This is a genomic window from Tenacibaculum sp. FZY0031, assembly GCF_036350695.1.
GTDB lineage: Bacteria > Bacteroidota > Bacteroidia > Flavobacteriales > Flavobacteriaceae > Polaribacter.
In genome coordinates this window covers 57,672-115,342 of record NZ_JAZDVY010000005.1, presented here as the reverse complement: position 1 = coordinate 115,342, position 57,671 = coordinate 57,672, and the positions used below count along the sequence as shown (strand labels likewise).

Annotated in this window: 38 protein-coding genes (2 of these 38 cut by a window edge); 22 read left to right on the top strand and 16 right to left on the bottom strand. The window is 33.6% G+C overall.

What is annotated here, in order from left to right; translation table 11 throughout:
- Positions 1-975: the 5' portion of an NAD(P)H-hydrate dehydratase gene (locus tag V1T75_RS08395; protein WP_330488102.1), read on the bottom strand. The gene continues 513 nt to the left of window position 1, outside the view; the window shows 975 of its 1,488 coding nt (coding positions 1-975); it begins with the start codon at positions 973-975; the stop codon falls past the left edge of the window.
- 89 nt (positions 976-1,064) lie between these two features.
- Entirely contained in the window at positions 1,065-1,754 is a 690-nt protein-coding gene (cmk, locus tag V1T75_RS08390; protein ID WP_330488101.1) for a (d)CMP kinase, read from the bottom strand.
- A gap of 270 nt (positions 1,755-2,024) precedes the next feature.
- Between cmk and V1T75_RS08385 the strand changes: the two genes are divergently transcribed.
- The 15 genes from V1T75_RS08385 to V1T75_RS08315 all read left to right on the top strand — a co-directional run bounded on the left by V1T75_RS08385 (position 2,025) and on the right by V1T75_RS08315 (position 38,823).
- Positions 2,025-4,205, top strand: coding sequence for an Ig-like domain-containing protein (locus V1T75_RS08385; RefSeq protein WP_330488100.1), 2,181 nt, complete (start codon positions 2,025-2,027; stop codon positions 4,203-4,205).
- 6 nt (positions 4,206-4,211) lie between these two features.
- Positions 4,212-6,041 (top strand): PorP/SprF family type IX secretion system membrane protein, encoded by a 1,830-nt coding sequence (locus tag V1T75_RS08380; RefSeq protein ID WP_330488099.1) that lies wholly within the window; start codon positions 4,212-4,214, stop codon positions 6,039-6,041.
- 43 nt (positions 6,042-6,084) lie between these two features.
- On the top strand, positions 6,085-24,150 hold the full coding sequence (locus tag V1T75_RS08375) for a T9SS type B sorting domain-containing protein (RefSeq protein WP_330488098.1): 18,066 nt from the start codon (positions 6,085-6,087) through the stop codon (positions 24,148-24,150).
- Positions 24,151-24,157: 7 nt separating this feature from the next.
- Complete coding sequence (locus V1T75_RS08370) at positions 24,158-25,105, top strand: PorP/SprF family type IX secretion system membrane protein (protein WP_330488097.1); 948 nt, start codon at positions 24,158-24,160, stop codon at positions 25,103-25,105.
- 159 nt (positions 25,106-25,264) lie between these two features.
- Positions 25,265-26,095: a 23S rRNA pseudouridine(2604) synthase RluF gene (gene rluF / locus V1T75_RS08365; protein ID WP_330488096.1), complete on the top strand. Its 831-nt coding sequence runs from the start codon at positions 25,265-25,267 to the stop codon at positions 26,093-26,095.
- Positions 26,096-26,165: 70 nt separating this feature from the next.
- The gene (gene tgt / locus V1T75_RS08360; RefSeq protein ID WP_330488095.1) at positions 26,166-27,296 is read left to right on the top strand and encodes a tRNA guanosine(34) transglycosylase Tgt; all 1,131 of its coding nucleotides are present in this window, start codon (positions 26,166-26,168) and stop codon (positions 27,294-27,296) included.
- 1 nt (position 27,297) lies between these two features.
- A complete protein-coding gene (locus V1T75_RS08355) occupies positions 27,298-28,383 on the top strand; it encodes an LptF/LptG family permease (RefSeq protein WP_330488094.1) in 1,086 nt (361 codons plus the stop codon).
- Positions 28,370-29,269, top strand: a complete 900-nt coding sequence (locus tag V1T75_RS08350; RefSeq protein ID WP_330488093.1) for a DMT family transporter — start codon at positions 28,370-28,372, stop codon at positions 29,267-29,269. Before V1T75_RS08355 ends, V1T75_RS08350 begins: the two co-directional genes overlap by 14 nt.
- A 106-nt stretch (positions 29,270-29,375) precedes the next feature.
- Positions 29,376-30,329, top strand: a complete 954-nt coding sequence (locus V1T75_RS08345; protein ID WP_330488092.1) for an acetyl-CoA carboxylase carboxyltransferase subunit alpha — start codon at positions 29,376-29,378, stop codon at positions 30,327-30,329.
- 122 nt (positions 30,330-30,451) lie between these two features.
- Positions 30,452-30,877, top strand: coding sequence for a hypothetical protein (locus tag V1T75_RS08340; RefSeq protein ID WP_330488091.1), 426 nt, complete (start codon positions 30,452-30,454; stop codon positions 30,875-30,877).
- A 144-nt stretch (positions 30,878-31,021) separates the two neighbouring features.
- On the top strand, positions 31,022-32,104 hold the full coding sequence (locus tag V1T75_RS08335) for an efflux RND transporter periplasmic adaptor subunit (protein ID WP_330488090.1): 1,083 nt from the start codon (positions 31,022-31,024) through the stop codon (positions 32,102-32,104).
- 24 nt (positions 32,105-32,128) lie between these two features.
- The gene (locus V1T75_RS08330) at positions 32,129-35,377 is read left to right on the top strand and encodes an efflux RND transporter permease subunit (RefSeq protein ID WP_330488089.1); all 3,249 of its coding nucleotides are present in this window, start codon (positions 32,129-32,131) and stop codon (positions 35,375-35,377) included.
- Positions 35,367-36,818, top strand: coding sequence for a TolC family protein (locus V1T75_RS08325; protein WP_330488088.1), 1,452 nt, complete (start codon positions 35,367-35,369; stop codon positions 36,816-36,818). Before V1T75_RS08330 ends, V1T75_RS08325 begins: the two co-directional genes overlap by 11 nt.
- Positions 36,819-36,999: 181 nt before the next feature.
- Positions 37,000-37,872: a cation diffusion facilitator family transporter gene (locus V1T75_RS08320; protein ID WP_330488087.1), complete on the top strand. Its 873-nt coding sequence runs from the start codon at positions 37,000-37,002 to the stop codon at positions 37,870-37,872.
- Between the two features lie 18 nt (positions 37,873-37,890).
- A complete protein-coding gene (locus V1T75_RS08315) occupies positions 37,891-38,823 on the top strand; it encodes an NAD-dependent epimerase/dehydratase family protein (protein WP_330488086.1) in 933 nt (310 codons plus the stop codon).
- Between the two features lie 65 nt (positions 38,824-38,888).
- Here the strand turns inward: V1T75_RS08315 and V1T75_RS08310 are convergent, their stop codons facing one another.
- Positions 38,889-39,521 carry a 7-carboxy-7-deazaguanine synthase QueE gene (locus V1T75_RS08310; protein ID WP_164723437.1) on the bottom strand — a complete coding sequence of 211 codons (633 nt, stop codon included), beginning with the start codon at positions 39,519-39,521 and terminating at the stop codon, positions 38,889-38,891.
- Between the two features lie 87 nt (positions 39,522-39,608).
- Between V1T75_RS08310 and V1T75_RS08305 the strand changes: the two genes are divergently transcribed.
- From V1T75_RS08305 to V1T75_RS08290, 4 genes are all read left to right on the top strand, one after another.
- Positions 39,609-41,129 carry a helicase HerA-like domain-containing protein gene (locus V1T75_RS08305; protein ID WP_330488085.1) on the top strand — a complete coding sequence of 507 codons (1,521 nt, stop codon included), beginning with the start codon at positions 39,609-39,611 and terminating at the stop codon, positions 41,127-41,129.
- Positions 41,130-41,161: 32 nt separating this feature from the next.
- Positions 41,162-41,722: a hypothetical protein gene (locus tag V1T75_RS08300; protein ID WP_330488084.1), complete on the top strand. Its 561-nt coding sequence runs from the start codon at positions 41,162-41,164 to the stop codon at positions 41,720-41,722.
- Positions 41,723-41,787: 65 nt separating this feature from the next.
- Positions 41,788-42,330 (top strand): hypothetical protein, encoded by a 543-nt coding sequence (locus V1T75_RS08295; RefSeq protein ID WP_330488083.1) that lies wholly within the window; start codon positions 41,788-41,790, stop codon positions 42,328-42,330.
- A gap of 279 nt (positions 42,331-42,609) precedes the next feature.
- Complete coding sequence (locus V1T75_RS08290; protein ID WP_330488082.1) at positions 42,610-42,975, top strand: cupin domain-containing protein; 366 nt, start codon at positions 42,610-42,612, stop codon at positions 42,973-42,975.
- A 45-nt stretch (positions 42,976-43,020) separates the two neighbouring features.
- On the opposite strand, the gene V1T75_RS08285 is transcribed toward V1T75_RS08290, so the two are convergent.
- The 6 genes from V1T75_RS08285 to V1T75_RS08260 all read right to left on the bottom strand — a co-directional run bounded on the left by V1T75_RS08285 (position 43,021) and on the right by V1T75_RS08260 (position 48,474).
- Positions 43,021-43,809 (bottom strand): hypothetical protein, encoded by a 789-nt coding sequence (locus V1T75_RS08285; RefSeq protein ID WP_330488081.1) that lies wholly within the window; start codon positions 43,807-43,809, stop codon positions 43,021-43,023.
- A gap of 96 nt (positions 43,810-43,905) precedes the next feature.
- Complete coding sequence (locus V1T75_RS08280; RefSeq protein ID WP_330488080.1) at positions 43,906-44,547, bottom strand: response regulator transcription factor; 642 nt, start codon at positions 44,545-44,547, stop codon at positions 43,906-43,908.
- A 62-nt stretch (positions 44,548-44,609) separates the two neighbouring features.
- Positions 44,610-46,313, bottom strand: a complete 1,704-nt coding sequence (locus V1T75_RS08275) for a tetratricopeptide repeat-containing sensor histidine kinase (RefSeq protein ID WP_330488079.1) — start codon at positions 46,311-46,313, stop codon at positions 44,610-44,612.
- Between the two features lie 2 nt (positions 46,314-46,315).
- Positions 46,316-46,966, bottom strand: a complete 651-nt coding sequence (locus V1T75_RS08270) for a hypothetical protein (protein WP_330488078.1) — start codon at positions 46,964-46,966, stop codon at positions 46,316-46,318.
- 105 nt (positions 46,967-47,071) lie between these two features.
- Positions 47,072-47,749 (bottom strand): ZIP family metal transporter, encoded by a 678-nt coding sequence (locus V1T75_RS08265; protein WP_330488077.1) that lies wholly within the window; start codon positions 47,747-47,749, stop codon positions 47,072-47,074.
- A complete protein-coding gene (locus V1T75_RS08260; RefSeq protein WP_330488076.1) occupies positions 47,746-48,474 on the bottom strand; it encodes a class I SAM-dependent methyltransferase in 729 nt (242 codons plus the stop codon). The genes V1T75_RS08265 and V1T75_RS08260 overlap by 4 nt, the downstream gene beginning before the upstream one ends.
- A gap of 113 nt (positions 48,475-48,587) precedes the next feature.
- Between V1T75_RS08260 and V1T75_RS08255 the strand changes: the two genes are divergently transcribed.
- Positions 48,588-49,769 (top strand): THUMP domain-containing class I SAM-dependent RNA methyltransferase, encoded by a 1,182-nt coding sequence (locus tag V1T75_RS08255; protein WP_330488075.1) that lies wholly within the window; start codon positions 48,588-48,590, stop codon positions 49,767-49,769.
- Between the two features lie 38 nt (positions 49,770-49,807).
- Here the strand turns inward: V1T75_RS08255 and V1T75_RS08250 are convergent, their stop codons facing one another.
- From V1T75_RS08250 to V1T75_RS08220, 7 genes are all read right to left on the bottom strand, one after another.
- Positions 49,808-51,244: a serine hydrolase gene (locus V1T75_RS08250; protein ID WP_330488074.1), complete on the bottom strand. Its 1,437-nt coding sequence runs from the start codon at positions 51,242-51,244 to the stop codon at positions 49,808-49,810.
- Between the two features lies 1 nt (position 51,245).
- The gene (locus V1T75_RS08245; protein WP_330488073.1) at positions 51,246-51,680 is read right to left on the bottom strand and encodes a MarR family winged helix-turn-helix transcriptional regulator; all 435 of its coding nucleotides are present in this window, start codon (positions 51,678-51,680) and stop codon (positions 51,246-51,248) included.
- 358 nt (positions 51,681-52,038) lie between these two features.
- Positions 52,039-52,809, bottom strand: a complete 771-nt coding sequence (locus tag V1T75_RS08240) for a pentapeptide repeat-containing protein (protein WP_330488072.1) — start codon at positions 52,807-52,809, stop codon at positions 52,039-52,041.
- Positions 52,810-52,929: 120 nt separating this feature from the next.
- Entirely contained in the window at positions 52,930-53,202 is a 273-nt protein-coding gene (locus tag V1T75_RS08235; RefSeq protein WP_099216100.1) for an HU family DNA-binding protein, read from the bottom strand.
- A gap of 186 nt (positions 53,203-53,388) precedes the next feature.
- Positions 53,389-54,333 (bottom strand): methionyl-tRNA formyltransferase, encoded by a 945-nt coding sequence (gene fmt / locus V1T75_RS08230; protein WP_330488071.1) that lies wholly within the window; start codon positions 54,331-54,333, stop codon positions 53,389-53,391.
- Positions 54,334-56,220, bottom strand: coding sequence for a RecQ family ATP-dependent DNA helicase (locus tag V1T75_RS08225; RefSeq protein WP_330488070.1), 1,887 nt, complete (start codon positions 56,218-56,220; stop codon positions 54,334-54,336).
- Positions 56,213-56,755 (bottom strand): ATP-binding protein, encoded by a 543-nt coding sequence (locus V1T75_RS08220; RefSeq protein WP_330488069.1) that lies wholly within the window; start codon positions 56,753-56,755, stop codon positions 56,213-56,215. The genes V1T75_RS08225 and V1T75_RS08220 overlap by 8 nt, the downstream gene beginning before the upstream one ends.
- 116 nt (positions 56,756-56,871) lie before the next feature.
- Here V1T75_RS08220 and V1T75_RS08215 point away from each other — a divergent pair, with 116 nt between their 5' ends.
- Positions 56,872-57,153 carry a DUF493 family protein gene (locus V1T75_RS08215; RefSeq protein ID WP_330488068.1) on the top strand — a complete coding sequence of 94 codons (282 nt, stop codon included), beginning with the start codon at positions 56,872-56,874 and terminating at the stop codon, positions 57,151-57,153.
- Between the two features lie 9 nt (positions 57,154-57,162).
- Positions 57,163-57,671 carry the 5' end (the start) of a peptidylprolyl isomerase gene (locus V1T75_RS08210; protein ID WP_330488067.1) on the top strand. The gene runs 1,090 nt beyond the window's last position, so the window shows 509 of its 1,599 coding nt (coding positions 1-509); the start codon lies at positions 57,163-57,165; its stop codon lies off the right edge, out of view.

Here is a 57,671-nt window from a genome sequence, read left to right as displayed (position 1 = left end):
AATACCCAATCCAGGACCTATCGCGAGAACGTCGTATTTGGAAATTTCTGGGAGTTGGGTCACGAATTCTTCATTCTCATCGGTTAGGCACATAGCTTCTGGAATGGAAGATTGTATAATTTGATATCCACACTTAGGTACATAACTAGTTAACAAGCCTGCGCCACTTCGCAAGCAAGCTTTTGAAGAAAGTACTGCAGCTCCCATTTTTCCGTAAGAACCAGCAATTAATAATGCATGTCCATAACTTCCTTTGTGTGATTGACGCAACCGAGATATTAAAAGAGTAGTAATTTTATCGTTCAGAATAAAATAATTGCTTTCTTGTTGCTGAATAAAATCTTCATCTAAGCCAATATCAACCGTTTTCCAATTTTTTACAAACGTTCCATTTTCAGGGAAAAAGAAAGAAAATTTTGGTCGTTGAAAACTTACGGCTAAATCTGCTTGTACAACAGTTTTTGAATCAGGTAACTTATCACAATATAATCCTGAAGGAACATCAACAGCATACACAGTTTTTTTAGCGTTATTAATGCTTTCAATAACATGTTTTATAAAACCAGTAATAGGCTTGGAAAGGCCAAAACCAAAAATAGCATCAATAATCACGTCGTACTCAGAAAAATCAGGAACTTCACTAATAGACTTTATAATAATGGTATCATCAAGTTTTTGAAAATTAATATCACAATCTGGGCTAAGTGTATCTTTAAACTGAACTAAAAAAGGTTGTACAGTATATTTTTTACTTCTTAAAATTCTAGTAATAGCAAATCCATCACCACCATTATTACCAACACCACTAACAATGGCAATTTTTAGAGAGCGATTTAATAAAGGCTCAATGGCTTTTACAAACGCTAAAGATGCTTGTCCCATCAAAGCAAAAGAGGTAATTCCCTTTTTAGTAATAGTGTGTTCGTCTGCTTTTCGTATTTGAGTAACGTTGATTATTTTTTGAAGATTTTCCATGTAAGAAATTTACAACTTTACATAAAAAAAGCAAAAAGAAACCCACAAGAATTTTGTGGGTTTATTGTACTAATAATTAAAAGTAGTTTTTATTGAATTTTAGTGGAAACCAAACGCATAATACGTTCAAATTGTTCTTTAAGACCCATGTCAGAATTATCAAACTCAATAGCATCATCAGCTATTACTAAAGGAGAGTCTTTTCGAGTAGAATCTATTCTGTCGCGTTCTTGTACGTTTTGTAAAATTTCTTCGTAGTTCACCTTGTCACCACGATCTAATAACTCTTTATAACGACGCGTAGCGCGTTTGTCTGCAGAAGCAGTCATAAATAATTTTAGTTCAGCATTAGGAAAAACGACAGTTCCAATATCACGACCATCCATAACAATACCTTTGTTTTTACCCATTTCTTGCTGCTCACGAACTAACTTTTTTCTAATTTCAGAGATTTCAGCAACCTTGCTTACTAATTTAGAAACTTCAATGCTTCTAATTTCTTTTTCAACATTGGTTCCGTTTAAAAACATTTCAGCAAACCCCAATTCTTCATTAAAAGTGAAAGACAAAGAAATATTGGGTAAATCAGCAATTAAATCTTCTGGGTTAAAATGATTCTCAGAAATATAGTTTTGCTGCATCGCATACAAAGTAACAGCTCTGTACATTGCCCCTGTATCTACATATATATAGGCTAATTTTTTAGCTAATTGTTTGGCAATGGTGCTTTTTCCTGTTGATGAAAAACCGTCAATGGCTATGGTGATTTTCTGAGTCATGATTTGAAAAAATAGATAGCAAATATACGGTGGATTTTTAATATAGTTGAGAAGATTTAATGCTAGGAAGAGGTTTGTAGTGCTAGAGAATTTAACTGGTTGGTTAGTATTGTTTTATCATTAATTTTTTAGGTAAAGTAAAGCAGAAGAAAACTTTAGTTGCTTGTTAAAAATAGATTTTATATATTTCCCTATTAATTTTATTGGTTTTATTATAATTTTGTTAAGAAAAACTATAAATTTGACACCCCCTTTAAAAGGATCCCTTAAATGAAAAAATACACTAAAAGCATTTATCTACTTTTAGCGGCGTTTACGTTATATGTAACAAGTGCTGTGTCTCAGACTCTACAAAAGCCTGAAATACAGTTTGCGAGTGCTTGCAGTGGTTCTGTTATGGATTTCCCGGTGGAATTTAATTATTCAGGCTCATCTTTTAATACAGATAATGTGTTTACGATTGAATTATCTGATGCAGATGGAAATTGGGGAGCTCCAAGTAATGTAGGGACAGTTACAACAGAAAACTCTTCATTTAATTTTAACAGAACATTTAGATTACCTGACGATACATATGGAACTAATTACAAGCTGAGACTCGTGTCAACTTCACCAGCAATGATAGGGCCCGATTCAGATTCATTTGCAGCCTACAAATTCTCTACTGATGACCTGGTGTTAAATAATTATAACGATGTTGTACTCTGTGGAAGTGGATCTGCTGAACTTATATTAAACACTGATCTAAATGGAGCTTATCAATGGTTTAAAGATGATGTTTTATTAACCACAACAGAAGAGCCTAAATTGGAAGTTACGGAGTCTGGAAAATATCAAGTAAAAATTGATTATGGAGAATGTGGATATAAAGAGTCAACAATTTCTAATGTTATTATTTTAGACAATGCAGCCAAAGAAATTAAAGGTCCTTCAACAGTAGAAATTTGTGGAGATGAGTCACATACCTTTGAAGCAAACACAAATCGTTCTGGGTTAACTTATAACTGGTATTTGGATGGGGTTTTAGTTCATTCCTCTAATTTATCAACCTATACAACACCGACATCGGGACAGTTTGGGACTTATTATTTAGAAATAGACACAGGAACGTGTACAACAACGTCGAATAATGTTGTACTGCAACAACAAACCACTGCAGGGTATTCTGTAAATACAGAAGGAGCTCTCAAAAGAATTATACTACTAGGAGAAACAAAGGAGTTATGTATAACACATGATGCAGATCCTGCTGAAGTTACAATTGATTGGTTTAGAAATGGTTCAACAATGGGGTCAGCTGTTAGAAATCAACTATGTATAAATGCATCAACGCCAGGGGTCTATTATGCTAGGGTAACCAAAAGTAGTGGCTCGTCTTGTGATGCTGTTGTAGATTCTGAAAAGTTTACACTGTTAAATGTAACTTCATTTAACGCAACAATTAGAACAGAAACAGATTATGAAGAGTGTAACACGTCTAATACGAAATTAAGTATAGTAGGTGTTGTGGCTGAAGGAGAGGATGGGAATAATTATGATTTAACATCGGATCAAATTGCAATGTTAGGTTTTGAATGGAATAAAGATGGCGCAACTACTGGAGTTACAACCAATGAATATACAGTAAATTCATATGCGGATAATGGAACGTACACACTAAGTGTAAATTTTAATAGCATAGCAAGTACGTCAAATGAGCTAATAATTAAGCTAGCTGAAGTACCAGCAATAAGTAGCACTTCAACTTCTAACTCATTGTGTGCGGGTTCTTCTATAACGTATACAATAAATAATTATTTAGCAGGTTATACGTATCAATGGATTAAAGATGGTACAGATGATGTTACTCCAATTGATCCTCAAAATCTAATAGTAACAGAAGTAGGAGAGTATGTATTGAAGTATTCTGGCTACGGCTGTGATAATGAACTAGCACCTATAGAGGTAATTTTATTTGATGATTCAGCAGTAACAATTACACCTTCTGAGATTGTTGTAATGGAAGATGGAGGAAGTGCAACTATAACAGCATCAGGAGGAGAGTCTTATGAATGGTATCAAGGAGAAGATATTTCAGGAGCTTTGTTGTCAACAACAGAAGAATTAACAGTAAACTCTTTAGGTTTTTATACAGTAGCAGTAAAGGTAGGAGACTGTTCTGTGATAAGAACAGTAGAGGTGGTAGAGCCAGATGGACAAATAATAGTTCCAAATATTGTATCGCCAAATCAAGACGGAGCTAACGATACGTGGAAATTGTCAAACTCTTATGCTTACCAACCTAATGTGGAAGTTATTTTGTACAATTCTAGCGGAAAAGAAATTTTAAAAACAACCGATTATAAAAATGATTGGCCCATGGAAAGTCTAGGTAATCAGAAGATATTTTACTATAAGATTATTAAGGACGATAAATTGATAAAAGCAGGAACTATATCGGTAATAGATTAGATTTAGATGATAAAAAAAATTACTTTATTTATTATTTTCGTATTAAATGTGTTTGTTGTACAAGCACAATTTTCTGGTGGTGAGCAGCAATACAATAGTTTTAGCTCTCGTAACTTCATGAAATTTAATCGTTTTTTAACGGTACCTACATTCTCTGCATTGAGAGAAAATAAAACATCAATTTCGGCTATTGTAAGGAATAGCAATGTTGAATTTGAAGACAATCCTAGATTGTATTTAGCCGCCTACTCAGGAAAAATGCGGGAAAACGTAGGAGCAGGTTTGGCAATTTACCAACAAGAAGTAGGAGTGTTTAAAGATTTCGGTGCGCTAGCAAACTATGCGCATCGTTTGCAGTTAAATGAAACGATGGATTTAACCTTTGGTTTTAACTTTTTATACAGTAGAAGAAGTGCAGACGGCGTAAAAGTAAATTCAACCGACCCAGAACCTCAAATAGCTAATTATCAAGACATACCAGTTGTAAATTTTCAACCAGCAATTACCCTGTCAATAGGGAAATTTGATGTAGGCGTGTTTTTTGAAAATTTGTTAGACTTCAATATGAAAAAAAGCGAAATGGCTACTTCTTTTGGAGAGAAAACATTTTCAGGGCATTTAATGTATTCATACGAACTTACCTATGCTAAAGGACTTTTTGAAGGAGCAGATATACGAATGTTAGCAATGGCGAGAAAACCAGGAGAGGGTGAGTTTGGTTATGGAGCCAATGCTATTATAGATTTACCTAAAGCAGGTTGGTTAAAAGCTGGTTATGATAAAACCTACGGTATTTCAGCTGGAGTAGGAGTTAATTTATCTGAGAGTTTAGCAATTGGTTTTACCTATGAAAAAAGCAGTTTTGCAGCAACTAACGAAATAGGATTGATTTATAATTTTGGAAAAAAATCATTTACAAGAGAGCGCCCTAAAAGAAGAACAGGTAATGTAAAAGTTAGCCTTCCAGAAAGAACACCAAAAAGAGAGGTAGAATATAAAAACCCTGAACATAACGATTTATCGGATGAAATTCAACAAGCACAAGACTCTATTGATATTTTAAATAAAAAGGTAGATGAAGTGTTGCGTTTGCTGAAAAATCAACCAGCACCAAAAACGACTACAAATACAGTGATCATAAAAGACACTGTTCAAGCAAAAGATACATCATTAAAAAGAAGATCAAATAAACCGTGGCGAAAGAGCACGGTAACTCGTTCAGGTGGAGGAGGAACGATGTATTATGTGGTTTCAGACCAGTTTAGAAGCAAAGAAAATGCAGAAGCTTTGATAGACAAATGGTCGCGATTAGATATTGAAGCAAAATATGTATTTGAACCAAATAAAAAACTCTACTATGTCTATCTTGATAGGTTTGCCAAAGAGGAAGATGCAGAAGAAAAAGTAGATGACTTTAACGATAAAACACGTTTGTTTGAAAAGAATGATGAGCAAAAAGATAATTCAACTATAAAAGTTAAAAAAACTACGAAAGATCCAGTTTATGTGGTTAAAATCACCTTAGGAGGAGAGTTAAGTAGTTATGAAGAACCTAAAACACAACCACCTGCAAGAGTTTATCCAATGGATGCCAACGGAGTTGAACCAGGATACTACTTACGAGTATATGTAAACTCACAAAAAGCATTGGCAGATAGAAATGTAGATGAATTACGAAATGATGGTATAGATGCAGATTATTTTGTTGACCCCAAAACAGGGTATATGCATATTTATATTTTTAAAACAACAGACAGAGCAGAAGCAATTAAGATGTATAACACAAACTTAGATGGAGCCTTTTACGATCGAAAAGCAATCGTACAGATTAAATAACATAACTGAAGAACTTGATTAATTAATTCCCCCAATTGAAATTATGAAGAGAATAATTACCCTATTAATACTTGTATTACAAACTTATTATAGTTTTTCTCAGGAAAATCCAGAACCAGAAGCAAAACCAACAAATGTTGTAAGTGAAAAGGTTGGATATAAAAACTTAAGACAATCCTTATCGCAAAAAGGAAATTTAACAAGTGCAAAACCAGCATCTGGTTTTAGTCAGCGTACCATAAATCCAGATGGATCTACTGGTGGTATCAATATCAAAGGAAGTATTACTTTTATTGCCAATAACATTCTGAGTAGAGATAGTTATTGGAGAGATCCAAACGATCCTTATGACGGATCGAGCTCTAACGGTAATCTTGATATGCAGTATATTGATGTAGATAGCGATGGATCTACATTCTCATCAAGTTCAGATGTGTTAAACTTACCTATCTGTTCTAGAGTTGTATATGCAGGTTTATATTGGGCAGGAGTATATCCTAACGATACCTGGAGTGGGGGCTCTAGGTCTAGTGATTTTAACAAGATAAAATTCAAATTACCAGGAGGTGTTTACCAAGACATAGAAGCTGATGTTACAGATACTACAAAAAGGGAATTGATTTTTGATGACGGTTTTACTTATATATGTTATAAAGATATAACTACCGATATAAAAGGATTATCTGTAGTAAATCCTGACGGTCATAACGGTACTTATTTTGCTGCTAATATTAGAGGGATTAGAGGAGAAGATGTAAGTAATGGACTAGGAGGTTCAGCAGGATGGACAATGGTAATTATTTATGAAAATGAAACAGAGTCTAGTAAAAATATAGCTGTTTTTGACGGTTTTGCTGAGATTGATGGTAGTAATAATGTAGATTTATCATATTCAGGGTTTACTACAGTTCCAGTAGGACCAGATCCTTCAAATCCAGCACCAGTTAGAGCTAGTTTGTTAGCTGCAACTTTGGAAGGAGATAGAAGTATTACTGGTGATAGATTTCAAATTGAAGATATATTTAATACATATATAAGTCAATCAACCCCTTCAGTTAATCCAGCTAGTAACTTTTTTAATGGATCTATAAGTAGGTATGATAACTATGTAACTTCTCGTACACCAGATAGTGAAAATACATTAGGTTTTGATGTAGATTTATATCAGTTAAGCAATCCTAATAACAGTGTTATTACAAATGGACAAACCTCTGCTAATGTGAGGTTTACTACTAGTGGAGATGTATATTGGCCTTTTTTAAATGCGTTAGCTGTTGAAATTATTGAACCTAAAGTACAATTGATAAAAACAATTGAAGATGCTAGTGGAAATGATATACAAGGTACTCCAGTAGGTTTAGGTAGCGAGTTATTTTATAACATTAGTTTTCAAAATGTAGGAACAGATGATGCTAGCAATACAGTAATTACCGATAGATTACCTAAAAATGTAGATTTATTAACAACTACAGCACCTAATGGTTCAGTAGCTCCAGATGGAACACGTTTTGATATCGATTTGCCAACAGGGGTTTCTATAACTGCATATGATCCACCTAGTTCATCAAACGGTTTTAGAGCTGAATTGGAGCTGTCAGTGCCAGATAGTATGGTACTAGAAGGCGGAGCTTTGTACAATATTCGTATGCATGTTCAAGTGGTGACGGATTGTAGTCAGTTAAGAGATGTGTGTTCTAATGTTATTCAAAATCAGGCATTTGCAAGGTATGAAGGTGTTAGAGGAGGAGTAGTGGTTAATAATGAACCTAGTTATGCTGGTATTGACGATTGTGATTTTGGTATAGTAGGAACTTCAAACTTTTTAGTAGATACAAGTGGGTGTTCTTTTGAAACCACACAAGTAATGTGTGGGGGAAGTATAACATTAACTGCTGGTGCTGGATTTGAATCGTACGAATGGAGAGATGCTTCAGGAACCTTATTAGGAACTACCACAGTACCATTTTTTGACGTAACTGCAGAAGGAACTTATACCGTAAATAAAATAGCTTCAGCAGCTTCAGGCTGTATAAATGCTGATGAAACGATACATGTTGTAGGATATAATTCAGAACCTAATCCATTACAATCTTTTGCCGATCAAGTATTAACTTGCTCTAGTAATGGGGTAGAATTAGCAGAAATATATTTATGTGGAGACGGAGGGGCTAGAACGATTAATTTACCATTTGATCCTTCTTCAGCAACAACAGTTCAATGGTTTCAATTAGATGAAACTTCTTGCGCCGATGTAACAGAATCTGGCTGTCCTAATGTGAGTACTGCTTGTACTTGGAATGAAGTAGGGAGTGGAGAGTTTTCTATGAACTTTACCGATGCAGGGGAATTCCGTTTAGATGTTTTATACGATGGAAGATGTCCAAGAAGCTATTATTTTAACGTATATAAGGCAACATTAACTCCGGAAATAATTCCTCAAGACATAATTTGTGCCGTACCGGGTTCAATTACCATTAATAATATTCCAAGTGGATATCAATACAGTTTAACCGGTCCAGGAGGCTATAGTGCAGCTTTTCAGGATAGTAATGTTTTTTCAGGATTGACAACTGCGGGGAATTATAATCTTTCTATTCGTGTAAACAATGCTTCAGCTGCATCGTGTGTGTATACTTTTCCTCCAATTAATATTGAGGAAAATAATATAGATGTAGATGTTATTACAACTACTATGCAGTGCTTTAATGATTTAGCACAAATAAGGGTTCAAGTAAACAATGTTCCAGGAGATTATACCTACGAGTTATTACAAGGAGGAAGTGTTGTAGGAACGGAAGGTCCTACAGCGAATAATGATTTTACGTTTGATGTTACCGATGGAGGAACTTATACAGTTAGAGTATCAACACCTCAATGTTCTGCTTCAGAAATAGTGGTTATCAATGAACCAGATGAACTGGTGTTTACAGCGTTAAAAGTCAAAGACATAACCTGTGAAGCAGGTAGCTCAGATGGAATTATTCAATTAACAGCAAGTGGAGGAACATTAGACACCTCGTCAGGAAATAATTATAATATTGCTGTATGGACAAGTCAAGGAACAGACTTATACGCTAGTGTTGCAGACGTACCAAGTACAGCATTTTTAACACCAGCTGCAAATCCTTATACATATAATGTACCTATAGGAAGTGAAGGAACCTACCGTTTTATAGTCTTTGACGATAATAATTGTCATACTATTTCTAATCCGATAGAAATAACTGTAGAACCAGAATTGGTTTTTAATCATACAGAAACAGATGTTACTTGTAATGGTGCTAATGATGGAATTATCAATGTTCAAACTAGTGATAATTTAGGGTATGCTATAGAGTATAGCATAAATAATACAGATTGGTACACCAGTGGAACGTTTTCAAACTTATCAGCTGGAAATTATACTATATACATTAGGGCTTCTAAGAACGCATACCAATGTTTATATCAAATTTCAAATATTGAAATAACAGAGCCTGAACCACTTAGTGCAGAGGTAGTTAAAGAAAGAGATTACAATTGTGGTGCAGGAGGAAAAATTAGGTTTTTTAATGAAACTGGAGGAACTTTAGGTTATGCCTACGGTATAGGTACAGTAGATACTAGTGGAAATGTAACAAGTATTAATTATTACTCTTTTGATTCAGGAGGATCTGCCGAAGCTGTATTTAATAGTTTACTTCCAGGAACTTACCGTTTGTATATACGAGATGCAAATGGATGTGTATATGAAATACCTGGAGATATTACGATTGAAGATTCTCCGAATGCGCCTAATTTAGTGCCAGCAATAACATATAATTGTAATGGAACAGGAAATGTGGTGTTAGGGCCAGCCTCTGAAATAAAAAATAATTTTGAATATTCATTAGATGACGGACCAACAACCAACATTAATAACTTTCCTAATTTAGCTCCAGGGCCTCATAAGATTTTAGTATATTATAAGGGGCAAGATTGTAGTACACAGGTTAATTTTATTATTGAAAGTAATAAAGAATTTTCGGGTAGTATTATAGCTTCTTCAGATAGTGAATGTTTCGGGTCAGATAACGGAAGTGTAACAATCTCAGCTAGCAATGTAATTGGTGGAAGTTTTGAATATTCTGTAGATGGAGGAATTACGTGGTCGATTACAGCCGATAATCCGTATAGAGTTGTAGGTTTAGCCGCAGGTACATACAATGTATCAATAAGAGAAACTGATGGAGGTCAAACGTGTGAGATAGACTTAGGAAATGTTACAATTGGGCAACCAACTGAGTTGACCTTGTCTGCATCAGTAACTCAGGAAATAACCTGTAATACAGCCACAGGAACCATAACAGCTTCAGCAACAGGAGGAATCCCTCCATATACATTTAGTATTGATGGTGGAGCTACTTGGCAAACATCACCAACTTTTACAAATGTACCGCCAAGAGCGACAGACTATATTGTAATGGTCAGAGATAGTAGAAATTGTAATGAATGTGGATGTACTGCTAATTTATTTGAAAATGGAGGTTTCGAACAACCTACAGAAACAGCAACCACCTATAGGTTAATAAATGAAGACGATGTACCTGGTTGGGATTCTACAGCAGCTGATAATTTAATTGAAATTTGGTATAATGGGTTTAATGGAGTAACTCCACACGAAGGAAATTCTTTTGCAGAATTAAATGCTAATGCGGTTTCTTCATTATATCAAGAGTACTGCACACAACCAGGAGATGTAATTTCTTGGTCTGTTGCTCATAGAGGTAGAAGCGGTACTGATGTGGCTACCGTAAAAATAGGAGACGACTTAGCTACGGCATCTGTGGTTGAAACAATGTCAGATGGAAACTCAGCTTGGGGAGTTTATACTGGTACCTATACAGTTCCTGTTGGACAATCTACCACAATTATAGCTTTCGACGCATTGTCTACTGCTGGAGGAAATAGAACTGTAGGTAACTTTATAGATGATGTACAAATCAACATAGCAAGAACTAACTGTATACCAGTAAGTGTTCCTTTAAACGACCCATCTACAGTTGCTTTTACTGTAACACCGGTAGTTTGTTACGATGGTTCAAACGGTGCATTAACCGTGAATGTAACTTCGGGTAATAATGATTACCAGTTTAGTTTAGACAATGGAACTACATGGCAAACACCTAATGCAGCGACGCCAACAGAATATACTTTTACAGGATTAACAGACGGTACCTATGATATTATGGTACAAGATGGAAGAGGATGTAATGACACACAACAGGCAACAATTTTACCACAAGTAACAGCTACAGTAACTACGGTAAGTGCAACATGTAATGATGGTCAAATCGTTATAACACCGAATGGAGGCGATGGAAGCTATCAATATTATATAGAAGAAACTTCTAATGCTATTACACCTATTACGACAAGTACGAGTCCAGTGAATGTACCATCAGGTACCTATAATGTATACGTACGCGACAAGAATGGAGGGGCAAATTACTGTGAGTTTATGACTACAGTAACGGTAAATCAAATAGCAGATCCAACGCTTACTACTTCATCGGTACAACCTAATTGTAGTACAGACACAGGAACAATTAATGTAACAGTAGCCAATGGTACAGCCCCATATACAGTAACGGTAACGGGTCCAGGTTCACCACCAGCACAAGGACCTTCAACAGATGTAAATTATACATTTACAGGTCTTGGAGATGGGACGTACCAAGTAACAGTAACAGATGCCAATGGATGTATATCATCATCATCATCAGAAACAATTACAGTTCCATCAGCCTTAACAGGAGGGAGCGTATCAGGAACAGATTTAATGTGTAGTTCTTCAGGGACTGTTTTAGGAACAATCACATTTACAGCTCCAACAGGAGGTACACCAACTTATTTGTATTTTTATAAATTAATAACAGATACTACTTATACACAAGCAGGAAGTACTACAGTAACGAATTTAGGACCTGGTATATATGATACGAGAGTTGTAGATTCTAATGGTTGTATTTTAGACTTGAATCAAGTAACGATTGCAGATTTACCAACAGAACCAGTATTAAGCACATCGGTAGCCTATAATTGTGATGGAACAGGTAATATAACAGTTACACCATTAGATGCGGGTTATGTTTATACATTAGATGGAGGAACATCGCAAACAGGGAATAATGTATTTAACAATGTAGCAGTAGGAGTTCATACAGTATCTGTAGAGTATGGAAGTAACTGTACAACAGAGATAACAGTAAATGTAGAGCCAAGTCAGGAGTTTACAGCGACAGTAGTAGGTCAAACGAACCCAACATGTATTGGAGATTCAGATGGAACCATTACGGTTGAAGCATCTTTTCCATCAGGAGCACCCGCTTCTTTTGATTATTCAACAGACGGAGGAGCTACTTGGGTAAATTCAGGAGTGAATCCATATGCAATACCGGGCTTTACAGCAGGTACACATAACATTCAAATACGTCCAACTGGTGTGGTGTCAGGTTGTGATGTACCGTTAGCAAGTGTAACGTTATCAGATCCAACCGCGATTGTAGTAACGGCTTCAATAACGAAAGAAGTAACTTGTAGTCCAGCAACAGGAGCAACAATTACCCCAACAGCAAGTAACGGAAATGGAGGGCCATATACCTATGAGTTATTTGATTCAACAAATGCCTCTGTATCAACTACAAGTCCATTTACGGATGTACCAGCAGGTACTTATACAGTAGTAGCTACAGATAGATTAGGATGTGTATCGGCACCAGTTTCAGTAACCGTAAATCCAGTAATAACAGTTGCTTTTACTGTAACACCGGTAGTTTGTTACGATGGTTCAAACGGTGCATTAACCGTGAATGTAACTTCGGGTAATAATGATTACCAGTTTAGTTTAGACAATGGAACTACATGGCAAACACCTAATGCAGCGACGCCAACAGAATATACTTTTACAGGATTAACAGACGGTACCTATGATATTATGGTACAAGATGGAAGAGGATGTAATGACACACAACAGGCAACAATTTTACCACAAGTAACAGCTACAGTAACTACGGTAAGTGCAACATGTAATGATGGTCAAATCGTTATAACACCGAATGGAGGCGATGGAAGCTATCAATATTATATAGAAGAAACTTCTAATGCTATTACACCTATTACGACAAGTACGAGTCCAGTGAATGTACCATCAGGTACCTATAATGTATACGTACGCGACAAGAATGGAGGGGCAAATTACTGTGAGTTTATGACTACAGTAACGGTAAATCAAATAGCAGATCCAACGCTTACTACTTCATCGGTACAACCTAATTGTAGTACAGACACAGGAACAATTAATGTAACAGTAGCCAATGGTACAGCCCCATATACAGTAACGGTAACGGGTCCAGGTTCACCACCAGCACAAGGACCTTCAACAGATGTAAATTATACATTTACAGGTCTTGGAGATGGGACGTACCAAGTAACAGTAACAGATGCCAATGGATGTATATCATCATCATCATCAGAAACAATTACAGTTCCATCAGCCTTAACAGGAGGGAGCGTATCAGGAACAGATTTAATGTGTAGTTCTTCAGGGACTGTTTTAGGAACAATCACATTTACAGCTCCAACAGGAGGTACACCAACTTATTTGTATTTTTATAAATTAATAACAGATACTACTTATACACAAGCAGGAAGTACTACAGTAACGAATTTAGGACCTGGTATATATGATACGAGAGTTGTAGATTCTAATGGTTGTATTTTAGACTTGAATCAAGTAACGATTGCAGATTTACCAACAGAACCAGTATTAAGCACATCGGTAGCCTATAATTGTGATGGAACAGGTAATATAACAGTTACACCATTAGATGCGGGTTATGTTTATACATTAGATGGAGGAACATCGCAAACAGGGAATAATGTATTTAACAATGTAGCAGTAGGAGTTCATACAGTATCTGTAGAGTATGGAAGTAACTGTACAACAGAGATAACAGTAAATGTAGAGCCAAGTCAGGAGTTTACAGCGACAGTAGTAGGTCAAACGAACCCAACATGTATTGGAGATTCAGATGGAACCATTACGGTTGAAGCATCTTTTCCATCAGGAGCACCCGCTTCTTTTGATTATTCAACAGACGGAGGAGCTACTTGGGTAAATTCAGGAGTGAATCCATATGCAATACCGGGCTTTACAGCAGGTACACATAACATTCAAATACGTCCAACTGGTGTGGTGTCAGGTTGTGATGTACCGTTAGCAAGTGTAACGTTATCAGATCCAACCGCGATTGTAGTAACGGCTTCAATAACGAAAGAAGTAACTTGTAGTCCAGCAACAGGAGCAACAATTACCCCAACAGCAAGTAACGGAAATGGAGGGCCATATACCTATGAGTTATTTGATTCAACAAATGCCTCTGTATCAACTACAAGTCCATTTACGGATGTACCAGCAGGTACTTATACAGTAGTAGCTACAGATAGATTAGGATGTGTATCGGCACCAGTTTCAGTAACCGTAGATGCTATTGAAACGATTACATTTACAGCTGAACCTCAATGTTATGATGGAACGAATGGACAAATTGTAGTAACAGTTACCACTGGTAACAATGATTATATTTTCAGTTTAAATGGTACGACATGGCAACAACCAACACCATTAACATCAAATACTTATACTTTTACAGGATTGTCAGATGGTACGTATACAGTATACGTACAAGATGGTAGAGGTTGTACAGTTAATACACCAGTAACTATTAATCCACCATTACTAGCTACTGCTGATGTGACAAATGCAAGCTGTAATGACGGAGAAATTTTAATAAATCCTTCAGGAGGAACGGGTGTAGGAACTTATGTGTTTTCAGTAGTAACGAGTGGTTCAGCGGCAACGACTTTTAGCACAACAAACCCAGTTACAAGAGGAGTAGGTACTTACGATGTTTATGTTAGAGATAATAATGGAGTAGTTCCATATTGTGAATATGTTATTCAAAATGTAGTTATAGACACTGTAACACCAGTTGAAATTACAGGAACAGCAAATGAACCAACATGTAATGGAGATGCAGGTAGTGTAGATGGTCAAATTGTGGCAAATACAGGACAGTCTCCACATACTATTGTTATTAGAGATAGTTCAAATACAGTTGTTGATACGATTAATAATTTTTCTGGAACGAATTTTAGTTTTAACAGTTTAGTAGCCGACTCGTATACAATTACAATTACAGATGCTTTAGGGTGTAGTGATACGTTTAGTTTCTCATTAACGAATCCACCAGCGATTCCAATGAATATAGAGCCAGTATTACCAACTGATTGTACAACTATTACACCGGCAAATACGGGGATTGATTTCAATTTTGGAAGTTTAACTTTGGCAAGTTTTGCTCCGTATACTTTAGAATATACGATAGACGGTTCTACTTGGATAGATATGAGCACTTTAGTTCATTCTATTAGTGTGCCACCACACCCAACACCAGGAGATAACTTATATTCAGTTAGAGGTTTAACACCTGGGCAGGTATATTATCCAGCAATTAGAATAATGGATGGAACTACTATTAGGTGTCAAGTTAACAATGGAATATTTGTAATGCCTTTCCAAGTGAGTGGTATTGTGGTAAATGTTACTCCAAGTGGTGATTGTACTACTGGTTATAGTGTAACAGTAGAAGCAGTTAATGGTGTGGGACCTTTTGAATTTGGAATTAGTACAGACGATCCAATAAATACCAATACTTGGTATCCTGCTGATGATCCAATAGGAGATCCAAGGGTTAAAGTTTTTGACAATATTATTCCTGGTTTAAATTATCAGTTCTTTGTAAGGGACACAAGTACAGGTTGTATTGAAATGAATGATGATCCAATTGATTATTCAGCAATAGATTCTACTTTTGATGTCAATATTACATCAACTGTAAACAATCAATCATGTGATGGAGCTAATAATGGGCAAATAGAGTTTACTATAGAAGATACTGATGGTGTTTTAGCAGGAAATACACTAGGATGGGAGTTGTATAATGGAATAACAGATTCACCTTTAGGAATTACAGGTACCATCTCAAGTGCAGAAACGTATCCTTATACTTTTAACGTGCCACCTACCGCAACTTTAAACCCAGGTTTATACTTTATAGTCATAGAAAGTAGTTCTGGAGGAGTATGTCAATGGGCAAGTGGAGATGTAGAAATTTTAGAAGGAGCACCTATAACGGGGAATCTAAATGTATTGAATAATATTACATGTAGCGTTGATGGTTCAGTAAGAGTAGAAAATGTTTCAGGAGGTTTTCCTGGATACACATACAATGTAACCTCAGTAACAAATTCAACATTAGTTACACCTATAACATTAACAGGGAATACATTTAATATAACTTATAGTGATGTTGTAGATACAACTTTACCAGTAAACGTTACCGTTGAAGTTGTAGATACGAATGGTTGTTCTGAAACTTTCGGACCAGTAGCCTTAAGTGTAAGTCCTTCACCAGTAATTAATTTAGATACTGTAGTAAGTTGTGACACTAATAAAACAATTACAGTTTCTGCGTCCAATGGTTTAGCCCCTTATCAATATGCTATTAATGGAGGAACTTTTACATCACCAACTTCAACCCCGCACACATTTAGTGCATTAACATCAGGTAGTTATGATGTTGTTGTTAGAGATGCAAATGGTTGTACAGATAGTTTGACAGGTATTATAGTTCATCCCGATATCGACTTTAATTTACAAGTAACTCAGAATGCAATTTGTACAGTTGATGGAGAGGTGACATTAAATATTACTTCAGGAGCTGGTGGTGATTATAGTTATAGTGTAGATGGTAATCCGGCAGTAAATATAGGAACAGCTACAACTACAACTATTACGCTTGCACCAGGAACCTACAATATTACAGTTTCTGATGCTACTTCTGGATGTTCAGGTACTAAGGAAGTTACAGTTCAAGACCCTGTTCTACCTAGTTTTACACACGTTGTAGAAAATAGCTTATGTTCAGGAGATAATTCGGGAGTAATAACCTTAACAGCTACGGACAATGGAATTTTACCAATAACCTATAGCATAAGTCCAGTAGCAGGAACAATTACAGGAAATGTAATTTCCGATTTACCGCCAGGAACGTATGCTGTTACAGGTACTGCCTCAAATGGATGTGATACAACCATTACTGGAATTGTAGTAACAGAATACACAGCAGTAGTACCAAGTACACCAAATGTTACTGAGTTTGCATGTACAACAGGTAACACAGTTAATGTAGCCTCAGTAGAATTGCCAGTTGGTACAGCAGGAGGTTCAGGAACTTATACACGAGTTGTGTTTACATATACACCAAATTCAGGAGCAGTTGAAACATTAGACTCAAGTAATTTTGTGTTTACAACGACAAATATTTCTGGAGGAACAGTAGATATTGTAGTGTATGATGATCAAGGATGTTCAGGCACAACTTCCGCAACAATTCAACCATTTAATGAATTGAGCAATCCAGTAGTTACATTAGATACAGCAATAACTTGTTCAGCAGGAGAAGATATTACGGTTTCTTATACATCTACGGTGCCAGTAGCTACAAATATTACTATTGTAGGAATTAATGGAAACACTTATGCTGCAGTAACACAAAATAGTGTTACTTCGGGTGATTTTAATAATCTACCGACAGGAGATTATGAAATAACGATAGCAAATCCAACAACAGGATGCGAGTTAGTAAGCTATTACACAGTTGATGAAGAACCGACCTTTGACATTCTTATAACAGATGTAGAAGATGTAGATTGTAAAGGAGATAGTAATGGAAGTGTTGTATTAAGTTTTAGCTCTAGTACACCTTATACTAGTGGTTATACCTATACTGTTTATACAGCGTCAGGTACAGCAACCACAATTACAGGTGTAGGAACTGGAGGCACCCCAACAACAATTACAGGTTTATCGGCAGGTACTTATTATGTAAGAATAGATATGGGAGCTAATTCTCCATTCTGTGAAGCACAAAGCGCTAATTTTACCATTGTAGAACCAGTTGATCCCTTATCAGTATCTGGAGTTGTAAATCCGGTAGTAAGCTGTAATAGCGGTTCAGATGCAACGGTAACAGCAACAGCAATAGGAGGTTGGGGTACTTATGTATATCAGTTAGAGGAAACATCTAGCCCAGGAGTTGCTTATGCAGGAAATGTATATAGTACCAACAATATCTTTACAGGATTACCTGCTGGAGACTATACCGTAGTAGTAAGAGATAAAGATGGGGTCGCAGGAACCTACTGTGAAGCAAGTACTCAAATACTAATAGTAAATCCAACACCAGTAACATTTACAATTGCTGAGATAGATAATGTATGTGATACTTCAATAGGAGGAAGTATTGAAGTAAATGCAGCAGGAGGTACAGGTACTTATACCTATACGCTGTCTAATTCAGGTGGAGTTGTAGAGACTCAGATTTTGACCGCTACTACGTATACATTTACAAACTTACCAGCAGATACCTATACGGTAAACGTGGTAGATTCAAACGGATGTGATGCCGGTACGCCAACCAATGTTACAATTAATCCAAAGGTGAATTTCTCATTGGTAGAAACGAAGAAAGTAGATTGTTCTGGATCACCAGATGGAGTAGTAACCGTTGATTTAGTAAATTGGACTTCAGGAACAAGTAATTACGAGTATGATGTTTCTGGCTCTGTAGATGGACCATTGGCAAGCAATGTCGTTATAACCAGTGACCCTTTTACCATTACAATTCCGAGTACCTATACCACACCGCAAACGTATACAGTTAGGGTACGTGATTTGGATGCAACACCAGTATGTGATGTTTCAAGAACTATTGAAATTCAACCAGAGATAAGACCAGAGTTTACACCAGAGGTAACTGCAAGCTTATGTTCAGGAGATAATTCGGGAGTAATAACCTTAACAGCTACGGACAATGGAATTTTACCAATAACCTATAGCATAAGTCCAGTAGCAGGAACAATTACAGGAAATGTAATTTCCGATTTACCGCCAGGAACGTATGCTGTTACAGGTACTGCCTCAAATGGATGTGATACAACCATTACTGGAATTGTAGTAACAGAATACACAGCAGTAGTACCAAGTACACCAAATGTTACTGAGTTTGCATGTACAACAGGTAACACAGTTAATGTAGCCTCAGTAGAATTGCCAGTTGGTACAGCAGGAGGTTCAGGAACTTATACACGAGTTGTGTTTACATATACACCAAATTCAGGAGCAGTTGAAACATTAGACTCAAGTAATTTTGTGTTTACAACGACAAATATTTCTGGAGGAACAGTAGATATTGTAGTGTATGATGATCAAGGATGTTCAGGCACAACTTCCGCAACAATTCAACCATTTAATGAATTGAGCAATCCAGTAGTTACATTAGATACAGCAATAACTTGTTCAGCAGGAGAAGATATTACGGTTTCTTATACATCTACGGTGCCAGTAGCTACAAATATTACTATTGTAGGAATTAATGGAAACACTTATGCTGCAGTAACACAAAATAGTGTTACTTCGGGTGATTTTAATAATCTACCGACAGGAGATTATGAAATAACGATAGCAAATCCAACAACAGGATGCGAGTTAGTAAGCTATTACACAGTTGATGAAGAACCGACCTTTGATTTATTAATTACGGATGTTCAGAATGAAACTTGTAGAGCTAATGATGACGGTAGTGTGTTAATGAGTTTTAGTGCATCAACGCCGTATGGAGGTAATTATGATTATAGCGTATATAATGCTAGTGATGATTCTATTTATAGAACACTAACAGGACAAACAGGGAATTCACCTATCGCTAATTTAGAAGCAGGGACCTACTATGTAATTGTAACGATGAGAAGTACGCCAAACTGTGAAGTAAGAACTCCAAACTTTACCATTTACCAACCAGATGCAGAACTCCAAATTTCAGCAGTTGTAAACCCACTGGTAAGTTGTACAAATAATTCAGATGCTACAATTACAGCAACAGCAACAGGAGGTTGGGGTACTTATGAATATCAGTTAGAAGATTACAATACAGGAGCAGTTATAGCAAGTTACACATATAACACAAATAACATTTTCACCGGAATTGCCTCAGGTGATTATAGAGTTAGTGTAAGAGATGGTAACGGTTGCCCTCGATCTACAAGAGTAATAGTAGATAACCCAACACCAGTAACATTTACAGTTACTGAGTTTGATAATGTATGTGATACTTCAGTGGGAGGAAGCATTGAAGTAAATGCAGCAGGAGGAACAGGTACTTATACCTATACATTATCAAATGCAGGTGGGGTAGTGTCTTCTCAAATTTTGACAGCTACTACGTATACATTTACTAATTTACCAGCAGATACCTATACCGTAAATGTGGTAGATTCAAATGGATGTGATGCAGGAACCCCAACGAATGTAACGATTAATCCGGATGTGAATTTCTCATTAGCAGAAACAAAGAAAGTAGACTGTTCAGGATCACCAGATGGAATAATAACTGTTGATTTAGTGAATTGGATTTCAGGTACTAGTAATTACGAGTATGATGTTTCAGGTTCTGTAGATGGCTCATTAGCTACCAATGTTATTGTAACTAGTGACCCGTTCACAATTACAATTCCAAGTACCTATACCACACCGCAAACATATACAGTTACGGTGCGTGATTTGGACGCAACACCAGTATGTGATGTTTCAAGAACTATTGAAATTCAACCAGAGATAAGACCTGAATTTATAGCAACAGCATCAGTAAATAACATTTGTTTTGGAAGTACTGATGGAGAAATAACCCTTACGCCAACGGATAACGGAATTTTACCATTAACATATACAATAAGCCCTGATCCTAATGGAGAAAGTGGAGTTTCATCGAGTTCTAATGTGGTGTTTGCGAACTTACCAGCAGGAACGTACGCTATAACAGGAACTGGTTCTAATGGGTGTGCTACAACAACGAATGTAACAATTGATGAGAATCTTGTAATAGATATCTCAAATGCTATTACAGTAACGCAGTTTGCTTGTACAACAGGTAATACAACTAATAATGCGATAATAGCGGTAGATAGAAGTGCAATCACAGGAGGAACAGGGAATTATATTCGTGTAGTATTTTTAGATGCAGGAGGTAATGTATTACAAGATGATAGTAACTTTACATACATCTCTACAGATATTGCAGGTGGTACTTACACAGTAAATGTATATGATGAAAATAGTAATTGTTTCGGTTCAGATACAGCAGTAATAACTCCTTTTACACCAATGACAGATGCTACTATTACAGTAGACAAAGCAATTGATTGTAGTACTGGAGAGAATATTACTGTAAAAGTACAGCCAGATGTTGCAAATGCAGAGTATACAATAACTGGGGCTAATACTGGACATACAGCCACACAAGTAGTTTCACTAGGAACTGATTCAGCTGTGTTCATCGATTTACCAGAAGACAATTATACAATTGAAATCCTAAACCCTGTTACAGGTTGTATTTTTGAAACATATCACGCAGTAGAGCCTGCTCCCGAATTTGATGTATTGGTAAGCAATATTCAAAGAGCATGTTTTGGAGGAACGGGAAGTGTAGATATAAGCTTTGGTACAGAAACTCCTTATGCAGATGTGTATAATTACGAAGTTTTTGTTGTAGGTGGAGGATCTGTAGCAACAGGTTCAGGAACAGGAGGAACCCCTACTACTATTTCAGGGTTAGCGCCAGGAGAATATTATGTAGTGATTACAATGCCAAATACACCATTCTGTACATCTCAAACAGAAAACTTTATAATTGAGCAACCAACGTTAGATTTATCTGTATCAGGCACGCCAACATATATTAATTGTAATATTTCTGATTCAGGTGAAATCTTATTAACAGCCGAAGGTGGTTGGGGAGTTTATCAATATCAGTTAGTAAACAATACAACAAGTACTACTGTTCAAAACTTTAGTAATGTAACAAGAATTACAGGCTTAAGTGCTGGTAGTTATACAGCTACAGTTCAAGACAGTAACGGATGTACCGCTACATTTGATTTTACACTAGACAATCCTGTACCGATGAATGCAGATGTAAATGTTGTAGAAAATCAATGTGAAGGAGAGTATACAGCAAGTATTGAAGTGACTAATGTAACAGGAGGTCAAATGCAAGACACAACGATTAGTTACACATATATATTAATGTATCCTGATGGAGTTACAAGAGTAGAACAATCATCTAATATTTTTACTAATTTACCAGCAGGAGCTAATTATCAAATAACAGTAAGAGATAATAAATACAGTTGTCAATACATAACAACTAGAGATATTGTTGATCCAACAGAAGTTGTTGCCTCTGCTAATATAACTGCCGATATTACATGTAATAATCCATTTGCTACAGTTGAAATGTCAGCTATTGGAGGTACTGGAGTATATGAGTTTAGTGCAGATGGAGTAAATTATAGTGTTGTAACTATTTTTAGTGTAGGAGCAGGAACTCATACCTTCTATGTAAGAGACGAAAATAACTGTGAAGATACAGTTGTAGTAACAGTAGACGCTTATGAACCATTAGTGCCAACATTACTTATTGACTCTGGATTCGTAACTTGTAATGGAGATGCAAATGGAGTATTATCTGCAAGTGTTACTGGAGGTTTTGGCAACTATGAATACCAACTACTAGATGATAGCAATAATATCATTGTAGACTGGCAAGCGTCAAATAGTTTTGGAAGTTTAGATATAGGAACCTACAAAATTAATGTAAGAAGTACCAATAGATTTGGAGAGCAGTGTATTGAAGAAACAACAACACATACAATTCAGCAGCCAGAACCATTGGTAGTTGATGAAAACCATACTAATGTAAGTTGTTTTGGAGGAAATGATGGTACGATTACAGTTTTAGCTTCTGGAGGAAATTTAACAGGATATGAGTATAATATTAGTACAGACCCTACAAATAAGTTTGTTACAGATAATGTATTTAGAAACTTAACAGCAGGTACATATACCATTACCGTTAAAGATAAATTAGGATGTCTTGATGTTATTGATGTAGTAATTGATCAACCACAAGAGTTTACTGCAACCTTAGTAGGAGTAACAGAACAAGTATGTATTGACGATGCTACACCAACAATAACCTTAGACGTACAAGGAGGTACACAACCTTATTATGTAAGTATTAATAATGTTGAGTTATCTACGCAGTATACTACTAATACAATAGTATTAGGTGCTACTGAAAATATTCAAGCAGGTACATCGTACTATATAACTGTGAGAGATGAAGCAGGTTGTAATGTTGTAGATCCTATTCGAGTAACTACAGGAGAACCGGTAGACCTACAGTTAACAGTAGATTTTGAATATACGTGTCCAACAGGCAATATTATCTTAGCGATAGTAGATGATACTTACAGAAATAACATGTCGTATACATTATATGATGGGGCAAATACACCAATAGCGACCAACACGACAGGTGAGTTTATTGATGTGCCAGCAGGATCAGGTTATTATGTTACAGCAACACATACAATAAGCTCTTGCTCTCAAAGTTCTACTAGTAGTCCTATTGATATAGTAGATTATCAACCACTAACCTTAGATATAGACGATTCGGTTAAAAACACGCTAATAGCAAACGCTTCATTCGGATTACCACCTTATGAGTATAGTGTTGACGGAGGTGATTTCGGACCAGACAATGAGTTCTTAATTTTACAAACAAAAGACTATACCATTACAGTTAGAGATGCTAGAGGTTGTGAGGTTACGGTAACTGTAAGAGGAGAGTACATATCTATATTTATTCCAAACTTATTTACACCAGATGGAGATGGAATAAACGATTACTGGTACCCTCGTGAAGTGGAAGATTATCACGATATTAAAGTGTTTATTTATGATAGATATGCACGTAATATTGCAGACTTTAAAGGAACCGTTGAAGGATGGGATGGTACTTATGAAGGTACTCCGTTACCATCAGGAGATTATTGGTATACTATTTACTTTAAAGAGTTATCAGGTCAAGAGAAGAAAATAATGGGACATTTTACACTATATAGATAAAAGAGAAATGAGAAAAATATTAATAATTTTAAGTGTAGTATTTAGTAGTGTAAATATTGCTGCACAAGAAGTAGAATTACCGCAATATGTGAGTCATTTAGCAGATAATCCGTTTTTAATATCTCCAACGTATGCAGGTATTGGTACAGGTTTACAAGTTAGGTTAAATGGTGTAAGTCAGTGGATTGGAGTTAAAGATGCCCCAGATACACAGTCATTAACTGTAGAAGCCCGTATTGCTGATACTTTTGGTGGAGGTATTACATTGTTTAATGATAAAAATGGATTTACAACGCATAAAGGAGCAAAATTATCGTTCGCAAGTCACTTAACATTAAGTGACTTTCACGATAGCTTTTTATCATTCGCTTTAAGCTATAGTTTTATTCAGTTTGGTATTGATACTTCTGAGAATAATTCAGGGCAAGTAGTACCCAATAGAACATTAAATAACTCAAATTTTGATGTAGGTCTATTATATCGTTACGAACGATTTAGTATAAGTCTTAACGCGATAAATATTCTAAATAAAGAAATAGAAGATTTTCAAACAGGTGAACCAGAAGTGTTGAGAAAGTATACTGTCTTTACCTCATATACTTTTACAAGATTAAGTAGAAATTTTGAATTAGAACCATCAATGTTAGTAGAGTATAGAGAAGCAGATAAGCGTTCTAGAACCGATATGAACATTAAAGCGAGAAGAGGAATTAGAGATGGGTATGTTTGGGCTGGTTTAAGTTATACGTTCTTAAACGATCAGTTTTTTCAACCAAACGCTATTGCACCATTATTTGGTTTGAAAAAAAATAATTTATACTTGTCGTATGGGTTTAGTATTAACATGAATAAAACACAAGATTATAATTATGGTACTCACATGATAACACTAGGGTTTGATTATGAAAGAAGACCGAGTTTAGCACGTTGTACTCAAAAAATGATCATGTTTTAGTTAAAAAAACATATAAATTATGAAATCCTCAAGTGCTAGCTTGAGGATTTTCTTTTTCTTTGTAGGTGATTAGTTTTTAGTATCTAAAAGTAATACAGTATAAATAAACTCAGTTATGTGTTACATTTGTTTGTGTAGCTATAACATAGATTCTATGTAATGGAAAAAAATAACGACACATCAATAAATCTTAATAAGTTCATAAGTAGTACAGGTATTTGCTCACGTCGTGAAGCAGAACGCTTTATTACTGAAGGAAGAGTAACCATAAATGGAAAACCTACGCAGTTAGGAAATAGAGTTCATGAAGGAGATGTGGTAAAAATTGATGGAAAACCGTTAAAAGCAAAACCCAAAACCCTTTATATAGTATTAAACAAACCTGTAGGAATTGTTTGTACTACCGATAGTAAAGAGCGTAAAAACATCGTAAAGTTTGTAGGGCATTCACAACGACTATTTCCTATTGGTCGATTAGATAAACCATCAGAAGGATTAATATTTTTAACCAATGATGGAGATATTGTTAACAAAATTTTACGTGCAGGAAACAACCACGAGAAAGAATATATAGTTACAGTTAATAAGCCAATGAACGAACGTTTTATTCAACGAATGAGTAATGGAATACCAATTCTCGGAACTGTTACGAAGAAGTGTAAAGTAGAACGTGTAAACGACACTGTATTTAAAATAACTTTAGTACAAGGTTTGAACCGTCAAATAAGGCGTATGTGTGAATACTTGGGCTACGAGGTAAAAAAGTTAAAACGTACACGCATTATGAATGTTACTTTAGGGACTTTAAAAGTAGGAGAATGGCGTGAATTATCGTCTAAGGAAATGGAAGAGCTTAATAAGCTTGTAGCTGGTTCTTCAAAAACATATGAAGGAGCAGAGCAAAAGAATAAAAAATCTCCTCCCCAAAAAACTCAATCAAAGAAAAAAACAGAGGTTAAATCAAAATTTGGAAGAAGAAGAAAGAATTAAAAATCAGTAATAAGAAACTTTTAACTTTCTACTTTTAAACATTCAACTTACATGTGTATCTTTGCCACTTATGCAATTTGACTTAAAAATAACCGATCCAAAAAGTAAAGCACGAGCGGGTGTTATTACAACTGATCACGGAACTATAGAAACTCCAATTTTCATGCCTGTAGGTACAGTAGCTACAGTTAAAGGAGTACATCAATCAGAATTAAAAGACGAAATTAATCCTGATATTATTTTAGGAAATACATATCACTTATACTTACGTCCAAAATTAGAGACTTTAGAAGCCGCGGGAGGTTTGCACAAGTTCATGAATTGGGATCGTAATATTTTAACAGATAGTGGAGGATATCAAGTATACTCTTTATCAGGAAGAAGAAAGATAAATGAAGAAGGAGTAAAGTTTAAAAGTCATATTGATGGATCAATGCATTTTTTTACACCAGAAAATGTAATGGATACCCAACGTACCATTGGCGCAGATATAATTATGGCTTTTGATGAATGCACACCATATCCTTGCGATTACAATTATGCAAAGCGATCGATGCACATGACGCATCGTTGGTTAGACCGTTGTATAAAACACTTTGAGAAAACTCCTCCAAAATACGGATACAATCAATCTTTATTTCCAATTGTACAAGGAAGTACTTACAAAGACCTACGTAAACAATCAGCAGAATATATAGCAAATTCAGGGGCTGAAGGAAATGCAATAGGAGGGTTATCAGTAGGAGAGCCAGCAGAGGAAATGTATGCGATGACCGAAGTGGTTACTGAAATTTTGCCAGAAGACAAACCCCGTTATTTAATGGGAGTAGGCACCCCTATTAATATTTTAGAAAATATCGCTCTGGGAGTTGATATGTTCGATTGTGTAATGCCAACTCGTAATGCTCGTAACGGCATGTTATTTACAGCGCACGGAAGTATAAATATTAAAAATAAAAAGTGGGAAAATGACTTTTCCCCAATTGATGAAATGGGAATTACTTGGGTAGATACCATGTATTCTAAAGCCTATTTACGTCACTTGTTTGCTTCAAGAGAAATGTTAGGAAAACAAATAGCATCTATTCATAATTTAGGATTCTACTTATGGTTAGTTCGTGAAGCACGTAAACACATCATCGCAGGAGACTTTGCTTCATGGAAAGACAAGATGGTAAAACAAATGGATAAACGTTTGTAATTTGAAAATACTAGACTGGTACATATTAAAACGTTACTTAACAACTTTCTTGTTTACGTTACTTATTTTAATACCTATTGCAGTAGCTATTGATATTGCAGAAAAGGTTGATAAATTTTTACGAGAAGAAAACCTTACACTGTTTGAAATAGTTAACGATTACTATAAAAACTTTATTATTTATTATGCTAATACCTTTATGCCATTAGCATTGTTTATAGCAGTTATTTTATTTACTTCTAAGTTAGCGAGTAATACAGAAATTGTAGCAATTAATAGTTCTCAAGTATCATTTACACGATTTTTATACCCTTATTTTATAGGGGCAACTATTGTTTGTGCTGTAGCACTATCTATGAACCACTTTTTTGTACCGTCAAGTAGTAAAACACGAAAAACTTTTGAGAAAAAATACTTAAAGAAAAGAAAGTATGCAGATACATCTATCCGAGAATTTAGTTTACAGTTAAACGATAGTACTTATGTGTATATCCAAAACTTCGATTTAAAAAGAAACTCTGGGTTTAATTTTTCAATAGACCTATATGATGGTATTCAATTAAAAAAGAAGCTTACTGCTGATAATATTAATTGGAAAGAAAAAGATAGTACATTTAAATTATACAACTGGAAAGAACGAAAGATTTTTAAAAAAAGAGATAGTATTTTTTCAGGTAAAAGTTTAGATACCACATTTACTTTTACACCAGAGGATTTTAACTATAAAAATATCATGGCACAAGAAATGAGTTCACCAGAGTTGGTTCGGTTTATTGAAGTGTCTAGAAAAAGAGGAATAAAAAACTTAAATGCTTACTTGGTAGAACTGTATAAGAGAACAAGTTTACCAATTGCGAGCTATATACTAACATTAATTGCAGTGGGGTTAGCACATAGGAAAAGTAGAGGAGGAATAGGAGTTAATTTAGCCATAGGTATAAGTGTTATGTTTATTTATGTTTTCTTTTTAAAAGTAGCAGAAGTATTAGGAGCTGTGGCCGGAGCAAACGCATTGTTAAATGTATGGATGCCTAATATAGTATTTGGTTTATACGCTATTTATTTATATTTCAATGCAAGAAGATAAATTAAAAAACTACCTACACTTACATTTAATCGTTTTTATTTGGGGGTTTACAGCTATTTTAGGAGCATTAATATCTATTGATGCAGTTCCTTTAGTTTGGTATAGAATGTTGTTAGCAGTGGGGTTTATTGCACTGTATTTTGTAATCCGAAAAAAGTCGTTTAACGTAGAAAAAAAGGCAATAGCTAAGTTTGCTATTTCAGGAGTAATTATAGCAGTACATTGGATAACCTTTTTCAAAGCAATAAAAGTATCAAACGTATCTGTAGCTTTGGTAATGATGAGTACTGGAGCTTTTTTTGCCTCGTTTATAGAGCCTTTCTTCTTTAAGAGAAGAATAAAACTCGTCGAAATAGTTTTAGGATTACTAGTAATTGTGGGGTTGTATATTATTTTCAATTTTGAAAGTCAGTATACACTAGGAATTGTTTATGCATTAATTTCAGCCTTTTTATCAGCGTTATTTTCTGTACTAAATGGTGTTTTTGTTAAAAAATATGAAGCCAATACCATTTCATTTTATCAATTGCTATTTGGGGTTTTAGGAGTAACTATATACTTATTCTTTACACAAAAGTTTTCTGTAGAATTTTTCCACTTACAAACAAGCGATTGGATATATTTATTAATTTTAAGTAGTATTTGTACAGCCTATGCTTTTATAGCTTCGGTACGAGTAATGAGGTATTTAACACCTTATACGGTAATGCTTACAATTAACTTAGAACCTATATATGCCATTATTTTAGCGCTATTAATATTTGGAGAGAAAGAACAAATGAATCCAGAATTTTATTATGGAGCCTGTATTGTTTTAATAGTAGTGTTACTAAACGGAGTGCTTAAAAATGCGTCTTCAATAAAAAAGAAAATTGTAAAAAAATAGTATTTTAAGAAAAGGGATCAAGGTAAACTGTACAATTTTTTAGTATGTTTGCCTTTACAAACAACTAACTAGAAAATTAGAAAATCAAACTATATACAAGAATACAATGGAATATTTAGATTTTGAAATGCCAATAAAAGAGCTAGAAGATCAGTTGGCAAAATGTTTTGATATAGGAAAAGAAAGTGATGTAGACGTTACAGCTACATGTCAAAAAATTGAAAAGAAATTAGAAAAAGCTAAGAAAGATATATATAAGAACTTAACGGCGTGGCAACGTGTACAATTATCTCGTCACCCAAATCGTCCTTATACTTTAGATTATATCAAAGCACTTTGTGGAGATACATTTATGGAGTTACACGGTGACCGTAGTGTAAAAGACGACAAAGCAATGATTGGCGGATTAGGAAAAATTGGAGAACAATCTTTTATGTTCATAGGTCAGCAAAAAGGATACAATACCAAAACACGTCAATACCGTAACTTTGGTATGGCAAATCCTGAAGGATACCGTAAAGCATTACGTTTAATGCGTATGGCTGAAAAATTCGGAATACCAGTAGTAACCTTAGTAGATACTCCAGGTGCTTACCCAGGATTAGAAGCTGAGGAACGTGGACAAGGAGAAGCGATTGCACGTAATATCTTTGAAATGACTCGTTTAAAAACGCCTATTATTACCATAATTATTGGAGAAGGAGCTTCAGGAGGAGCTTTAGGAATAGGAGTAGGAGATAAAGTGTATATGCTAGAAAACTCTTGGTATTCAGTTATTTCACCAGAAAACTGTTCTTCTATTTTATGGCGTAGCTGGTCAGAAAAAGAAAAGGCAGCAGAAGCATTAAAGTTAACAGCTGAAGATGGAATGAAACTAAAAATAGTTGACGATATTATAAAAGAGCCATTAGGAGGAGCCCATTCTGACCGTGAAGGAACCTTTAAAGCTGTGAAAGAACAGATTATAAAAGCATACGAAGAGCTTAAAGAGCTTAAAGAGAACGAATTAATAGCGCATCGTATGGAGAAATATGAAAATATGGGAGTTTATAAAGAATAACTTTATCCCCCAAAAAACATACTACTTAAACTCGTCAATTGACGAGTTTTTTTGTTTTATAAATATTTTACAACACTATTTGTTTGTCAAGTGAATATATATCTATAATTTTGCCGGTCGAAATGAGTAATACATTTAATAAATATCTATTTTTATTAATACTTTTATTAAAAGGGTGGTCTACATCATATGCAGACCAAAAGACTTTTGATACAATTACCTCAGTGGCTACTTTTAAATCTGTAAACGTAAAAACAGCGCCACAGACTATTACTCAAAACACCAGTAACTTAGCTTTTGATAAACAGCATCAAGATTCTGAAAGGGAGAATTATTTTGAAATCAGCGAGATTGAAGACAAAACCCAAGACGAAAATGAAGTAGATGAAAGTTTATCAAAATTCGGAAGTTACTTATCAGCCATCTTACATGCGCAGTTTTTTGAGTGTCAGTTTTGTGTAGTAAAAGAAAAAGCACAACGCTTTAAAGAGTACACTTTTAGCGCTATAGTAAAACTCCATGTAAAATTTCAAGTTTTTATAATTTGATATCCACTTTGGTAAAGTATGCCTAAACCTATCATTTAGCCTACTTTATCTATTCACACATAAGAATTTAATTAAATTTTTAGAATAACCATTGGTTTTCAATGGTTATACACTCACTCTAACTTTACAAATACATACAAAAAAATGAAAAAAATCTTCATTTTCATGAGCCTATTTGCGCTATTAATTAACATTAGCTGCGAATCAAAAAAGGAATCTAAACATCCAGAAACTAAGTTCCTTGTAACCAATCCTATTAAAAAAGATACATCAATAACTAAAGATTATGTAAGTCAAATACATGCCATTCAGCATATAGAATTGAGGGCACTAGAAAAAGGATATTTAAAGAAAATATTTGTTGATGAAGGACAACATGTAAAAAAAGGACAACACATGTTTCAAATTTCACCAAATGTTTACAAAGCCGATTTACAAAAAGCAAAAGCAGAAGCAAAAGCTGCTGAAATTGAATATAAAAACACGGAATTATTAGCAGATGGAAACGTAGTTTCTGAAAATGAATTAGCCTTAGCAAAAGCAAACTACGAAAAAGCAAAAGCAGAAGTAATGCTAGCACAAACACACCTAGGTTTTACAAGTATTAAGGCTCCATTTAATGGTATAATGGATCACCTACACGTTAGAAAAGGAAGTTTGTTAGATGAAGGAGAACTGTTAACAACACTATCCGACAATAGCAAAATGTGGGTATATTTTAATGTGCCAGAAACAGAATATCTAGACTATATAATGAGTCAAGATAAAGACAAGAAAAAAGAAGTAACACTTTTAATGGCAAATAACAAACCATTCAATCAAAAAGGAATTGTAGAAACGATTGAAGGGGAGTTTAACAATGAAACAGGAAATATTGCCTTTAGAGCAACTTTTCCAAATCCAGATGGAATTTTAAGACACGGAGAAACAGGAAGTATTTTAATGGAAGTTCCATACGAAGGAGCCTTAATAATTCCACAAAAAGCCACTTTTGAAGTATTAGATAAGAAATATGTTTTTGTAGTAGATAAAAACAATACCGTAAAACAACGAGAAATTACTGTAGAAGCAGAATTACCACATTTATTTATAGTAGAAAAAGGACTTACAGAAAACGATAAAATATTGTTAGAAGGAATCCGTATGGTAAAAGACCAACAAAAAATACATGTTGAGTTTAAAGAGCCAAATGCTGTAATGTCTAGTCTAGACTTATATGCAGAATAATCAAAAACTAAAATTCAGCAAAACATGTTTAGTCAATTTATAAAAAGACCAGTATTAGCAATTGTAATTTCAATTATCGTTGTTTTTACAGGATTGTTATCAATAAAACAACTCCCAATATCACAGTTTCCACAAATTGCACCAACTACGGTAAACATATTTATCGCCTACCCAGGTTCAAGTGCAGATGTATTGGTAAACTCAACACTAATTCCTCTAGAAACAGCCATCAATGGAGTACAAGGAATGCGTTATATCGCTTCCGATGCAACCAGTGCAGGAGAAGGAACCCTACGTGTAATTTTTGAACCTGGTACAGACCCCAATCAAGCAGTAGTAAGAGTAAAAACAAGGGTAGATCAAGTAATGCCTTTATTACCGGAGTTAGTACAGCGAGAAGGGGTAATTATTACTCCAGTACAACCAAGTATGTTAATGTATGTGAACCTTTTCAGTAAAGAAAAAAACAATGATGAGAAGTTCCTATACAATTACGCATACACCAAAATGATACCAGAAATCCAGCGGATCAATGGTATTGCCAGTGCTAAAATTTTAGGAAGTAGAAAATATGCGATGAGAGTTTGGTTAAAACCAGACAGAATGAGAGCCTATAATATTTCTGCGGAAGAAATTTTAGAAGCGATGGAAGACCAAAGTATTTTGGCAAGACCTGGAAGACTGGGAAGAAGTTCAGGAATTACGTCACAATCACTAGAATACGTACTTACTTACCAAAATAGGTATAACGAACCAGATCAGTACAAAGACATTATTATTCGAGCAAATGAAGAAGGAGAAATTTTAAAGCTTAAAGATGTTGCCGAAGTGAAGTTAGGGAGTGAATTCTTTGATATTTACTCAAATTTAGATGGACATCCGTCAGCATCAATCGTTTTAAAACAAACCTTTGGAAGTAATGGTAGTGATGTAATAGCATCGGTAAAAGAAAAGCTCAAAGAATTAAAAGAAGACTTACCTCCAGGTATTGACTTTCAAATTAGTTATGACGTTTCTAACTTCCTAGATGCCTCAATAGAACAAGTAATACATACGCTTAGAGATGCCTTTATTTTAGTAGCCATTGTGGTATTCCTATTCTTAGGAGATTTACGATCAACCTTAATTCCAATTATAGCAGTGCCTGTATCCTTAATCGGAGCCTTCTTTATAATGCAACTTTTCGGGCTTTCAATAAACTTAATTACCCTGTTTGCATTAGTATTAGCCATTGGTATTGTGGTAGATGATGCTATTGTGGTGGTAGAAGCAGTCCATTTAAAAATGGAGAAAGAACATCTAACACCTTATCAAGCATCTAAGGCAGCATTAGGAGAAATAGGAGGAGCCATTTTAGCAATTACATTGGTGATGGTTTCTGTATTTGTACCAATTTCATTTATGACAGGACCCGTAGGAGTTTTCTACAGACAGTTCTCTATAACAATGGCGGGTTCTATCATTATTTCAGCAGTGGTAGCATTAACATTAACACCAGTACTGTGTGCAATGATGTTAAAAAACAACCACGGAAAAGAAAGAAAAAAATCAATAGTAGATAAATTTATTGATTGGTTTAACAAAGGATTTGAAAAGCTTACAGGAAAATATGTAAAAGTGTTAAACAGAATCGTAGCACGAAGAATGTTAACCTTTGGAGTATTACTAGCTTTCTGTGCAGGAATATTTATTACCAATAAAACATTACCAGCAGGTTTTATTCCTAGTGAAGATCAAGGAATGATTTATGCAATTATTCAAACACCACCAGGTGCTACCTTAGAACGTACCAATGAAGTAGCGAGAAAGCTACAACAAATTTGTGAAGAAACTGAGGGAGTAGAATCCGTTTCATCTTTAGCAGGATATGAAATTATGACCGAAGGTAGAGGGTCAAACGCAGGTACCTGTTTAATTAACTTGAAACCATGGTCAGAACGTCATCATTCAGTTCACGAAATCATGGAAGAACTTGAAGAAGAAACTAAAGACTTAGGAGCGGTTATAGAATATTTTGAACCACCAGCAGTACCAGGTTTTGGATCTTCAGGAGGGTTTTCAATGCGTTTATTAGATAAAACAAACTCAACAGACTACCACGAGTTTGAACGAATTAATAATAAGTTCATGGAATCCTTAGCAAAACGAAAAGAATTGACAGGGTTATTTACTTTTTATTCTGCAAACTATCCGCAGTACGAATTGAAAATCGACAATAAAAAAGCGATGCAAAAAGGAGTAACCATTGGTAAAGCCATGGAAAACCTAAACATTTTAATAGGTAGTACTTATGAACAAGGTTTTATTCGTTTTGGTAGATTTTTTAAAGTGTATACACAAGCAGCGCCAGAATACAGGAGAATCCCTTCAGATTTAGAAAAACTATATGTTAAAAATGAAGAAGGAGCAATGGTACCTTATTCAGCGTTCATGAGTTTAGAAAAGAAATTAGGACCTAATGAGATAACCCGATATAACTTGTATAATTCTGCCGCTATTAGAGGGTTACCAGCTTCAGGGTATACCAGTGGAGATGCCATTAATGCCATTAAAGAAGTGGCAGCAAAAGAACTTCCTAGAGGGTACGATGTCGCTTGGGAAGGACTTACCTATGATGAAGCACAAAGAGGGAACGAGTCGGTGTATATTTTTATCATTGTACTAGCCTTTGTATACTTTGTGTTAGCAGCACAATACGAAAGTTTTATACTGCCATTAGCAGTGATTTTATCACTTCCAGTAGGAGTATACGGGTCATTCACACTCTTAAAACTAATGGGCTTAGCGAATGACGTATATGCACAAATTGGTATTATCATGTTAGTTGGTCTCTTAGGTAAAAATGCAGTGCTAATTGTTGAATTTGCCGTATTAAAACGAAGTCAGGGAGCTACAATTTTTGAAGCAGCTATTGAAGGAGCTAAAGAACGATTCAGACCCATTTTAATGACTTCATTTGCATTTATAGCAGGATTAATACCATTAGTTATAGCTCACGGAGCAGGAGCAATTGGTAATAGAACTATTGGTGGATCGGCTTTAGGAGGAATGTTAATAGGGACTATTTTCGGGGTTTTAATAATACCAGGTCTCTATTACATATTTGCTAAAATGAGTGATGGAAGAAGCTTAATTAAAGACGAAGCTAATGAACCAGTTTCTGAAGAATTTATAAGAATAAATGAAGTTGAAGGAAGTAAAACAAAAGCTAAAATAGCAGAGCTTAAAAAACTTCTAAAGAAAATAATTAAAAGAGAAAACGATGAAAACTAAACAAAGAAGTTCATTTGTAATAAAAAAGGCACACTTTTTAAGTGTGCTTGCCCTCTTAATTTTGTGCTCTTGCGTATCAAATCAAGTAGTAAGAGAAGAAAATAAGGTGGTACCAGAGAATTTTAAGAACCAACCTATAGATTCATTAAATACAGCGACTATTCAATGGCGTGATTTTTTTTCAGATTCACATTTGATTTCTCTGATAGATACGGCTTTATCAAACAACCAAGAGCTGAACATAATGTTACAGCAAGTAGCTATTTCAAAAAACAACATCAAAGCAAAAAAAGGTGAGTATTTACCATTTGTAAATATATATGCGGGAGCTGAAGTAGAAAAGGTTGGGAAGTATACTAGAAATGGTGCTGTAGAAGAAAATTTACATATCCGTGAAGGTGAAAAGTTTCCAGAACCATTCACCGATTTTTCAATAGGACTTTCAGCTTCTTGGGAATTAGATGTTTGGAAGAAGTTACGAAATGAAAAGAAAGCAGCAATGTTGGAGTACTTTGCTACGGTTGAAGGTAAAAACTTTATGAAAACTAATTTAGTTTCAGAAATAGCAAATTCATATTATGAACTTTTAGCATTAGATAATGAATTGTCTATGGTTTCGCAAAACTTAGAAATTCAAAAAAATGCATTGCAAATGGTAAAGCTTCAAAAGCAGGCCGCAAGAACCACCGAGCTAGCTGTACGCAGGTTTGAAGCAAGTGTGCTTAAAAACCAAAGTCACCTATATGAACTTCAGCAAGAGATTGTAGAAACCGAAAATAAAATTAACTTTTTAGTAGGTAGGTATCCACAGCATATAGAGAGAAATGCGGAAAACTTTATTGATAAACCTATTGAAGGAGTAAAAACCGGAATCCCATCACAACTGTTACAAAACAGACCCGATTTAAGAAGAGCTGAATACGAATTAGCAGCAGCCAAATTAAATACTAAAATAGCACGAGCTAATTTTTATCCGTCAATAGGAATTAAAGCAGGAGTGGGGTTACAAGCATTTAAACCTAAGTTTTTAACATCAACACCAGAATCGTTAGTGTATTCTTTAGCAGGAGATATGATAGGTCCTTTAATTAATAGAAATGCGATAAAAGCAGCTTATAAAACCGCCAACAATAAACAATTACAGGCTGTTTATGAATACGAAAGAGCTATTTTAAATGCGTACTTAGAGGTAGCCAATGAGCTTTCGAAAATTGATAACTTAAAAAATAGTTACGATTTAAAAAAGCAACAAGTTGAAGCGTTAAACGAATCTATAGACCTTTCAATTCGTTTGTTTAAATCGGCAAGAGCAGAATATACAGAAGTGTTGTTAACCCAAAGAGAAGCATTAGAATCTAAAATTGAAATCATAGAGACCAAAAGAGACCAATTATTAGCAAACGTAAAAATATACAAAGCCTTAGGTGGAGGCTGGAACTAATTTTTTCATTCGTTATTAATTATTAATTGTTGTTAAAGCGGTAGTTTTATAAACTATCCAATAAGACTCGCTAATTGGCGAGTCTTTTTTTAGCAATAGACTTTCTATTGTATAATTTGGGGTTTTTCAATACTTTTCAAGTACCTTCGTACTACCTCATAAAATGTAATATTATAACTTCATGAGTAAAGAAGAATTAGCCATCAAAACCACCTATTTTAGTATTCTTAGCAATACCAGTTTAGCAATTATTAAAGGATTAGCAGGTATTTTTGGAAATTCATATGCACTAATAGCAGATGCAATTGAATCTACGACCGATATTTTTTCTTCTATTTTGGTGTTATTAGGATTAAAATATGCGAAAAGACCCGCAGATAAGAATCATCCCTACGGACACGGAAAAATAGAACCCTTAATCACTTTTGTAGTAGTAGCCTTTTTAGTAACTTCAGCTACAGTAATAGCCTATGAAAGTATACAGAATATCCAAACACCACATAAAACTCCTAAACCGTGGACGTTACTCGTTTTAGGGGCAATTATTATTTGGAAAGAAATATCTTTTCAAATTGTAATTAGAAAAAGCAAAGAAACGAATAGCTCTTCCTTAAAAGCAGATGCGTGGCACCATCGAAGTGATGCAATTACCTCTGTAATGGCATTTATAGGAATTTCTATAGCTCTTATTTTTAAAGAAGGTTATGAAACAGCTGATGATTGGGCAGCTTTATTAGCTTCGTTTTTTATTCTATACAATAGTTATCTAATTTTCAGACCAGCGCTGGGTGAAATAATGGATGAACATGTATACGATGACTTAATAGATGAAATAAGAAAAAAATCTATGGAAGTAGCAGGTGTTTTAGGAACCGAAAAATGCTTTGTTCGTAAAGCAGGAATGAAATATCATGTAGATTTACATGCCATTGTAGATAGTACTATTACAGTAAAAGAAGGACACGATATTGCTCATAAATTAAAAGACTATTTAAGAGAAAAACTTCCGGATTTAGGACATATTTTAATTCATATAGAACCTAATGAATATTAATTATTAAACTTAAGAAGTATGCAAACAGTATTAGGAGCTAACGGTCAAATAGCGGAAGAATTAACGAGAGAATTGTATAAAAACTATACAAAAAATATTAGGTTAGTTAGTAGAAATCCTAAGAAAATACATGAGACAGATGAGCTCTTTTCTGCGAATTTGCTAGACCTTAAAGCGACTAAAAAAGCAGTAGAAGGATGTGAAATAGCATACCTTACAGTTGGGCTTCCAATGAATTCTCAAATGTGGGAAGACCAATTTGAGATAATGATGAAAAACGTTATTGAAGCTTGTAAAAAACATTATTGTAAACTGGTGTTTTTTGACAATACTTACATGTATGCAAAAACAAGTGAACCTCAAACAGAAGAAAGTCGATTTGAACCAATAGGAAGAAAATCAGTTGTAAGAGCAAAGATGGCTGAAATGCTGTTGAAAGAAATCAAGAATAAAACTATAGAAGCTGTTATTTGCAGAGCTCCTGAGTTTTATGGACCTAATAAAACACAAAGTATCACTAACACGTTGATTTTTGATAACATTCAACAAAACAAAAAACTAAAAGTACCCTTAAAAGATATTACTAAAAGAACATTAATATGGACACCAGATGCTAGTAGGGCAATGGCTTTGATAGGAAATACACCAGAAGCATATAATCAAACCTGGCATTTACCTTGTGACGATAGTAGACCTACCTATAAAGAATTGATTGAAATAACATCAGAAGTTTATAAAAAAAAAATTGCATATACAGTGGTAAAAATGTGGATGTTTAAGTTGGGAAGTCTATTCAAGAAGCAAATAAAGGAATTACAAGAACTCTTACCTAGGTATAAATATGATAATATATTTATTTCAGATAAGTTTAAAACAAAGTTTCCAGATTTTAAGATTACGACTTTTAAGGAAGGAATAGAAATAATTAAAGCAGAAAAGAGCTTATCGTAAAGTATAAAAAACAAAAAGCAACCTTTAGGTTACTGAGCGTAGTCGAAGTAAGGTTGCTTTTTTGTTTACGGTATATTTAAATATTTATGAGTTTGTAAGGAAATTTTCCATTGTGGATGCTCCATCACATAATCAATAATTTGCGGTGTCATTTTTTCCTTTTTACTCCATTCAGGTTGTAAAAACAACTTACACTTTTTACCAACTTTAGCGGCCTGTTCCTCAGCAAACTGAAAATCATTTTTATTGTGAATAATCATTTTCAATTCATCTGCTTCTTGATAAGCACGTTCTAAAGGTAATTTTGTTTTTTTAGGAGACAAACAAAACCAATCCCAAACTCCAGAAAAATCATAGGCTCCAGAAGTTTCAATATGTGTTTTAATACCTTTTTCTTGAAGCTGTTGTGTAATATAGTCTAAACTCCACATTAAAGGCTCACCCCCTGTAATAACTACAGTTTCGGCATATTTCTTTGCATTCTCAACAATAATATCTGTTTTTGTAGGTGGATGTAAATTAGCATCCCAGCTTTCTTTTACATCGCACCAATGGCAACCTACATCGCAACCACCAATACGAATAAAATAAGCAGCAGTACCAGTGTGCGCTCCTTCTCCCTGAATCGTGTAAAACTCTTCCATTAACGGAAGCATTTCTCCTGTATTAATTAACTCTTGTACTTCTTTTTTCAACATAAGGGTGCAAAGATAGGCAACATTAAAATTTAATGAATGATTTTTGTTACTTTTACGTGTTTTTATCACAAAAAAAGGTCAAAAATAATGAGTAATACTTCAGCGTTTTTCAATTACATCAAAGAAGGCTATACAACAAAAGGAGAGTTTATTACGCTAGGAGCAGGAATGTTAGGGGAAGAAACAGTAACAAATGCTCATGTAAATATCCCTTTAAAAACATTAAACCGCCACGGATTAATAGCAGGTGCAACGGGGACAGGAAAAACAAAAACCTTACAAGTGCTGGCAGAAAATATGTCAGAAAAAGGAATTCCTGTATTGTTAATGGATGTAAAAGGAGATTTAAGTGGATTAGCACAACCAAGCCCTGGACATGCTAAGATTGATGAACGTCACAAAAAAATTGGATTACCCTTTACACCAACAAAATTTCCCATAGAAATTTTATCTATCTCAGAACAAGACGGAGTACGCTTACGAGCTACCGTTTCTGAATTCGGGCCTGTCTTATTATCGCGTATTTTAGATTTAACTGAAACACAATCAGGTATTGTAGCGATTATTTTTAAGTACTGTGATGACAACCAATTACCATTATTAGACTTAAAAGATTTTAAGAAAATTCTTCAATATATAACTCATGAAGGAAAAGAGGAGGTTCAAGAAGAATACGGACGAATTTCTACGGCTAGTACAGGAGCAATACTTAGAAAAATTATAGAAATAGAGCAACAAGGAGGGGACTTATTTTTTGGAGAAAAATCATTTGATGTTGACGATTTAACCCGTATTGATGAAAACGGACGTGGCGTTATTTCTGTATTACGTTTAACAGATATTCAAGATAGACCAAAACTGTTTTCCACCTTTATGCTACAGTTACTAGCTGAGGTATACGAAACATTCCCAGAGCAAGGAGATAGTGGTCGACCAGAATTGGTAATTTTTATAGACGAAGCCCATTTGGTGTTTGATGAAGCTTCCAAAGCGTTATTAAGTCAAATAGAGAGTATTGTAAAGTTAATTCGTTCAAAAGGAATAGGATTGTATTTTGTAACACAAAATCCGAAAGATGTTCCAGAAGATGTGTTAGCACAATTAGGAATGAAAATTCAACATGCTTTACGTGCATTTACGGCAAAAGATAGAAAAGCAATTAAATTAGCCGCTGAAAACTATCCAGATTCTGAATATTACGATACTAAAGAAGTATTAACACAGTTGGGTATAGGAGAAGCATTAATTTCTGTATTAAACGAAAAAGGAATTCCAACTCCATTAGCGCGAACCATGTTGCGTGCGCCTATGAGTAGAATGGATGTGTTAACAGAAAAGGAACTTAAACAGGTTTTAGATAATTCGAGATTAATTTCTAAATACAACGATACTATTGATAGGGAGAGTGCTTACGAAATGCTGAACGAGAAGATTGAAAAAATAAACGAAAAGAAAACTGAAGAAGCACGTAAAAAGGAAGAAGAAAAAACAAGAAAAAGTTCATCAACACGTAGTAGAAGTACTCGTATGAATCCTGTAGTAAAGGTATTAACAAGTGCTACCTTTATTAGGGCAGCTTTTGGAATCTTAAAAAAAGTAATAAAATAAGAAATAGACGTTTTAAATATAAAAGAAGACACATGAGAACATTTATGAAACCCTTAGTTATTGCAGTAATATCAGTGCTATTTATCCAGTGTGGTAATAGTAAGTTTGATATTGCTAAAGGAAAAGTAGGAAAATTAACTACTAAAACAACTGTTAATGAAATAGAAAACGTATTTAAGCAAGATTCAGTAGTAAAAGTATTAAGTGAAGGAGCTAAGGGCGAAAATCTTTTTCAGGAAGACGATAAGTACTTGGTCTATGAAAAAGGAGGAAAGCACTTGTTAACAATTACACCAAAAGAACAGTTAGATTCTACATCAACTATTAAAAGTATAGAGATTTTTGATGAACGTTTTAAAACAAAATCTGGAGTAAACATTAAATCTACTTTTCAAGAAATTAATGCAAATACTAAAGTAAGTAAGGTAGAATCATCGTTTTCATCAGCTACTTTATTTATTGATGATTTGAATGCAACTATAACCATTGATAACGAAGATTTAGGGCTGAAAGAATTCAGTACTCAAAAAGTAACCAAAGAGCAAATCCCAGATTTAGCCAAAATTAAATCATTTACCATTTGGTTTAACTAAAATATTCGAAGCCGAAACAGATGTTTCGGCTTTTTAATTAATAATAGCTATGTAATTTTTAAAAGATGGAAGTAATAAAAATAGCATTTTTTGTATTGGGAGTTTTCTTTGGAGAAAACAGTAGAATAGGAGCGGAGAAAACAACAGTTACCATAAACCCAAATAAGCAAACAATAACCATAGTTCAAGAAAACATATTTGCACTTATAGCGAATGAAGCAGATAGTATGCAAGTTAGTTCAGAGTTAGAAAAAGTGATAGCAAGAAACTGGAGAAAAGAAATAGAAACCTATCCATCAAAATCATGTACTTTTTATGTTACTGATAAAGGGGATTTAAACGCAAAAATTACACTGAAGTATCCTTCTGAAAATGTATTAAGAGATTTTGCGTTAGATTTTAATAAAGAAGCAAAAGAGTTCTCTTTAATTAATATTCCTGATTGGAATGTTGAAACAGAAGATGGAGCATTAAGAGGAAATTATTGGCGATTTAGTGCCGATAACAGCTTTACTTTTGTTGTTACTCCTTTTAAAAACATGCCCAATAAGTTTAAAGGAGCAAAAAGAAATCTCAAACCAATTTGGGAAGCTGAAAAAGAAAAATAGGGCATTAAAAAGAAGGTTTTCGGATACTAATTGTTATTCAAAAACAAAATAATTTTTTTAAATTTGTGTTTATAATCACTAACCGAAGTGTGCAGTATATTGCCGGGGGGCTTGTAACTGCACATGGAAAAGATTGAGCATCCATTTTGGATGCTCTTTTTTATTTTCAACATGTTGAATAGTAGCCCTCTTCATACTCTTGCTAGCAAGATATGAGAAAAATTAAGTAAGTTCGTAAAAGAATTACAGCTTTAAAAAGCGGAAAAAAGTAAGAAAAAAATGAGTAAAAAATATACCATTCAAAAAAGTCCGTTTGTAGTACCAACTACAGATGGAAAATTAATTGAGGAACACTTTGGAAATGCTACTGATGGAAATTCGAAAGTAAGTATTGCACATATGATAGCACCTCCTGGATGGAGTGAGCCATTTCAAACACCAGAATTTGAAGAGTATACTTATATAATAAAAGGGAAAAAACAATTCAATATTGAGGGGGAAATTGTGGTGTTAGAAGCGGGGCAATCTATAAAGATAGAAAAACACACACGTATTCAGTATGCCAATCCATTTACAGAACCTTGTGAGTATTTAGCGGTTTGTTTACCTGCTTTTTCGATGGAGTTGGTACATAGGGAAGAGTAAAACTAAAAGAGCACTATAAGTTCAACTCATAGTGCTCTTAAAAAATTAATCTTCATCATAAATTTCTTCAAAAACAGTATAGGACTCGATATCGTTGTTCAGTTGCTCCTGACTTTTGTAAAAAGGAGTTGCACTTTTTACTTTGTAGTTGTCAAATACCTTTTTAAAAAGTTTAGTTTTTACTTTAGATAAACGAAACATAGGTACTATTCCTTCTTTTCCTAAAATTTGTGTTTCTAAATTTTTACTATTCTTAATACTCAAGCCTAAATCGGCTTTAGCAATATCTAATTCAGAGGCAGAAAGTTCTCCTTTAGCGGTAATGTCTACTGTGTTATTTTTGCTTTTAGAAATTAAGATAGTACATGTGTCTGCTTGTGCAATTTCAGTAACAACCACTAAGTCTTTATCCCAGCGCTCACTAGGATTGCTAGATCTATATCTTCTCATAATTTCTTGCCCTAAGCCTAATTGATCTTCAATAGAATGATTAAAAACATTATTTGCTTGAAGTAATATGGAGTTTTCCTTTTCCATTTTTACACAAAAACCAGCTTCTAAAGTGGTTAAAGTACTACCAGTAATAGGAGAAACCCCTGATCCTTTTAGGGTAATTTCAACTTCACCTTTTGAAGCATGTGAAAGATTTACCGGGTCTTCATCTTTGCGCATTTCGAAATCAATTCCTAGTTGTTTAAGATTTGATTTTCTAATAAATAGTTTTCCTTTGACATACCCCACATCTCCTAATTCAATTTCAGTACCAGGTATCCAGCCTGCAAAGTAGCCAAGTTCTCTATGAATCTCTCTTGTATATTTATTTAATACTCCCATGTGATTTTGTTTAAATTAATAATTATTTTATTCAAAACTAATGAGGAAAAAGAATCAATAGTATCCCTATATGTAGGTGTTTTTAAAATATAAAAGTTAAAAATTATACTTTCTTTCTATAGCATATTTTATCAGCTCATTACCACTAGATAAATTCAATTTGCGAATCATGTTTTTTCGATGGGTATCTACTGTTGTTTTGGCAATAAATAGGGTTTCAGCAATTTCTTTTGAAGTACTACCGTTGGCTATAAGTTGTAAAATTTCTTTTTCTCTATTGGATAGTATAATTTTTTCGGGTTTGCCAACAGTGATATTTTCATGTATGTAATCATTCATAAAGTTTAAAGCTACGTTGGGATCAAAAAAAGTGTTGCCATTTACAATAGAAGTTATGGCTTTTGATAGCATTTTAATACCTGAATTTTTCAATAAATACCCAGAAGCGCCAGCATCTAACATCTGTTTAATCGCATCAGGTTGATCGAACATCGTTAAAGCTAATACTTTTATGTGTGGAAATTCTAACTTAATTTGTTTGGTAGCTTCAATACCATCCATTTTAGGCATGCGAATATCTGTAATAACCAATCTAGGTTGCTTTAGACGAACTAGTTTTATCAACTCTTCTCCATTGTTTACCGTACCAATGATGTTGATATCTTCATCGTATTCAAAAAAAGACGTAACACCATCAATCAACATTTGATGATCTTCGGCCATGGCGATTGTTATCATGTTGTAAGCATTTGATCAAATATACTAAATGAGTTTTTACAAAAACTAACTAATTGTAGGTATTATAGTGTGGGGATGTTGATGATAATAGAAGTGCCTTTATTTGGAGTAGAATCAATAGTAAAGGTCCCTTTTAAATGGTTTACTCTTGTTTGTATAGAGGTGATTCCCATTCCGTCTTTCTCTCCCGCGTTATTAGAAGGAACAAATCCTTTTCCATTGTCTTCTACAATGATATTTAAATTTTGGTCGTATAAAGCAATATTTACAGTTGCTTCAGTTGCTTCAGCATGTTTGATAATATTGGTAATAAGCTCCTGAATAATTCTAAAAACCGTAATCTCTATATTGTTGTCTAATCTTTTATTCAATCCGAAATCGAGTACCTGTATAGTAATTTTATTAGCATCCGATATTTTTTCAGCCATGAGCTTAATAGCTGTTAACAGTCCTTTATTAGCGAGAACCCCTGCATTTTTAGCATGGGCAATATTTCGAACCTTTAAATAGGTTTCGTCTATGAGTTTCTCTGTCTTTTCATACAATTCTTCTTGATTAAAGTGTTTTTTTTCTCGGTTGAGTTGTAGGTTTTCAAAATGCAATTTTAAAGTAGCTAAAACACTGCCAATATTGTCATGTAAGTCTTCGGCAATACGAATGCGTTCTTTCTCCTGACCGTCAATCATTGCATTGATCGTATTGATTTCTTGCTCTTTTAATAAAGTTAGGTTTTTTTGTTGTTCTAACTCTTGTTGTTGTTCTGCTAACAAGCGTTTTTTGTGGGAATTTTTTAAGGTCAATAATCCAATAATTCCTCCAAAGCAAAGAAGAGAAAGTGCAGCTATAAATAAATTGCGATTTTGTTTTCTTTTTGATTCACTAATAAGGTTTTCAGCCTTTAATTTTTCATTATCATATTGTTCTTTAATTCTTGAAATTTCAGTATTTTGCTTACTATTATTTAAAAGTTCTTTGATAGAATCAAACTTTATAAAGTAGTTGTTTGCAAGTTTATATTCCTTATTAGATTGATAATTTAAAGCCAAACGTTCATATAGTTTTTTCAATAATTTTTTATTGTAGTGTTCAATCTTAACTGTTTCTGCTTTTTTAAGATACTCAATAGCTTTTTTATAAGATTTTTTTAAACGATAATGCTCAGCAATATTTAAGTAAGAAGAAAATAACTTACCATCCATGTTTAATTTGTGATATATGTTTATAGCTTTTTTATGGTTATTAATATCTAATATCGTATCGTATTCATTGTAGAGTGCTCCTAAATTGGTGTAAAAATTTGCTTGAAATAATTCGTTGTTAATTAGTAAGGATTGTTTTAATCCTTTTTTGTAAAATTTTTCAGATTTTTTAAAATCTTTTAAAAAATAATAAGAAGCAAGGTAGGCATTAGAAATAATTTGTCTGATAGTATCATTTGATTCTTCTGCGTAATTTTTGTATTTTATGAGATAGGGTAAAGGGTTTTCTGAGTTGTTTTTTTGAGAGTCAATGATATAAAATAGCTTTAAGTTACATTCAGCTACACTGTCTTTCAATTGTCTTGCTTCATATATTTTAAGGGCTTTTATAAAGCTCATATAAGCTAAGTCAGCTTTGTTTTGGTAACTATAGTTTAGCCCTTCATTAAAAAAAGAATAGGCAGAGCGCTTCTCTTTTTCTTGAGAAAATATCGGGTTTGATAAGAAAGGATTTATACTAATTATTAGTATAAATCCTATAAGTATATATGTATTTATAAAATTCATTATTAAGGAAAAGAAACAATAACTCCGCCTCCACTTTCTTTAGGTTGTTTGTCATCTATATTAAAATACTCTTGAAAAAAAGAATTTTCACAACTCCAAGTCCAATCTCCAACCCTTTCTAGTACAGCATGATGTCGATTGATGTATTTTAAAGAGTCTTTGAGAAAATTAGGAAGATAATCGTTAAAAACAAAAGTTTGTAAAGAATCTTTCATTTTTAAAGTAAGAGGTAAATTCGTTCTATAGTGTTTCAGTTTATGAGCAAATACCAGAGTGTCTAGTATATGTGTTTTTTCGCTAATTTCACAAACCTCATTTTTTGAATTGTCAGAAATAATAACAAGAATTCCTTTATTATTTCCGTTGGTTATATTGTAAATATTATAAAATTTAAAATTGTCATTGGCTACAGGAATTCTTAAAACAATTGAGTCTCGTGTATCTTTATCGAAATAACTAAAATCTTGACTACCAGTTACTATTTCTAGTTGACGTTTGTATATTTTCTTCTCTTTGGCTTTTATTTTTCGAGGTTTCTTCTTTTTAGAATAAGTTGTTAGGAGAAGAGGGGCTGTAACTTTTTTTTTAGGAGTCTCTTCACAGGAAAAGAAAAAGATGGTTATTAGGGTAATTAAAAGCACATTGTTTTTCATAATAAAATTTTGTTAGTTAGTACTTCTTCAAATTTCAGAAAAAGTTACAACATGACACTTACCTACAAGTAGGTAATTTTAGTTTTCTAAAGATAGAAAAACAAATTATAACGTAAAAACAGTCAATAAAACTCCCAAAACAATCGCTACAAATTTTTTGTAGTTGAATTTGTGATTTTCAGTACTTTCAAAGAGAATAATGGTTGAAATATGTAAAAATACTCCAACGATTAAAGCAGTAATTTCTGTATGGTATTGTGCTATTAAAGGAACTTTGTTAGACACTAAAATTCCGAAGGGACTCATGAATGCAAATACCGTTAAAAAGAAAAAGATTGTTTTTTTCGAATACTTTGCATGTAGCAAAAAGGTAGTTAAAACGATTGCAATTGGAATTTTATGTACAATAATTGCCCATAATAAATTATCACCTGCATGATGAATTGGTAAGCCTTCCGAAAAAGCATGAATACACAAACTAACAAAAAGTAACCAAGGAAATTTAGACGAATCAGAATGCAAATGTATATGCCCGTGTTCAGCTCCTTTTGAGAACGATTCTAAAACTGATTGAATAATGATTCCTACCAAAATTAAAATTCCCACAGACTTGGTGTTGTCGGTATGATGATATACTTCGGGCACTAAATGTAAGATGGTTACCGAGAGCAAATAAGCACCACTAAAGGCTAATAATAAACGAACGAAGGTAGTACTAGGTTTTAGTGTAAAAACAAATAAAACACCTACTAAAACAGAAATAATTAGTAATAAGTAACTCATTTAGCAACAATAATTAAGCGGTCAGAAGATTGTGAATTAAATTCATTAAGATTGTAATTGCCAAAAACATGTGTTACTTGTAGGCCAACACGATCAAAATACGATTGTAGTTTTTCTAAAGTTAGAAACTTTACACGTTCTGTATATGAGTGTGATTTTCCTTCAGCAGTAAAAGAAATATGTTTTAAGATAAACCCATCCTTAATTTCTTTTTGAATATTGAATTCAATGCCGTCAATAGTTTTTATTTCTTCTTTTACAAGTGTATTTTTTACTTTTTCAACATTTAAAAAATCCAAAACAAAGACACCATTTTCTTTTAATCCGTTTTGAATACTTTTTAAAACAAGAATATCTTCATTATCATCTTCAAAATAACCAAAACTGGTAAAAAGGTTAAAAATAGCATCGTATTTGCTTTCAATAGGCTTTCGCATATCCCAAACTTCAAAACGAAGCGTGTCATTCTCAAACTGTTTGGCATGTTCAATGCTGTTTTCGCTTAAATCACCTCCCACAACGTCATAGCCTAACGAGTTTAAGTACACCGCATGACGCCCTTTTCCGCAAGGTAAATCAGCAATACGACTCAATTTAGGAAGTTGTAAAAAAGAAGTGATATTACGCATAAAAAATTGTGCATCTGCATCGTTTCTATGCTTGTATAAAATATGATAGTATGGTGTATTAAACCACGAAGTAAACCAATCTGTTGTTGTATTCATAACTATAAAGGTCTGCAAAAATACGCAAAACTTACGTTTTTTATATTCAAAGTAGAAAAGATTCACAACAACCCAAAATTAGCTGTACTTTTGCAGTGAAATTTTACAGTTACATGGAAAAAGATTTTAAGATGACCGCCATAACCATGGCAGGTTTAGAAGGAGTTTTAGCAGATGAGTTACGACTGCTAGGAGCAATGGAAGTGAAAGAAGGAGTAAGGAGTGTTGCTTTTAGAGGTGATAAGGGCTTTATGTATAAAGCCAATATAGCTTTGCGTACGGCTATTCGTATTTTAAAACCGATTAAACGCAGTAAAATTTTTGATGAAGAAGATTTATACGAAGCAATTCAACGCGTAAAATGGGAACGTTTTTTAGATGTTGATGGTACATTTGCAATTGGTTCGGTAGTAAACTCAAAGAACTTTACTTCAAATTCACATTATATTAGCTTAAAATCGAAGGATGCTATTGCCGATTATTTTATGCATAAGTATGAAAAACGTCCGAATGTAGATTTAAAATACCCAGATGTAAAAGTTCATGTACACATTCATAAAGAGTGGCTAACTATTTCGTTAGATTCTTCTGGCGAATCATTACACAAGCGTGGGTATCGAAGTGCAACAAACATAGCACCGATTAATGAGGTATTGGCAGCAGGATTAATTTTGCTTTCAGGATATAATGGAGAAGAGAATTTTATCGACCCGATGTGTGGTTCAGGTACTATTTTAATTGAAGCAGCAATGATTGCCAATCAAATTCCTGCAAATATCAACCGTAAGCATTTTGCTTTTGAAAACTGGAAGGATTATGATGAAGATTTATACTTTGTTATTCAAGATTCGTTATTAAAAAAAATACGAAGTTCTCATTTTAAAATTATGGGATTTGATAAGGCTCCATCGGCAGTTAGAAAAGCACAGCAAAATATTATCAATGCGAATTTAGATGAGTTTATAGGTGTACATCACGTAAACTTCTTCAACTCAAAAAAAGAAGTGTTTGGTAAAACAACTATTTTGTTCAATCCGCCTTATGGAGAGCGTTTAAATATCGATGTAGAAGAGTTTTACACAAAAATTGGGGATACCTTAAAGAATAACTATCCGAATTCAACTGCGTGGTTAATTACGTCGGATATTCAAGCTTTAAAACATGTCGGTTTACGAACGTCGAAAAGAATACCGCTTAAAAATGCAGATTTAGACTGTCGCTTTGTAAAATATGAACTCTACGAAGGAAGTAAGAAAGCAAAGAAGAACTCTTCATTTAACGATGAAGAAGAATAAAAATAAAACTCCGCTGAAAGGCGGAGTTTTTGTTAGTGCTAATTATTCATAGCCAATAATTCGCGTAACTTCTCCTTTCCATTTAAATTCTCAGGGTTTATTTCTAAACTTTTTTGATAATTTTTTATAGCTTTTCTTATTTGTCCGTCCTTCATATAGGCTTCTCCTAAAGAATCATAGGCATTATAGGATTCAGGAAAGTAAAGCATTTCAAGGGTAAATAAATCGATAGCTTTTTTATAAAAACCTCTTTTAATCATATCATAACCTTTGGTATTTAAGTCAATTTCAGAAATTTTAAATTTTGATTTTCTAACTAAAGACGTTGCTTCTTCCAAGTTTTTAGTTAGGCAAGTTTTAATTACTTTTTTGGTAAAAAAGTAATTGTCTAGTTTGGGAGTATTTCCAGAAATAGTTTTTTCTATAAAATAGCGTACATCTAAAAAGCCTTTATCAGCATCTTTATTTGTAAGAATTATTACAGTATACCCTTCTTGTTTATAAACTCGCCATTCGCTACCTACCCCATAATGTCCTCCACTATGACCATATATATTACCTTCTTTTGGGTTTGGAAATTGCATTCCATAACCATAATGACTGTTTTTATTTAAAGGAGTAGTGAATAGTTTAGTGTGTTTTTTATTAAGTAGTTTAAAGTCTTTCAAAGCATTAGAAAACTTATACAAATCATCTAAGGTGGTATATCCGCCCCCATGAGCACCACCTCTTACAGGGTATGTGTGAAAGTTTATTTTTAATTTATTTGGATAAATATCTGAAACAGTATAACCTTCGGCAGCATTATTAATAGGGTGGTCTAAATCATAGTTTCCAGTATTTTTCATGGAAGCGACAGAGTAAATATTTTTTTCTAAGTAGTCATTATATTCTATACCAGATATAGCTTCAATAATCCTACCTAGTATTAAATAATTGGTATTACGGTAGGAGAATGTTTCACCTGGATTGGACTCCATTGGTTCATTTTCATACAGAGAACTAAAGTCATTTGTATGTCTAAATAAATCTTTAGACCTTCTTATAAAGGATTCTCTGGCAAAAAAATGAGGGATTCCACTTGTATGGGTTAAAAGGTGAGCTATTGTTACAGAATCTCTAACAGTTTTATTAGGGTAATTTGGAATAAACTTTCCGATATTATCTTGAAGTGATAGTTTTCCTTTTTGTATTAACTGTAATATGGCTACAGCAGTAAATGACTTACCAATAGAACCTTGATTGAATTTTGTGTTTGTTCTATTTTTAACTTTATGACCTAAATGAGCATATCCATAAGCTTTTTTGAATAGGGTGCTATCATTTTTAGCAATTAAAACTGCTCCACTAAATCCATCTAAAGAATCTACATAGTTAGCAATTTGAGTTATTTTTGGACTTTTAAAAGTAGTAGGTTTTTTATTAGTACAAGAAAAAGTTATTATAAGTACAAGTAAGTAGGCTAATCTCTTCATTTTAAGAATTGCAATTTTTAGTTATTTTTTTTAAAATTTTGTATAATTGTTCTAACTCTTCGTTGGACACATTATTTAAGGCAGTTTGTCTGTTTTTTTGTATTATCGGACTTAGTTTTTTTATAATTTCCTTTCCTTCATCCGTAATTTCTAACTTAGCCTTTCGCTTGTCTTTTCTATCTGTTGTTTTAATTAAATAGTTTTTAGATATCATTAGTTTCACTATACGTGTCATAGAAGCATAGTCTTTAAAAACTAAATCGGCAATTTTTGTTTGAGTTGTATTATTATTTTCTAATAACAATAAAATTAAGGCTTGGTCTACAGTAATATCAGGAACAACCTGTGAAATATTATATTGACTTAGTTTACGATATGCTTTTATGGTTTCCTCTATAGAGTAGAGTACGGTTGTTGTTGGAGTATTAAATGTCATTTTTACTTGATATATCAAACAAATATATTGTTTTATTTGATATATCAAGTAAAATAAATGATAAATATCTTGTATATGAAGGAGTTTACAGTGCTAAAATACTTTCGTTCAATACCATACTTAGGTATAGTATTAAAGTTCGTTTTTAGTTATTTCATTTTTCAGATGCATCCTTATTTTTTAATGTTTTTTTGATAATCGTAAGTTTGAAGATAAAGCGCTAGTAAATCAAGTTGCTATAAATTACTAACAAGAGTGTCAACTTAAGTTTTTTAAACAAAAAAACTCGTAATATTCATCACGAGTTTTTTGTTTTTAAGCTAAGTGTATTTTAGCCTCTTTATGGGGCGTATAGAGTTTACCTTTTCATTAAATACTTATTAAAACTTTTTCCGTTTATTTTAGTGTATTTAGAATCTATATCAAAAGCGACTTCCATTCCTGTAATGTCAAACTCTCCTGATACTTTGGTATATTTAATATTTAAGTCTTCTTCAAATTTTACATTTCTAAATGATACTCCGTCTTTAAATTCAGTGTATTTAAAAATAGCACTTTCTTTAAAAGCAGCGTTTTTAAAACTTACAAAACGGTTAAAATCTGCATATTTAAATGTAGCTGGTTCTTCAAAAGAAGTGTTTTCAAAAGTAATGTCTCTGTTAAATTTAGCATATTTAAAAGTAGAGTCTCCTTTAAACTTGGTATTAGAAAAGTTTGTGTTTCTTTCAAAGTCTGAATATTTAAACATTGCTTTTTGTTTAAAAGTACAGTCTTTAAATACTACGATATCTTCAAAATTAGCTACAAAAGTATAGCCACTTTTTTCGTGAGGAATGTAAGCTAATACATCATCATCAAAAACACAGTTTACAAAAGAAATTTTATTGGTAATTTGTTTTTCAATAGTATTAGATCCTCCGTTATTCCACCAACTTTTTCTTTTTGGTAATTTAGGTAAGGCTTCATCCATAAAAGTAAAGTCTAAGGAACCCTTAATTGTGGCGTTAGAAATTTCTATTGCTTTTCCGTTTTTAATATCTTTCATAAGATCTGATGCACTGACCGTTTTTTGTGCAAAAGCAGTTGAAAAACAAAATAAAAGGGCGACAACAGTAAGTATATTTTTCATTTTTAATGGTTTTAAGTTCTATATAATAGACAACCAGTATTTGTTTTTTGTGACACTTAAATAAAAAAAAACAGCATTTAGTTGCCTAAATGCTGTTTGTAATATGTTTCGTGGAAAATATTAGTTTACTGAATTGCTTAAACCAGCACCAGCTTTAAACTTAACTACATTTTTAGCAGCAATCTTAATTTCTTTTCCTGTTTGAGGGTTTCTACCAGTTCTAGCAGCTCTCTTAGAAACAGACCAAGTTCCCCATCCAACTAAAGCAACTTTATCACCTTTCTTTAAAGTTTTGGTTACGTTATCAGTTAAAGAGTCTAATGCAGCTTTAGCAGCAGCTTTTGAAATTCCTGCATCAGCAGCCATCGCATCGATTAAATCTGATTTGTTCATAATTTAAATAGATTTTAAAATTAATTAATATTTTTTTGCTTCAATAGCTCAACAAATATAGACGGAATGCGGGATTGTGCAAGATTTGACTTAAAAAAAACACCCTTTTGTTAATAAGTTGCTGTAAATTGTTAATAACCACTTATAGTTTTTTGTTAAAAACGTAAAAACCGCATAAACAAAGGGCTACAGCACTTTTGCTTCTTTTTCAAATTGATAACCATTTAACAAACTCTGAGCATCCATTAATTTTTTACCAGAAATTTTAATTTGATGAATATTTAAGTAACCATCTGTAACAGCTATTTTTAACTCTTTTTTAGAGGTGACAATAGTACCAACCTCAAGATTATGGGAAGAAGGGTCTTTACTAACTCCGTATATTTTAGCTGAAAGTTCATTCTCTCCATTTACAATGGTAGTCCAAGCAGCAGGATATGGATTCAATCCGCGAATATGATTGTAAATATCATTTAAAGGTTTAGACCAATCTATTTTACAGTTATGAGGATATAATTTTGGAGCCGATTTTTCTTCTAGTTCAGGTTGTTTAGTAGTGGCAACCTCTCCTTTAGCAATTAAATCTAAAGTATCTGCAACTAGTTGAGCGCCTAAGTGCATTAATTTGTCGTGTAACTCCCCAACAATTTCATCTTCTTTAATAGTTACTTCACTTTGTAAGATAATTTCTCCTGTATCAATTTTATCATCAATAAAGAAAGTAGTAACACCTGTTTTGCTTTCGCCATTTATAATTGCCCAGTTAATAGGCGCAGCACCACGATATTCTGGTAATAATGAAGCATGTAAATTAAAAGTACCATACTCTGGCAGTGCCCAAACGGATTTAGGTAACATTCTAAAAGCAACAACTACTTGTAAGTTAGCGTCCCATTTCTTTAAATTTTCTTGGAACTCTTCACTTTTTAAATTTGTAGGTTGAAGAATAGGCAAGTTTTGAGAAAGTGCATATTTTTTTACAGCAGATTGATTAAGCTTACGACCTCTACCAGCAGGTTTATCTGGAGCAGTAATAACTCCTACTACATTATAATCATTCTCCACTAAATGCTGTAAAATGGTAGCCGCAAAATCAGGAGTTCCCATAAAAACGATGCGTAAATCTCTCATTTATTTTAAAAAGTATTTATTGTTTTTTGTGTGTATTTTTTCTTCTGAAAGAAGCTCTCGCAAAAGTATTAAAATGTTCGCTTCTTTTTCATTTAATAGCGAGCAGATTTCAGTAACTGTATAGGTTTTTCCTTTTTGTAAGTTAGAAAGAATATCTTTTTGGTTTACATTAACTTTATTTTTTCTTTGTAAACAAACATCACAGATTCCACAGCTTAGAGAGCTGTGTTCACCAAAATAGGAAAGAAGTTGTACGCTTCTACAAACCGAATTGTTTTCTATAAACTGAAGTAAATCTCTATTTTTTTGTTTTTTCTGTTTAATGTATTGTTTGATGTTTATAGAAATTCGGTTGATGGTTTTATCATCTTCTCTTGGGTGTAAAAAGAAAAGCTCCGAATTATTAGTAGCTTTTGTGTAAGCTATTAATTCTTTTTGAGCTAACTTTTCTAAAGTGTCGATTACGAACCAAGAGGTAGTACCTAGCTTTTTAGCAATGTAAAATTCATCAATTTTTACAGGGCTTTCAAAAATACCACCATACATACGTAAAATTTGTTGGACAAAATTTTTAACTTGGGAGTTTTGATTTGTGTGTGATATAACTTGTTTGCTTGAGGCTAAAAACTGAACTGTCGATTTTTGCTGAAAGCTATGATTTAATTCAATAATTCCGTTATTGTTAAGTATTTGAAGAGTATTGAATGTTGTATTTGGAATCAAATTATACTTGTTACAAAAATCCAAAAAATTAAAATCAAAAGCTGTTTCTATCAGTTCTCCTTTAGCAATTTGAAAATGTTGATATAGTTTTTGATGAATCGTTTTTATATCTTCAAGGGTTGGCAGTGCTTTTTCAAGCAATTCACTACTTAAAGAAATATCACTATCGTTTGTTAATACTACAGAAAAAGCCTTCATTCCATCTCGCCCGCCACGACCTGCTTCTTGAATATAATTTTCTATAGAAGAAGGCAAGTTAAGATGAACAACAACTCGAACATTGGGTTTGTCTATTCCCATACCAAAAGCGTTGGTAGCAACTATAATCGGTGTTTTTTCTGTCATCCAATGATCAAAAGCTAACTTTTTTTCTACAGGAGAAAGACCTCCGTGGTAAAAAGAACTTTTAAAACCATGAGCATTTAAGTAGCTGCTAATTTCCTTGGTTTTACTACGGGTGTTTACATATACAATTGAAGGAGCTTTTGTTTTGGTGAAAATCTGGTTGAGTTTACCAAGTTTGTCTTCAATTTTAAAAATTTGATAGGCTAAATTCTCTCTAAAAAAAGACTTTTTAAAAATCGTAGGTGTTTCTAATTGAAGAGAAGAAATAATATCTGAAATTACTTTTTGAGTTGCCGTAGCTGTCAAAGCAATTATAGGGCTAGAGGGATGAAGCTCTTTTAAAACAGTGATGTTTTGGTAAGACGGACGAAAATCGTGTCCCCATTCAGAAATACAATGTGCTTCATCAATAGCTATTAAATTGACATTTAGTTGCTTAATTTTTTCTTGGATAAAATGCGATTGTAATCGTTCGGGAGAAATGTATACAAATTTGGTATTTCCAAACCGAATATTGTCAAAAAGCGTAATAATATCATCTTGTGTGCTTCCAGAAGGGATTAAAGTTGCTTTTATACCTTTATCAGTAAGGTTTGTAACTTGATCTTGCATCAAAGCAACTAAGGGAGAAACTACGATGCAAACCCCCTCTTTAGCCAATGCAGGTACTTGAAAGCAAATGGATTTTCCACCACCTGTAGGCAGTAAAGCAACAACATTATTTCCTGCTAAAACTTCAGTAATTATTTCTTGTTGCGGTTTTCTAAAAGAAGTATATCCCCAATAATGTTTTAATATTTGTAGCAATTTATCATACATCGTGTTTTAACGAATGTAAAATAAAATCACAACGTTCATGCACCGATCCAAAAGGAACATCAATAATATTGTAGCCTACTTCCTCATACGCCTCTTTTAAAAAGGCATCTATTTTCACCGATTGTTCGAAGGTCTCGTAACGTTCGTTATCCGATTTATAAATAGTCTCCCATGGGGCACACATAAACACTTTATTGTATAAATATTTATTGCTTTTTTCAATAAAAATATCGGGGTAGTCAGAACCTAAATAATTCATATATGCATGTACATCAGGAATTCCTCTATCAAAAAAGATAATCTCAGCATCACTTTGATGTGCATCTATATACTGTTGCTCTCTTCCTTCCAATAGTAGTTGGCTAAATAATAAAGGTTGCTCTAAAAAAAGCTGATCAATTCCATCTTTTTGAGCTTTAAGTGTAACCTCTCTTGAAATCTCTGGCATACATTCATAACCACGTCTAATAAATTCTCTTAAAATAGAGGACTTACCCGTACCAGGACCACCTATTAAAACTATTTTTTGTTGCATGGGGCAAAAATAAAAGTTTCAAGTTATAAATATAATAAATAGTGTAATTTTGTGCTTCATCATTACAATTTCTATATTTTTTGATGAATTTTAATACAAACAGTAATTTTTGAGTTATGCAAGATAGAGAAGCTTTTTACGCAAAGTTAAAATCACAATTAGAAGATACGACAACGTTTCCCGCTAAATATTTATACAAGTTTATAGTTCCTACAGATAGCAATCAAGTACAAGAGGTACAAGATTTATTTGACCAAGGAGGAGCGGTTATTGATACTAAAAAATCTAAAACAGGAAAGTATGTGAGTGTATCAATACATATAACGGTTAAAAGTTCAGAAGAGGTTATTTCATACTATAAAAAAGCGGAAGCTATAAAAGGAATTATTTCTTTGTAAATTTATAGCATGAAAAAACTACTTTTCTCAATAGCTATATTTTACGGCACCCTAGCATCTTTTAGTCAAAAAGATTCGGAATTGTTCCGCATTAATGATACTCCTGTAATGGTTTCTGAGTTTAAGCAGATGTACGAAAAGAATTTAACCATTGCAGAAGACACAGAAGCTACTAGTGTTGAGAGCTATTTAGAATTGTTTATTAATTACAAGCTAAAAATAAATGAGGCTTATAATTTACAATTAGATACTGTAACGTCATACCAAAGAGAATTAGAAAGCTATAAAAAAGAATTGTTAGTACCTTATTTGCACGACACAGAAACGTTACAAGCACTGGTGAAAGAAGCGTATGATCGTACTAAAAATGAAGTTAAAGCAAGTCATATCTTAGTAAGGTTTCCAGGCAAAGGATTGGCTGTAGACACCTTATTTTTAAGAAATAAGATTGTAGGATATAGAAATCGTATTTTACAAGGAGAAGACTTTGAAAAAGTAGCAAAAGAGGTTTCAGAAGA

What these genes read in the sequence shown, in the direction of transcription:
- cmk (WP_330488101.1), bottom strand. Translation starts at nt 1,754, where the DNA reads ATGACTCAGAAAATCACCATAGCCATTGACGGTTTTTCATCAACAGGA.
- V1T75_RS08385 (WP_330488100.1), top strand. Translation starts at nt 2,025, where the DNA reads ATGAAAAAATACACTAAAAGCATTTATCTACTTTTAGCGGCGTTTACG.
- V1T75_RS08380 (WP_330488099.1), top strand. Translation starts at nt 4,212, where the DNA reads ATGATAAAAAAAATTACTTTATTTATTATTTTCGTATTAAATGTGTTT.
- V1T75_RS08375 (WP_330488098.1), top strand. Translation starts at nt 6,085, where the DNA reads ATGAAGAGAATAATTACCCTATTAATACTTGTATTACAAACTTATTAT.
- V1T75_RS08370 (WP_330488097.1), top strand. Translation starts at nt 24,158, where the DNA reads ATGAGAAAAATATTAATAATTTTAAGTGTAGTATTTAGTAGTGTAAAT.
- rluF (WP_330488096.1), top strand. Translation starts at nt 25,265, where the DNA reads ATGGAAAAAAATAACGACACATCAATAAATCTTAATAAGTTCATAAGT.
- tgt (WP_330488095.1), top strand. Translation starts at nt 26,166, where the DNA reads ATGCAATTTGACTTAAAAATAACCGATCCAAAAAGTAAAGCACGAGCG.
- V1T75_RS08350 (WP_330488093.1), top strand. Translation starts at nt 28,370, where the DNA reads ATGCAAGAAGATAAATTAAAAAACTACCTACACTTACATTTAATCGTT.
- V1T75_RS08345 (WP_330488092.1), top strand. Translation starts at nt 29,376, where the DNA reads ATGGAATATTTAGATTTTGAAATGCCAATAAAAGAGCTAGAAGATCAG.
- V1T75_RS08340 (WP_330488091.1), top strand. Translation starts at nt 30,452, where the DNA reads ATGAGTAATACATTTAATAAATATCTATTTTTATTAATACTTTTATTA.
- V1T75_RS08335 (WP_330488090.1), top strand. Translation starts at nt 31,022, where the DNA reads ATGAAAAAAATCTTCATTTTCATGAGCCTATTTGCGCTATTAATTAAC.
- V1T75_RS08330 (WP_330488089.1), top strand. Translation starts at nt 32,129, where the DNA reads ATGTTTAGTCAATTTATAAAAAGACCAGTATTAGCAATTGTAATTTCA.
- V1T75_RS08325 (WP_330488088.1), top strand. Translation starts at nt 35,367, where the DNA reads ATGAAAACTAAACAAAGAAGTTCATTTGTAATAAAAAAGGCACACTTT.
- V1T75_RS08320 (WP_330488087.1), top strand. Translation starts at nt 37,000, where the DNA reads ATGAGTAAAGAAGAATTAGCCATCAAAACCACCTATTTTAGTATTCTT.
- V1T75_RS08315 (WP_330488086.1), top strand. Translation starts at nt 37,891, where the DNA reads ATGCAAACAGTATTAGGAGCTAACGGTCAAATAGCGGAAGAATTAACG.
- V1T75_RS08310 (WP_164723437.1), bottom strand. Translation starts at nt 39,521, where the DNA reads ATGTTGAAAAAAGAAGTACAAGAGTTAATTAATACAGGAGAAATGCTT.
- V1T75_RS08305 (WP_330488085.1), top strand. Translation starts at nt 39,609, where the DNA reads ATGAGTAATACTTCAGCGTTTTTCAATTACATCAAAGAAGGCTATACA.
- V1T75_RS08300 (WP_330488084.1), top strand. Translation starts at nt 41,162, where the DNA reads ATGAGAACATTTATGAAACCCTTAGTTATTGCAGTAATATCAGTGCTA.
- V1T75_RS08295 (WP_330488083.1), top strand. Translation starts at nt 41,788, where the DNA reads ATGGAAGTAATAAAAATAGCATTTTTTGTATTGGGAGTTTTCTTTGGA.
- V1T75_RS08290 (WP_330488082.1), top strand. Translation starts at nt 42,610, where the DNA reads ATGAGTAAAAAATATACCATTCAAAAAAGTCCGTTTGTAGTACCAACT.
- V1T75_RS08285 (WP_330488081.1), bottom strand. Translation starts at nt 43,809, where the DNA reads ATGGGAGTATTAAATAAATATACAAGAGAGATTCATAGAGAACTTGGC.
- V1T75_RS08280 (WP_330488080.1), bottom strand. Translation starts at nt 44,547, where the DNA reads ATGATAACAATCGCCATGGCCGAAGATCATCAAATGTTGATTGATGGT.
- V1T75_RS08275 (WP_330488079.1), bottom strand. Translation starts at nt 46,313, where the DNA reads ATGAATTTTATAAATACATATATACTTATAGGATTTATACTAATAATT.
- V1T75_RS08270 (WP_330488078.1), bottom strand. Translation starts at nt 46,966, where the DNA reads ATGAAAAACAATGTGCTTTTAATTACCCTAATAACCATCTTTTTCTTT.
- V1T75_RS08265 (WP_330488077.1), bottom strand. Translation starts at nt 47,749, where the DNA reads ATGAGTTACTTATTACTAATTATTTCTGTTTTAGTAGGTGTTTTATTT.
- V1T75_RS08260 (WP_330488076.1), bottom strand. Translation starts at nt 48,474, where the DNA reads ATGAATACAACAACAGATTGGTTTACTTCGTGGTTTAATACACCATAC.
- V1T75_RS08255 (WP_330488075.1), top strand. Translation starts at nt 48,588, where the DNA reads ATGGAAAAAGATTTTAAGATGACCGCCATAACCATGGCAGGTTTAGAA.
- V1T75_RS08250 (WP_330488074.1), bottom strand. Translation starts at nt 51,244, where the DNA reads ATGAAGAGATTAGCCTACTTACTTGTACTTATAATAACTTTTTCTTGT.
- V1T75_RS08245 (WP_330488073.1), bottom strand. Translation starts at nt 51,680, where the DNA reads ATGACATTTAATACTCCAACAACAACCGTACTCTACTCTATAGAGGAA.
- V1T75_RS08240 (WP_330488072.1), bottom strand. Translation starts at nt 52,809, where the DNA reads ATGAAAAATATACTTACTGTTGTCGCCCTTTTATTTTGTTTTTCAACT.
- V1T75_RS08235 (WP_099216100.1), bottom strand. Translation starts at nt 53,202, where the DNA reads ATGAACAAATCAGATTTAATCGATGCGATGGCTGCTGATGCAGGAATT.
- fmt (WP_330488071.1), bottom strand. Translation starts at nt 54,333, where the DNA reads ATGAGAGATTTACGCATCGTTTTTATGGGAACTCCTGATTTTGCGGCT.
- V1T75_RS08225 (WP_330488070.1), bottom strand. Translation starts at nt 56,220, where the DNA reads ATGTATGATAAATTGCTACAAATATTAAAACATTATTGGGGATATACT.
- V1T75_RS08220 (WP_330488069.1), bottom strand. Translation starts at nt 56,755, where the DNA reads ATGCAACAAAAAATAGTTTTAATAGGTGGTCCTGGTACGGGTAAGTCC.
- V1T75_RS08215 (WP_330488068.1), top strand. Translation starts at nt 56,872, where the DNA reads ATGCAAGATAGAGAAGCTTTTTACGCAAAGTTAAAATCACAATTAGAA.